General features: G+C 49.0%; 47 protein-coding genes (2 of these 47 only partly in view). 12 read left to right on the top strand and 35 right to left on the bottom strand.

Translation table 11 applies throughout. From position 1 onward, the window contains the following. Both H6F68_RS23075 and H6F68_RS23070 read right to left on the bottom strand, forming a co-directional pair. Positions 1-384, bottom strand: partial view of a hypothetical protein gene (locus H6F68_RS23075; protein WP_190562613.1) — the beginning only. It extends 606 nt beyond the left edge of the window; 384 of the gene's 990 nt are visible here — the first part of the coding sequence; its start codon is at positions 382-384; the stop codon falls past the left edge of the window. 2 nt (positions 385-386) lie between these two features. Continuing rightward, a complete protein-coding gene (locus H6F68_RS23070) occupies positions 387-1,055 on the bottom strand; it encodes a molecular chaperone DnaJ (protein WP_313930218.1) in 669 nt (222 codons plus the stop codon). Positions 1,056-1,171: 116 nt separating this feature from the next. On the opposite strand from H6F68_RS23070, the gene H6F68_RS23065 reads away from it, so the two are divergent. After that, complete coding sequence (locus H6F68_RS23065) at positions 1,172-1,933, top strand: DUF429 domain-containing protein (protein WP_190562611.1); 762 nt, start codon at positions 1,172-1,174, stop codon at positions 1,931-1,933. Here the strand turns inward: H6F68_RS23065 and glgP are convergent. From glgP to H6F68_RS23050, 3 genes are all read right to left on the bottom strand, one after another. After that, complete coding sequence (gene glgP, locus H6F68_RS23060) at positions 1,887-4,454, bottom strand: alpha-glucan family phosphorylase (protein WP_190562609.1); 2,568 nt, start codon at positions 4,452-4,454, stop codon at positions 1,887-1,889. The two genes, H6F68_RS23065 and glgP, sit on opposite strands and share 47 nt — an antisense overlap. 160 nt (positions 4,455-4,614) lie before the next feature. After that, complete coding sequence (locus H6F68_RS23055; protein WP_190562607.1) at positions 4,615-4,848, bottom strand: hypothetical protein; 234 nt, start codon at positions 4,846-4,848, stop codon at positions 4,615-4,617. A 267-nt stretch (positions 4,849-5,115) separates the two neighbouring features. Further along, entirely contained in the window at positions 5,116-7,002 is a 1,887-nt protein-coding gene (locus H6F68_RS23050) for a mechanosensitive ion channel family protein (RefSeq protein ID WP_190562605.1), read from the bottom strand. A 40-nt stretch (positions 7,003-7,042) separates the two neighbouring features. Here H6F68_RS23050 and ribD point away from each other — a divergent pair, with 40 nt between their 5' ends. Both ribD and H6F68_RS23040 read left to right on the top strand, forming a co-directional pair. Continuing rightward, on the top strand, positions 7,043-8,386 hold the full coding sequence (gene ribD / locus H6F68_RS23045; RefSeq protein WP_399314964.1) for a bifunctional diaminohydroxyphosphoribosylaminopyrimidine deaminase/5-amino-6-(5-phosphoribosylamino)uracil reductase RibD: 1,344 nt from the start codon (positions 7,043-7,045) through the stop codon (positions 8,384-8,386). A 194-nt stretch (positions 8,387-8,580) separates the two neighbouring features. After that, positions 8,581-9,243 (top strand): hypothetical protein, encoded by a 663-nt coding sequence (locus H6F68_RS23040; RefSeq protein WP_190555326.1) that lies wholly within the window; start codon positions 8,581-8,583, stop codon positions 9,241-9,243. Positions 9,244-9,261: 18 nt separating this feature from the next. Here H6F68_RS23040 and H6F68_RS23035 read toward each other — a convergent pair whose 3' ends face one another. Together H6F68_RS23035 and H6F68_RS23030 are read right to left on the bottom strand one after the other, a co-directional pair. Next, complete coding sequence (locus H6F68_RS23035; RefSeq protein ID WP_190562870.1) at positions 9,262-9,984, bottom strand: amino acid ABC transporter ATP-binding protein; 723 nt, start codon at positions 9,982-9,984, stop codon at positions 9,262-9,264. A 377-nt stretch (positions 9,985-10,361) separates the two neighbouring features. Continuing rightward, positions 10,362-11,396, bottom strand: a complete 1,035-nt coding sequence (locus H6F68_RS23030; RefSeq protein WP_190562603.1) for a serine/threonine-protein kinase — start codon at positions 11,394-11,396, stop codon at positions 10,362-10,364. Positions 11,397-11,964: 568 nt separating this feature from the next. Between H6F68_RS23030 and psaX the strand changes: the two genes are divergently transcribed. Beyond that, positions 11,965-12,177, top strand: a complete 213-nt coding sequence (gene psaX, locus H6F68_RS23025; RefSeq protein WP_190438157.1) for a photosystem I protein PsaX — start codon at positions 11,965-11,967, stop codon at positions 12,175-12,177. Here psaX and H6F68_RS23020 read toward each other — a convergent pair. From H6F68_RS23020 to H6F68_RS22990, 7 genes are all read right to left on the bottom strand, one after another. Next, positions 12,174-13,370: an amino acid ABC transporter permease gene (locus tag H6F68_RS23020; RefSeq protein ID WP_190562601.1), complete on the bottom strand. Its 1,197-nt coding sequence runs from the start codon at positions 13,368-13,370 to the stop codon at positions 12,174-12,176. The genes psaX and H6F68_RS23020 overlap by 4 nt on opposite strands. A gap of 8 nt (positions 13,371-13,378) precedes the next feature. Next, positions 13,379-14,539 carry an amino acid ABC transporter permease gene (locus H6F68_RS23015; protein WP_190562599.1) on the bottom strand — a complete coding sequence of 387 codons (1,161 nt, stop codon included), beginning with the start codon at positions 14,537-14,539 and terminating at the stop codon, positions 13,379-13,381. A gap of 9 nt (positions 14,540-14,548) precedes the next feature. After that, positions 14,549-15,580 (bottom strand): amino acid ABC transporter substrate-binding protein, encoded by a 1,032-nt coding sequence (locus H6F68_RS23010; protein ID WP_190562597.1) that lies wholly within the window; start codon positions 15,578-15,580, stop codon positions 14,549-14,551. 191 nt (positions 15,581-15,771) lie between these two features. Continuing rightward, positions 15,772-15,996, bottom strand: coding sequence for a hypothetical protein (locus H6F68_RS23005; RefSeq protein WP_190555322.1), 225 nt, complete (start codon positions 15,994-15,996; stop codon positions 15,772-15,774). A 132-nt stretch (positions 15,997-16,128) separates the two neighbouring features. Next, positions 16,129-18,600, bottom strand: coding sequence for a caspase family protein (locus H6F68_RS23000; protein ID WP_190562595.1), 2,472 nt, complete (start codon positions 18,598-18,600; stop codon positions 16,129-16,131). A 180-nt stretch (positions 18,601-18,780) separates the two neighbouring features. Further along, positions 18,781-19,959, bottom strand: coding sequence for a sulfate adenylyltransferase (sat, locus tag H6F68_RS22995; RefSeq protein WP_190562593.1), 1,179 nt, complete (start codon positions 19,957-19,959; stop codon positions 18,781-18,783). 180 nt (positions 19,960-20,139) lie between these two features. Continuing rightward, positions 20,140-20,874 (bottom strand): TerC family protein, encoded by a 735-nt coding sequence (locus tag H6F68_RS22990; RefSeq protein ID WP_190562591.1) that lies wholly within the window; start codon positions 20,872-20,874, stop codon positions 20,140-20,142. Between the two features lie 217 nt (positions 20,875-21,091). On the opposite strand from H6F68_RS22990, the gene H6F68_RS22985 reads away from it, so the two are divergent. After that, complete coding sequence (locus H6F68_RS22985; RefSeq protein WP_190562589.1) at positions 21,092-22,213, top strand: hypothetical protein; 1,122 nt, start codon at positions 21,092-21,094, stop codon at positions 22,211-22,213. 118 nt (positions 22,214-22,331) lie between these two features. Here H6F68_RS22985 and clpP read toward each other — a convergent pair whose 3' ends face one another. After that, positions 22,332-22,961 (bottom strand): ATP-dependent Clp endopeptidase proteolytic subunit ClpP, encoded by a 630-nt coding sequence (gene clpP, locus H6F68_RS22980; protein WP_190438125.1) that lies wholly within the window; start codon positions 22,959-22,961, stop codon positions 22,332-22,334. Between the two features lie 77 nt (positions 22,962-23,038). Continuing rightward, positions 23,039-25,303 carry a pentapeptide repeat-containing protein gene (locus H6F68_RS22975; RefSeq protein ID WP_199300254.1) on the bottom strand — a complete coding sequence of 755 codons (2,265 nt, stop codon included), beginning with the start codon at positions 25,301-25,303 and terminating at the stop codon, positions 23,039-23,041. A gap of 105 nt (positions 25,304-25,408) precedes the next feature. Between H6F68_RS22975 and H6F68_RS22965 the strand changes: the two genes are divergently transcribed. Then, positions 25,409-27,481: a thioredoxin domain-containing protein gene (locus H6F68_RS22965; protein WP_190562587.1), complete on the top strand. Its 2,073-nt coding sequence runs from the start codon at positions 25,409-25,411 to the stop codon at positions 27,479-27,481. A gap of 151 nt (positions 27,482-27,632) precedes the next feature. Here H6F68_RS22965 and H6F68_RS22960 read toward each other — a convergent pair whose 3' ends face one another. Both H6F68_RS22960 and H6F68_RS22955 read right to left on the bottom strand, forming a co-directional pair. Next, the gene (locus H6F68_RS22960) at positions 27,633-29,564 is read right to left on the bottom strand and encodes a penicillin-binding protein 2 (protein ID WP_190562585.1); all 1,932 of its coding nucleotides are present in this window, start codon (positions 29,562-29,564) and stop codon (positions 27,633-27,635) included. A 54-nt stretch (positions 29,565-29,618) separates the two neighbouring features. Continuing rightward, positions 29,619-30,164: a hypothetical protein gene (locus H6F68_RS22955; protein WP_190438116.1), complete on the bottom strand. Its 546-nt coding sequence runs from the start codon at positions 30,162-30,164 to the stop codon at positions 29,619-29,621. 416 nt (positions 30,165-30,580) lie between these two features. Here H6F68_RS22955 and H6F68_RS22950 point away from each other — a divergent pair, with 416 nt between their 5' ends. Beyond that, positions 30,581-30,874 carry a DUF3288 family protein gene (locus H6F68_RS22950; RefSeq protein ID WP_190438112.1) on the top strand — a complete coding sequence of 98 codons (294 nt, stop codon included), beginning with the start codon at positions 30,581-30,583 and terminating at the stop codon, positions 30,872-30,874. Positions 30,875-30,913: 39 nt separating this feature from the next. On the opposite strand, the gene H6F68_RS22945 is transcribed toward H6F68_RS22950, so the two are convergent. The 3 genes from H6F68_RS22945 to H6F68_RS22935 form a co-directional block, all read right to left on the bottom strand. Beyond that, positions 30,914-31,600, bottom strand: a complete 687-nt coding sequence (locus tag H6F68_RS22945; RefSeq protein ID WP_313930217.1) for a cadmium resistance transporter — start codon at positions 31,598-31,600, stop codon at positions 30,914-30,916. After that, the gene (locus tag H6F68_RS22940; RefSeq protein WP_190562583.1) at positions 31,597-32,910 is read right to left on the bottom strand and encodes an MlaD family protein; all 1,314 of its coding nucleotides are present in this window, start codon (positions 32,908-32,910) and stop codon (positions 31,597-31,599) included. Before H6F68_RS22940 ends, H6F68_RS22945 begins: the two co-directional genes overlap by 4 nt. Before the next feature lie 66 nt (positions 32,911-32,976). Beyond that, on the bottom strand, positions 32,977-33,807 hold the full coding sequence (locus H6F68_RS22935; RefSeq protein ID WP_399314951.1) for an ABC transporter ATP-binding protein: 831 nt from the start codon (positions 33,805-33,807) through the stop codon (positions 32,977-32,979). Positions 33,808-34,289: 482 nt separating this feature from the next. Here H6F68_RS22935 and yvcK point away from each other — a divergent pair, with 482 nt between their 5' ends. Next, complete coding sequence (yvcK, locus tag H6F68_RS22930) at positions 34,290-35,657, top strand: gluconeogenesis factor YvcK family protein (protein WP_190438105.1); 1,368 nt, start codon at positions 34,290-34,292, stop codon at positions 35,655-35,657. Between the two features lie 24 nt (positions 35,658-35,681). After that, on the top strand, positions 35,682-36,203 hold the full coding sequence (gene tsaE, locus H6F68_RS22925) for a tRNA (adenosine(37)-N6)-threonylcarbamoyltransferase complex ATPase subunit type 1 TsaE (RefSeq protein WP_190562581.1): 522 nt from the start codon (positions 35,682-35,684) through the stop codon (positions 36,201-36,203). A 63-nt stretch (positions 36,204-36,266) separates the two neighbouring features. Here tsaE and gyrA read toward each other — a convergent pair whose 3' ends face one another. Beyond that, the gene (gene gyrA, locus H6F68_RS22920; protein WP_190562579.1) at positions 36,267-38,834 is read right to left on the bottom strand and encodes a DNA topoisomerase (ATP-hydrolyzing) subunit A; all 2,568 of its coding nucleotides are present in this window, start codon (positions 38,832-38,834) and stop codon (positions 36,267-36,269) included. A 282-nt stretch (positions 38,835-39,116) separates the two neighbouring features. Here gyrA and H6F68_RS22915 point away from each other — a divergent pair, with 282 nt between their 5' ends. Further along, positions 39,117-40,040, top strand: a complete 924-nt coding sequence (locus tag H6F68_RS22915) for a histone deacetylase (protein WP_190562577.1) — start codon at positions 39,117-39,119, stop codon at positions 40,038-40,040. Between the two features lie 97 nt (positions 40,041-40,137). Here the strand turns inward: H6F68_RS22915 and H6F68_RS22910 are convergent, their stop codons facing one another. From H6F68_RS22910 to H6F68_RS22865, 10 genes are all read right to left on the bottom strand, one after another. Then, complete coding sequence (locus H6F68_RS22910) at positions 40,138-41,010, bottom strand: alpha/beta fold hydrolase (RefSeq protein WP_190562575.1); 873 nt, start codon at positions 41,008-41,010, stop codon at positions 40,138-40,140. Positions 41,011-41,274: 264 nt separating this feature from the next. Further along, a complete protein-coding gene (locus H6F68_RS22905; RefSeq protein WP_190562573.1) occupies positions 41,275-43,092 on the bottom strand; it encodes a hypothetical protein in 1,818 nt (605 codons plus the stop codon). 364 nt (positions 43,093-43,456) lie between these two features. After that, complete coding sequence (gene lnt / locus H6F68_RS22900; RefSeq protein WP_190562571.1) at positions 43,457-45,052, bottom strand: apolipoprotein N-acyltransferase; 1,596 nt, start codon at positions 45,050-45,052, stop codon at positions 43,457-43,459. 66 nt (positions 45,053-45,118) lie between these two features. Continuing rightward, entirely contained in the window at positions 45,119-46,090 is a 972-nt protein-coding gene (mdh, locus tag H6F68_RS22895) for a malate dehydrogenase (protein WP_190562569.1), read from the bottom strand. A gap of 76 nt (positions 46,091-46,166) precedes the next feature. Then, the gene (locus H6F68_RS22890; RefSeq protein ID WP_399314945.1) at positions 46,167-46,424 is read right to left on the bottom strand and encodes an NAD(P)H-quinone oxidoreductase subunit O; all 258 of its coding nucleotides are present in this window, start codon (positions 46,422-46,424) and stop codon (positions 46,167-46,169) included. Between the two features lie 63 nt (positions 46,425-46,487). Next, a complete protein-coding gene (locus H6F68_RS22885) occupies positions 46,488-47,381 on the bottom strand; it encodes a DNA-formamidopyrimidine glycosylase (protein ID WP_190562567.1) in 894 nt (297 codons plus the stop codon). Positions 47,382-47,407: 26 nt separating this feature from the next. After that, positions 47,408-47,782 (bottom strand): photosystem I reaction center subunit IV, encoded by a 375-nt coding sequence (locus H6F68_RS22880; protein WP_190438065.1) that lies wholly within the window; start codon positions 47,780-47,782, stop codon positions 47,408-47,410. A 104-nt stretch (positions 47,783-47,886) separates the two neighbouring features. Continuing rightward, positions 47,887-48,537 carry a DUF6391 domain-containing protein gene (locus tag H6F68_RS22875; RefSeq protein ID WP_190562565.1) on the bottom strand — a complete coding sequence of 217 codons (651 nt, stop codon included), beginning with the start codon at positions 48,535-48,537 and terminating at the stop codon, positions 47,887-47,889. Between the two features lie 265 nt (positions 48,538-48,802). Continuing rightward, complete coding sequence (locus tag H6F68_RS22870; RefSeq protein WP_190562563.1) at positions 48,803-49,735, bottom strand: hypothetical protein; 933 nt, start codon at positions 49,733-49,735, stop codon at positions 48,803-48,805. A 512-nt stretch (positions 49,736-50,247) separates the two neighbouring features. Continuing rightward, complete coding sequence (locus H6F68_RS22865) at positions 50,248-51,024, bottom strand: RNA polymerase sigma factor SigF (protein WP_190438057.1); 777 nt, start codon at positions 51,022-51,024, stop codon at positions 50,248-50,250. Positions 51,025-51,521: 497 nt separating this feature from the next. Here H6F68_RS22865 and H6F68_RS22860 point away from each other — a divergent pair, with 497 nt between their 5' ends. Beyond that, complete coding sequence (locus tag H6F68_RS22860) at positions 51,522-52,400, top strand: S-methyl-5'-thioadenosine phosphorylase (protein WP_190438054.1); 879 nt, start codon at positions 51,522-51,524, stop codon at positions 52,398-52,400. On the opposite strand, the gene H6F68_RS22855 is transcribed toward H6F68_RS22860, so the two are convergent. Together H6F68_RS22855 and H6F68_RS22850 are read right to left on the bottom strand one after the other, a co-directional pair. Beyond that, positions 52,389-52,988 carry an SRPBCC family protein gene (locus tag H6F68_RS22855; protein ID WP_313930216.1) on the bottom strand — a complete coding sequence of 200 codons (600 nt, stop codon included), beginning with the start codon at positions 52,986-52,988 and terminating at the stop codon, positions 52,389-52,391. The two genes, H6F68_RS22860 and H6F68_RS22855, sit on opposite strands and share 12 nt — an antisense overlap. A gap of 35 nt (positions 52,989-53,023) precedes the next feature. Further along, entirely contained in the window at positions 53,024-55,174 is a 2,151-nt protein-coding gene (locus tag H6F68_RS22850; RefSeq protein WP_190562561.1) for a GAF domain-containing sensor histidine kinase, read from the bottom strand. A 288-nt stretch (positions 55,175-55,462) separates the two neighbouring features. Here H6F68_RS22850 and H6F68_RS22845 point away from each other — a divergent pair, with 288 nt between their 5' ends. Beyond that, a complete protein-coding gene (locus tag H6F68_RS22845; protein ID WP_190562559.1) occupies positions 55,463-57,172 on the top strand; it encodes an ATP-binding protein in 1,710 nt (569 codons plus the stop codon). A gap of 10 nt (positions 57,173-57,182) precedes the next feature. On the opposite strand, the gene H6F68_RS22840 is transcribed toward H6F68_RS22845, so the two are convergent. Continuing rightward, positions 57,183-57,671, bottom strand: partial view of a DUF3598 family protein gene (locus H6F68_RS22840; RefSeq protein WP_190562557.1) — the 3' portion only. It continues 372 nt past the right edge of the window; only the last 489 of its 861 coding nucleotides appear in the window; its start codon lies beyond the right edge, outside the window; the stop codon is at positions 57,183-57,185.

The raw sequence follows: 57,671 nt of genomic DNA, 5'->3' as shown, positions 1-57,671 counted from the left end.
ATTGACAACATCTTTTTTTGAAAGAAAATGTCTATTGTTTCTAAGTGTTAGTGAGCTAGAGTTTTCTTGAATCTTTTTGCTAATGAAAGAATTACGAATCTTCTCTTTGTGCTTGGTTATAAATTCTTTAATGCGTGACCAAATGCTCTTTTTCTCCTTCTCATCCATGTATTTGGCGATCGCGTAAGCTCCGTGTTCGGAAAAGATCCTGTCATTCAGGCTCTTGTTGATATACATGAAATGATCATTCTCTTTCAACTCCCACTGGTCATTTGGATCGGAGTCAAAAAACTGGACAATTCGATCTAATTCCTGACGAGTAATCTCTAGTGCGTTCGCAAGCTGCTCTTCTCGAATCGTGAAGCCCGAATTTTTCTTTGCCATGATTATGCCTCTGCGCTGATACTCTTGTACATAATGGTGAGGCGGTCAAAGATAGCAGCGTCACCTGTTTTTGAGTTGTCTGGATGATAGATTTTGCTTAATTGGTGATAGGCACTTTGAATGTCTTTATGAGTTGCAGTTTTAGAATCTAAAGCAAAAACCTGCCAAGGCTTGAAATAGTTGAAGATATTAACGCCATTGATGCAGCCATACCCCTGTTGATTTTCTTCACCTGGAAGTACACCAACAAACTTGCGATATAGCTTCTCCCAATCCTCTTTCACACTTAATTTAGAGATATTCATACCATCAGTTGCCATTTTGAAGGCACCAGATTTCTTTAACTCAGTAGTATTTTTAACTGAAAAGTTTTGATAAATTGCTGCCTTAATTTGCGCCAAGGTTAATGGTTTAATTTGTGGCGGCTTGATAACTGGATCTTTTTTCTTATGGTTCTCAATAACAAAACAAGCAAATTCTTCAAAAACAGAGGTACTAACCCCATATCTCTCTGCAAGGCGAGAAGCTTCATTCTTTAAAAACGAATTAAGCTGGGCTGAATTCTTCTCTTTATCAGTTTTAGCTGACTTCGCTTTAGCGGTAGTTTTAGGCATAATTGATTGACATAAGGAATCAACTAACATTTCTTCCAGTTCTAGAACACTTTCCACGATATTGAACCCTGGAAAGTTGGAAGTTCATGGACTCTTTAGAGTTTAACTAACTGGTTACTTCACCATGATTCCCAGCTACTAGAGGAAATGACTAAACCGTTGGCACTTTAATCATGAAGTTTTTGGGAATTGATTTGGGGTGGCGATCGCAACCAACCGGACTCTGCTGCCTAGAATGGCGAGACGGCAAACTACATTTACAGAATTTGGAGCGGTTAGAAGCGATCGCGGACATTCTGGCTTGGATAGATAGCTGCGTCCCGGCTGAAGCATCGGCAGTGATCGCGGTGGATGCGCCAACCTTAATTCCCAACGAAACGGGGATGCGATTGCCCGATCGCCTCACTCACAAACATTTTGGGCGATATCATGCAGGCTGCTATCCTGCTAACTTAGGTTTGCCATTCGCTGAACGGACTGTAGCTTTTGGTCTAAGTTTGGAAGCGCGAGGGTTTGCTCATGCGCCAGTACTAGCAGCGCAACAATCAGGACGCTACCAAATTGAGGTGTTTCCCCATCCAGCGATGATTCATCTGTTTGGGTTGCCGCAGATTTTGAAATATAAAAAAGGCAAGCTGAGCGATCGCCGATTGGAACTGTTGAATTTACGTCAACACATTCTGCAAGACTTGACTCAGTTGGAGCCAAGCTTGTTTGTTCCAGACTCAACCTTAGTTCCGGAAATCCCAACTAAAGGGACAGAGATGAAAGCCGTTGAAGATCAACTGGATGCTTTAATCTGTGCCTATGTCGCCGCGCATTGGTGGTACTGGGGAGTAGAGCGCAACTTGGTTTTAGGCGATCGCGAAACAGGCTACATTGTCGTCCCTATGCTTCTGCCCAAAGAATCAATCCAGGCTCATACGGACTGCTGAGGTACTCATTTTTGGGTAACACGCGCAAGGATAGCCCTTGGAGACCGCTACTGGTGTAACTGATGTCGATTGTGTAGATACTATGGTGGTTCGGGTCTTGACCTTGGTATTCCATCTCCACAGACACGCCATCGGCAATCTCACCTTCGGCATTGACGGAACCTTGATACAGTTCTACCTGCACATCAGCGGGAGTTAAGGCTCCGAGTTTGAGGCGGGCTTTAACACTAATGGTTTCGTTGACTTGAATATCCGCAGGTTGAGAGATATCAATATCCTGAATCTTCATGTCGTACCAATGCTCAAACAGATGCGCTTTCCAATGGGATAATTCCTTGGCAGCCGCGTACTGGTTGTTGACCATTGCCTGGTAGCGATCGCTAGCGGGGAAGTAAGCCTGCATGGCATAATCTCGCACCATCCGAGCCGTGTTAAACCGAGGACAGTTGAGGTGGATCGCATGTTTCATCTTGGCAATCCAGCCACGCGGCAATCCCTCGGCATCGCGATCGTAGAACAGTGGCACAATCTGTTGCTCTAGCAGGTCGTACAGCGCATTCGCTTCTACCTCATCTTGGTAGTTAGGGTCTTCGTAGTCTTCTCCATGCCCAATCGGCCAACCTGTTTTCACGTAGTCGGCTTCATCCCACCAGCCATCGAGGATGCTTAAGTTGGGCAAGCCATTCATTGCCGCTTTCATGCCGCTAGTGCCAGAAGCTTCACGGGGTCGGCGGGGAGTATTCAGCCACACGTCACAACCAGCCACCATCAACCGCGCCACATGGATGTCGTAGTCTGGGATGAACACGACATGGCGGCTCAGGCCTTCTGCACGAATAAAGTGGACAATTTGTCGAATTAGTTCTTTGCCCGGAATATCTCTGGGGTGAGCTTTACCTGCAATCACAAATTGCACGGCTCGATGCCTAGAGCCACCTTGCAGAATTTCTTTGATTCGCTCCAGATTACGCAGGAATAAACTGGCGCGCTTGTAAGTGGCAAAGCGACGCGCAAAGCCAATGGTTAAGACAGTCGGATCAAGCACCTCTTGGACTTGCGCCAACTCGCTCAGGGAGCCACCGCGATCGCGCACATTCTTTTGCAGGCGATCGCGCACAAACACCACCAGTGCCGAGCGGCAGCGTTCATGGTTGCGCCAGAGTTCTTCATCAGGAATCGATTCCACCCGTTCCCACAACGGATGATCTGGTGCTGCATCCGACCAATTGGGGCCAAGGTAGCGATCGTACAACTCCTGAGTTGACTTGGCGACACAACTACGGGCATGCACCCCATTAGTAATAGCAGTAATGGGCACTTCATTTAACGGGAAATTGGACCACAAGCTTTGGAACATGTGGCGAGAAACTTCCCCATGCAATTGACTGACGCCATTGATAAAGGTCGCCATCTTAATGGCTAGAATCGCCATGCTAAAGGGTGAGGAGAAATCGCCTGTATTCTCCCGACCGAGCGCTAAAAATTCTTCTCTAGGGAAGCCAAAAGTTCCAGCGTAGTGCCCCAGGTAATGCATGATTTTGTCTGGGGGAAACAGGTCGATTCCTGCGGCAACCGGCGTGTGTGTTGTAAATACCTGAGTAGACTGGGCCACCTGGCTCGCTTCGGTGAAGGTCAAGCCATCTTCTTGGATCATCTTGCGAATCCGCTCTAGAGCTAGAAACGCTGAGTGTCCCTCGTTCATGTGATAAACAGTCGGCTTCAGCCCCAAAGCTTCTAGCATGCGGACGCCACCAATTCCCAGCATCATTTCCTGGTGAATCCGCATATCAATGTCACCACCATACAACTCGTCGGTGATGTCATGGTCGTAGGGGCTGTTGGGTTCAATGTTGGTGTCGAGCAGATATAACGGCACGGTACCTACCTGCACACGCCAAACTCTGGCATAGACCGTCCGACCCGGATATTCTACAGAAATTCGGATCTCTGAGCCATCTGGATGCCGTTCTGGCTCCAGCGGCATGTTGTAAAAGTCGTTGATGGGATAGCGCTCTTGTTGCCAGCCATCCGCATTGAGGTATTGGGCAAAGTAGCCTTCTTGATAAAGCAGACCCACTGCAACCAGCGGTAAACCCAGATCACTCGCAGATTTAAGATGATCGCCTGCGAGAACACCCAAACCACCTGAATAGATGGGTAGGCTATCGGTGAGGCCAAACTCTGCTGAGAAGTAGGCGTAGCAAGCTTGTTGATCTTTGGCTTTTTGCTTGCGATACCAAGTCCGCTCTGCCAAATAGCCATCGAGTTGCCGCACGGCCCGCTCCATGTGAGCCAGAAAACCTTCATCTTCGGCTACTTCTCGCAAGCGCTCTTGGCTAATGGTGCCCAACATGAGTACTGGGTTGTGGCGGCTCGATTCCCAGAGGTCTCGGTCTAAGCGGTGGAATAAATCTTTCGTTTCAAAGTTCCAATCCCAATGGAGGTTGTAGGCCAACTTCCGGAGGGGTTCCAAGCGGGGGGGCAAGGAGGGAGAGACGTTGAAAGTACGAATTGGCCGCATGATCGAGCAAACTCCAAGTCCAGCTAGGGCTATTGTCTCCCCAGTTTCCCTAAAAGTCTGGCACTCTTAACACTCTCTTGAGATAGGTGACAATCTGTGGCGATCGCTCCTTCTCATTAATTTGAGCTTTGGGGTTCGGCTGGGAAGTTTGTCTGGACACTTAGAACCGCAACGACTCAAAGATAATCGCACTAGCCATAAAGCATAGGGCGATCGCGGCCACACGCAAAAACCACTGACCCACAACAGCCAACAAAACTGTAACGAGCGAGTTAGCCCCTAGCCCTGCCAAGATAATGCAAAGAATGGAGAAGCCGAACAAGCTAATAAAGAAGTATTTGACAGTTTCGCAGGCCAATTTGAACATCAGGCTGTAGCGCTCTGTTGTCTTCATGATTTCTATTCCTGTTGATCTAAAAGTTGCTTAATTTAGCGTTCTACGTGAAATGACGGAACTCGCTATATTTTGTTCATGAAGTGCGAGGAGCGATCGCAACTAAGCGAATCGGTGGATCAGCCGGAAAATCAGCAGTTGCACTTCCCTTCCTGACTCCGAACCTCGCTTTCATGAATCCGGATTTTTACCGAGAAAGTTTTAAGTTAAATGAAGGGCACCCCAAAGGATGCCCGCCAATTTCATGCCAGATAATATCTTTAGCTTTCAGTAGGACCGATTGCGACCCGATCCGGTAGATTGCAGTTGCTGGGGTTGGCCATCTGTAGCAATAAAAGCTGGATCAGCTAAGTCATGGGAGCTTCTAAACCACAGAGCTTGCTGCGGCGAACCGAGTTCAATCCCAGCTTCGTCCAGGGCGTACTTAAGGCGGCGGCGAAACTCTCTAGCGACCTTCCACTGTTGCAGCGGTTCGGTTTTAATCCAAACTCGAATCAAAATCCCGGTATGGTCTAGCTCATCAATGCCTAGCACTTCAGGCGGCTCAGGCAGTTTCCCTCGCCAGTCGCGATCGCGATACATTTCCTGACCCACTTCGCCAATCACCTCTAGGGCGCGATCGGGGTCAGTACCGTAAGCAACATCAATGGCGATATCTACACGCGACCAATCCTTCGAGAGGTTTTGCACAACGGCGATCGCACTGTTGGGGATGGTAATCAAGCGGCCCTCATTGTTGCGTAACTGAGTGATCCGCAGATTCATGTTCTCTACAAAGCCTGAGACTTCCCCAACTGTAATCACGTCCCCTACGGCGTATTGATCTTCTAGCAAAATCAAGAAGCCATTGATCATGTCTTTAATAATGCTTTGGGAAGCAAAGGAGATGGCTAAACCGATGATCCCCGCGCCAGCCAAGAGGGGGACCAAATCAACTCCAACGACTGAGAGCGCAACCAGCCCACCCGCAAACGTAAAAACAATGGTGGCAACACTCTTAAGCACACGAGAGAAAGTGGAAACTCGCAAAGCTAAGCGCTGTGAGGCTTCGGGAGCGAGCAACTCACCCTCGGCGATCGCATCAAAAAACTGATCGATCAAGACTTCACTCGTGCGGATCACTACGTAGGTCAGTAGCCCAACCCCCAGGACTTGCAGGGGAGCCGAGAATAGCAACGGTTGCAGCCAGCGACTATAAGGAAATAAGCCCAAAATAATATAGGTACTGCCACCCCACAAACCGACTTGAGTTGCATCTACCAGTCGGTGCTTAATGTCATAGACATTGCGTTGTTGGCGAGTCGCAAATTGGTGCTGAACTGCGGCAACTGTTTCGATCTGCTCGCCTTCCGATGAGGTAGGATCAGCCGCACTCACTGCTTCTGACAACACCTCTGCTTGGGTGGGAATCTGCGCTTGCAATCGAATTTGCTTCGCTCTGAAGCGGCGTTGCAGACGATTTAGCCCGTAGCTGCTGATAATTACCGCAAACCCAATGCCATCAGCGATGAGAGCTTGCCGTAGGAGAAATTGGGGTTGCCGTTCTTGCTGTGCCTGAATCAGGGCATTGCGAATAATGGCAGTCAGTCGATTGGCCCAGCGTTCTGGATCACGGCCTTGGAACTGAGCATCTAAAGTGGTGACCGTCATCAACCATTGATCGTTGACATAGATGACAGGCAAACCGCTCTGTTCGTCGATCGCGCTGGTGACTTGTAACTTGTTTGGATCAAACCGACTATTAGCGATCCGTTGCAGAATCGTTTCGATGTCTTGCCCACGTCGCTTGATCGGAATAGGTTGTCCTGGTTTCTGACCTACAACAGGTAGCGCGATCGAGAAGAGGGTTCTGCCATCTAAACGCACCTCACTTGTCGCCACCTCAGCGCTGTCACCCTGAGTCCCTAGCTGAGTGAGGAGACTATCCAGCTTTTGGACATTGGGACTGAGGGTTTGGGTAAGTGGAGTAGTCGTAGGTTGAGTGGTAACAGGTTGAGTCGTGGCAGGCTGAGCGTTAACAGACTGAGCGCTCGCAGGTAATAGAGAGGTCGGCAACACACTCAGGGCGATCGCTCCCGCCATAACTCCCCTGAAGTGACTAGATCGGGTGCAGCCCCGGACTTTGGTATCTATGTTCCATTGAAAAAAGCTCATATGGAAACCGACTGAAATAGGACAGAACAGAATTTAGGGTTTGCGAATTTGTAACGACTGGTTACAATACGACTCTCCCAGTCTAACGATGCGATCGCTCCAGAACTTTATCCCTAGAGGTAGTAAGGACAATGTCAAACTAAGGGAAGATTTTTCCCTGAATACTAAATGCGCTTCGGAGGCAGCTTTGGATTCTGGACGTTTCAACTCGATTGACTCAACTGGCCAGCAGGATCAGGTGTCTACCTCGGTTACAGCCATAGACGACCATGCCACTATCGGGACTGTCTTCGATCGCGCCATGATGCAGCGATGTCTAGAGTTAGCTCGACGCGCGTTAGGCCGTACTGCCCCCAATCCTCTAGTAGGAGCTGTCATTGTTAAAGATGGTGCAATTATTGGCGAGGGTTTTCACCCCCAAGCAGGGCAGCCTCATGCCGAAGTATTTGCCTTGCGTGAGGCAGGCGATCGCGCCCGAGGAGCCACCCTTTATGTCAATCTAGAGCCTTGCAACCATCACGGACGAACTCCGCCCTGTTCTGAAGCAGTAGTGGCAGCGGGTCTCGCTAAAGTCGTCGTCGGGATGGTAGACCCCAACCCCAAAGTCGCGGGAGGTGGCATTGCCCGCTTGCAAGCCGCAGGCCTCGAAGTGGTGACGGGAGTAGAAGAAGCTGCTTGCCAGGAGCTAAACGAAGCTTTTGTGCATCGAATCCTTTACCACCGACCCTTTGGCATTTTGAAATACGCCATGACCCTAGATGGCAAAATCGCCACTAATAGTGGGCACAGCGCCTGGATTACAGGACAAGCGGCGCGATCGGAAGTGTTTCAACTACGAGCGACTTGCGATGCCGTGATTGTGGGCGGCAATACTGTACGGTTGGACAACCCACTGCTCACTAGTCGCCAAGTTGATGGCCCTCATCCATTGCGAGTTGTGATGAGCCGCACCCTAAATCTGCCAGAAGAAGCTCATCTGTGGCAAACCACAGCCGCCCCCACCTTGGTGATCACAGAGCTAGGAATCAAGCCTGAGTTTCAAGCATTGCTCAGACAACTAGGGGTAGAGGTAGTAGAGCTGTCCCCGCTTATGCCTGCCCAAGTCATGACCTACCTTTACGATCGCGGCTTTTTGTCAGTGCTATGGGAATGCGGCGGTACCTTGGCAGCGCAGGCGATCGCGGATGGTGCAGTACAAAAAGTCTTAGCCTTTATTGCGCCCAAAATTGTCGGCGGCAGCACAGCTCCCTCTCCCGTCGGCGACTTAGGCTTTCTCACCATGCCACAGGCTTTGCCTCTAGAAAAACTGCGCTGGCGATCGGTAGGGGCAGATTTGTTAGTAGAAGGATATTTGCCGCAAACCCAGGTTACTTCCCTAGAGTAGCGATGAAGTAGGCGATCGCTCTAGATTCCATCTGTATTACAAATGTCAGAAAACTCTGACGCTCTCTGGCAATCTAAAACAGGTTTAAACTTCAGCAATATCTGCTATATTCGCGCTAACTCAGTTCAGCAATAACGCTTTCAAACAGGCTCAAATTCCGGATTTACCAATGGATCCAGGTAGGAAATAAAGATATGTTGGAAATCACGATTTTGAGCTTATTTGTTGGCAGTTTGGGAGCGCAAGCAACCCTCTTAGGAAATTGGTTGCGCTGGCAGCAAGTGGTTGTGGGACTGCAAAGTGAGGAGGAGGAAGAAATTTTGACCCGCTACGAGACGAAAGAAGATATTGCCAAAACAGGCCACGGGAACACCACTGCTCCACGCCAAACCGCCAATGGTCAAACTGCAAATGGTCAAACCGCTAATGGAGCCGCCAAAGAAGCTCAGCGTGACCCTCGCTTAATGGGATGGGAATTCAAAATTGTCCGAGCCAATCGTGACCTGTTTCGTGATCCAGCCGTCTTTCAACGGATGTGTCAAGAAGAATCGGAATCAGGCTGGATCATGCTAGAAAAACTGGACGATCGCCGAGTCCGCTTCAAGCGCCCGATCGCCATGCGAGACATTGTCAAAGCAGAATTCCTCAACTATGATCCCTACCGCTGTCACTATGGCCCAACCCATAACTCAGTCACTTGGCTTGGCGCGATCGCAGCCCTGACTGCAATTTTGCTGCCTGCCTACTTGGGCTACGCCTTGGTGTCCATGCGGTTTACTAAAACACCTGTCAAGCCTGCTGCCACTGCTGTTCCAGGAATACAAGCGTTACCTTCGGATCTGTTGTCCCAGCCCTAAGACAGGGACAGTTAAGCGCTACAAAATTTGAGCCAGAAATTGACGAGTGCGCTCCTCCCGAGGATTTTGGAAAAACTCAGTGGGAGTGCCTGACTCGATCAAGGTGCCGCCGTCCATCAAGATGATTCGATCAGCGACTTCCCGCGCAAACCCCACTTCATGGCTGACCACTACCATCGTCATGCCAGACTCGGCTAGCGATCGCATTACATCCAGCACTTCGCGCACCATTTCGGGGTCGAGGGCAGAGGTAGGTTCGTCAAACAGCATGATTTTAGGCTGCATGGCTAAGGCACGAGCGATCGCGACTCGTTGCTGTTGTCCTCCCGAAAGCTGACCCGGATATTTATGGGCTTGCTCCAAAATGCCGACTCGCTCTAGCAGTTGCATGGCCACGTCTTCGGCTTTGGTTTTAGGCCACTTGCGGACCCATTTCGGGGCTAGCGTAATATTCTGCACCACAGTCAAGTGTGGAAACAGATTGAATTGCTGAAACACCATCCCCACTTCCTGCCGAATCGTTTCAATGTTCCGCAGGTCGTGGGATAGTTCAATTCCATCAATTTCAATCCGCCCTTTCTGATAGTCTTCTAGCGCATTGAAGGTGCGGATAAAAGTGGATTTGCCAGAGCCAGAAGGCCCCATAATCACGACAACTTCTCCCCGCTCTACAGTCAGGCTAGCGCCCCGCAGCACATGAAACTTGCCGTACCACTTATGTACCCCTTCCGCCACAATCATGCTCATTACTTCTGAATCAGCTCCTTGTGTGTCCTAGAACTTCCTAACTTTTTCATTATTAGTCAGGTCATCTCTAACTTCGACTGCCGCACTAGAAGCAAAATAGCATTTCCTAAGCTAATTCGAGGGACGCGATCGCAATTGTCCTTTTAATCCTATTTCTTAACTATCTGTCCTCTCCTGCTGGAGAGCGCTCGCCTTTGAAAGTCCAATTTTCAAAGCATTAGACTTTCGGAAAGCATGAATATTCGTTATTAAATTTAAATTCCTTGATCTGAAGGAACGATCGCTCTCACGGCAAATAGATAACCTTTGCTCCTTAAATAGCATGCCCCAGCGTTTCACTGCAGCATGGTTATTAGGCAGCGTCTCAGTCACTACGAAAGTTGTTGCTTTCTTTGAAGATTCTTAGCGCGTAGGTCATGATTCACAGCAAAGCAAAATCCACAGTAGTCACATTGACAGCTATTAATACCAGGCGGATTAGGATTGCCAAATACCGCATGAAGTCCTCTCCCTATACCAAGAGCCCCAAAACCACAAACAGGACAGTTTTTGTCAATAAGTTCAAGTGGTGGATAGCCGGAAAGAATCAAGAATTTAACACGGCGTGCAAGATTAAGCGCTTCCTTTGCATTTTTACATCGGTCTTGAGGATTCTGACGGATAGTTTTCTCGAAAATATGTTGAAGATGCCAAGATTCTGGAGCATCAGGTAAAAGATTTGGTATTGATTTTTTTCCAAACACTGGAGATTCGCGGGAAAAAGCATTCATATTGGTCACAATAGACCACAAAATCTTTCCAGCAGAGTACAAGTCCGAGGCAACGGAAACTTCACCGAATGCACCGGACTCACATTCAGGTGCCATATAATTCGGTGTACCAACGCCCTCATCGATTAGAGTAATAGTCTCATGATCATCAAATTGACAAATACCAAAATCAATTACTTTAATTGCCCCATCTGATAAAACAAGAACGTTTCCAAGACTTAAGTCTCGATGAATAATACCAACCTCTGACCAGGCATATATTGCCTCAAGAAGCTGAATAAAAAGTTGAAGGGATCTTTGTGCATCAGCATAGTATGGATTTTTTCCACCACTTAAGATTTGCTTAAGACTTTTTGCACCTTCCATGAACTCCATTACGTAAAACTGAAATTCATCAGCTGGATTCGAGTGATCAACAATCTGAACAATACTAGGATGTTGAAGTTTCTTGATAGCTCCTATTTCGCGTGCAAAACGCTCATAGGCTTGTTTTGGTTTTCCTTTGGATAAACCTTTTAATGCAAACGTTCCAGCGAATTCTTTATTTTCATCGGTGACTTCAACGACAGAGGCTTGTCCACCTTGTCCAATAGTTTTTCCTGTAGACTTCCAGTTTAAAGAAGGCGGGATTTTCATCTCTGATATGCTCGGCATCTCTTATTAGTGAACAACTTGATGATGTTAAATTACTTCGCATTTTGAACATGATGAAATTTAAGCATGTAAAGCTCACTGATATCTATCAAACACCGTCCTATTTATAGCCTAAGCCACCTAGTCATATTTTTAGGCCTGCTTATTAGACCTAAGACCTTGAGTTGTGACATTCAGATAAACTAATTCCATAGAGTTGGACGGCTTGGTCCTTTAGATAGAGCATATTTTTCGTATACTGCCTTCAGCTCTACTATTTAGGCAGAAAGGATGGTCATGAGACACCCTAAGACCCCGATTATTAAATTAGCTAAGTTGTAAAAGGATATAGAAGAATTTAGTGGAGCGATCGCTTTTGATGGCATTTAAACCAGATGAAAAATTAAACACAGCTTGTATTAGCTAGTACAGCAAAACCAGTTCTGCTCTGCTCAGGACTACCTTTTAGCGTAGTTCAATGGATTGATGCAGGCTTTGCAGGAGCACGCGAACATAGGTAGTAGTTCAGTCTTAACAATTCTCAACAATTTACCAAAACAAACTTAGCCCTATGAGTACTCAAGCCAAGCAACGCAATAGCAGCCGCATTGATAAGACCAAACCCTACGATGGAGCCGATGGTCCCAAGGTTACCAGACCTGCTGACAATGTGATGACCAAAGAGACCGAGCCTTCTTGGGCCTTTGGCTTAGCACTGGGAACCGTCTTTTTAGCGATCAACTTTTTTGTCGCAGCCATCTACTTCGGCATCATCAATCCTTAAGTTCTTTTGTGGCCGACGCCGAGATGCTGCTCTAGGCGTCGGCTAGCGATCGACATGGAATAGCAAACTATCCAGTAAAGTAAGCCCACAAAAAGGTAAACCTCAGCGTAGCGGCCCAAAAATTGCGGTTGAGCTAAGACCGATCGCGCAATTCCGGTGAGTTCTACTAGGGCAAAGATTGAGAGCAAAGAGGTGTCCTTAAACAGGGAGATAAACTGCCCAACGATCGCGGGAATCACCACTCGTAAGGCTTGCGGCAACACAATCAGCCATAACACCCACAGGGGGTTGAGCCCCAAAGCACGAGCCGCTTCACTCTGTCCTCTGGGCACTGCTTGAAGACCAGCCCGGACATTTTCTGCCAGGTAAGCCGCATTAAAGAGCACGAGTCCGGCGATCGCTCGTAACAATCGGTCTAGCCGTAACTCGACAGGCAAGATTAGGGGCAACATCACCTGGGCTAGAAACAGAATGCCGATCAGAGGTAGACCGCGCACGATTTCCACAAACAGAGTGCAAAACCAGCGCACCACAGGTAAATTACTTTGTCGCCCCAGCGCTAGCAACACACTAAAGGGGAAAGCCAGCATAATACTGGTGGTTGCCAGCAACATCGTCAGTAACAGACCATTCCAGAAATTCGTGCTGACGGATCTAAGTCCCAACCCCCCACCAATTAGCCACAGCAGTATCAGAAAAGCGCCAAGCCAAGCCCAAACTAGCTGAGGTTTCAGCAGAGTTGCAAAACGTTTTCCTAACCAAAAGCTGCCAAACAAAAGCAGCGCGATCGCGCCTAACCGGAGGCGAGGCGGTAGTGGCAAAGGCAACAGTATAGTCACACCTAGGGCGATCGCTGTAACGATGCTGACTCCTCGCTTGAACCAAGGCGATCGCAGAGGTGCCAAGCTGCCCCAAGAAAGCCCTGCTAAACCAACTACAATCCCCAACACCAACCATAACCGCCAAGCTAAGTTGGGTGGATAACGGCCAATGAAGAAGAGGCGTAAGTTGGTTTGCACCACCGTCCACTGAGCTTGCGTAAACACCCATCCCAGAACCGCTTGCAACACTTGGAAGAGCAGCCACAGACAAACCAGCGTCAGCAGGCTGTTGTACCAAGTGTTGAATAAATTGCGGCGTAGCCACTGCCACGGGGTGATAGATAAAACGGGTGGGGCATCATCTAGCGTCATAGTTTTGTTTAGCGCTCCACCAGTTGCACTGTGCGGTTATACCGATTAATCAAGCCAGAAATGACCAGGCTGATCGAAAGATAAGTCACTGAGATCAACACCATCACTTCCACAGCGCGACCCGTTTGGTTGTAGGTAGTCGAAGCCACCGCATACAGGTCTGAATAGCCAATCGCGATCGCCAAGCTAGAGTTTTTAGCAAGGTTGAGGTATTGGTTGCCCAAAGACGGCACGATCGATCGCAGCGCTTGCGGAAAAATCACGAGACGCAGAATATAGCTAGGTCTCAGACCTAAGGCACGAGCTGCTTCCCATTGTCCTTGGGACACCGACTGCACCCCACCTCGGACAATCTCAGCGATAAAGGTGGCGGTGTATAAACTCAGGCCCACCAACAAAGCGGCAAATTCAGGTGAGAGTTGCAGGCCACCTTCAATGCTGTCGGCAACAATGCGCGGCGCATCCCAACCCAGAATTTCGGTTTCAAAGATAATCAGGGCGATCGCGACAGTCACAGCCAGGGTGCCTAACAGCTTCAGCAATAAAGGGACTGTAGGGGCGGCGGCTCTACTACCCCACCAATGCCAAGCCCATACCAGCAGCAAATTAGCTGACAACAGTAAGAGCCAGACATCCGTATCGCGGGTGACGTGAAACCACGGCAGCGCCACAGTCTGCTGAGTTAAATAGATCGGTCCTGGCAACTGAATATGAGCTGGTAGACGCGGAAAACCCAGAAAAACTGCAAAGTACCAGAAAAACAGTTGCAGAAGCAAAGGTGTGTTGCGTAGGGTTTCCACATACACCAAAGCGAGTTGCCGCACTAGCCAGTTGTCCGAGAGACGCGCAATGCCAGCGGTCACTCCTACAACTGTTGCCAAGACGATGCCAAAAACCGTGACTCGCAAAGAATTCGCCAGCCCAACTTGTAACGCTCGTGCGTAGTTATCTGAAGGGCGGTAGGAAATGGGGGTTTCACCAATATCAAAGGCGGCTTGCGAGTTGAGAAAACCGAAGCCAAATTGAATCCCCAACTGTTGTAAGTTGCGGCTGAGATTGCTCCAGAAAATGGCGATCGCGATCGCGGTCAGTAGTACGACTAGCACTTGCCCAACGACCCACCAAAATCGCACATCTCGCCAGAGCGGAACGGAGCGTTGCGTTTTCATGCGATCGCCTTACCGGAATGGTGGAGCATAGAGCAGCCCCCCCTGATTCCACAATTGATTTTGGCCGCGTGGCAAATTTAGTTTCGTTTTTGGCCCTAGGTTGCGATCGTAAATCTCGCCATAGTTGCCCACATGCTTAATAATTCGCACCGTAAAGTCATTGGGCAAGCCTGCACCTTCACCTAAGTTGCCTTCTGCTCCTAAAAAGCGACGCACTCCCGGATCTTTGCTGCTACCAGCGAGTTGCGTGACGTTTTTAGAGTTGATCCCCATCTCTTCGGCATTAATCAAGGTGTAAATGGTCCAGCGCACCGCATCGTTCCACTTAGCATCTCCCGCAGCCACGGCAGGAGCAAGGGGTTCCTTGGAAACTACATCGGTCAAAATCACATGCTCTTCAGGCTTGGGTAAAGCGCTACGTCGGGAGAGTAACTGCGAGCGATCGGACGTCACTGCATCACAACGGCCTTCTTGATAGGTAGCAAACACGATATTGACATCTTCAAACACTACGGGAGTGTAGCTGATGTTGCGCTTCCGCATTTCATCAGCCAAGTTTTGCTCGTTGGTGGTTCCCGTTTGGGTGCAAATAGAGCGGCCTTTCAGATCAGCCAAGGATTTGATGCCGCCATTTTGTTTCACCATCACTCCCTGACCGTCATAAAACACTGTGGGGGCAAATTCCAGACCGACGGAAGTATCCCGGCTCATCGTCCAGGTAGTGTTGCGGCTGAGCACATCTACTTCGCCCGTCTGAACGGCGGTAAAGCGTTCCTTAGCGTTGAGGTTACGGAATTCTACAGCCTCTGGGTTATCAAACAGAGCAGCGGCGATCGCTCGACAGACATCTACATCGAGCCCGGAATACTTACCGTCTTGCCCTACAAAACTAAATCCTGGTAGTTCGCCACTGACACCACAGACGACATTACCCCGACTGATGATGGTGTCTAGTTGACTTTGCCGCTGTTGTTGGCTACACCCTACTAGGGAAAGAGCCATCAACACGGTTGTCACGATGAAAGAATGCCATTGACGCATAAATGCAGCTTTACTCTCTTTGAATAGGCTCCAAGGAGACAAGAGGTGCCACCAGAAATGCAAGGTACTACGTCTGGCTCTGGCCTCAAGCCTTCGATCGAGTCTTATCTTACAGGCTTCAAAGAGTCTATTGCTGACACTACGATACTAAGTTCCGCAATTATTACAGAGAGTTTCGAGCAGTTCAGCCATTAAGAATGAGGCACCAAGCGCTCTTCGGCTAAGTCACGGATAAGAGGCATTTTGGTGTGAATATAGGCATTCAACATGTTAGTTTCATCAGAATCTAGCGATCGCTGAGCTTTTAATTGCCGTAGCAGCCACTGGGCTAAGCTAGAATCGTCTAGATTTAGCAATATTTGGGCTTGAGCTGACTCAACCACCGCCCATAGCTGGCGTAGCATTAAAGGAGTCATACGTTCTCTTCCTTAATTGTCTTTTCACTTTTCAACCATATCTTGATCTGTAAATACCAAACTTCGGCCCACACAAGAAGACACAAGAGTTACAAAACACTTAATAAAGCGATTTATAAGTTGATTTGCTTTTCACAATTGCTTATTCGGTTTTTCGACCACTTGATACAAAAAGCTGAGCGTGGCCCAATGATTAACATCTAGCGCCCACATGTCCGTGGGAATGCTCAACGTTTGCGTCGGCACTGCACTGGCTTGATGCAGATCTTGCCAGATAGCTTCAGCAATTTCTAAAGGATTAGAAGGGGCACCTAATCGCTGCACTTCCCCCATGGGCCGCATTGCAGCTTCTAGAGCCGCTAAAGTTTGGGTAAAAGGTGCATCGCTAAAAATCAGATGGGTTTCGGCAAAACCCGCTGGCCCTCTCACAATCCATTGCAGGGAGTTTTTCACTTGCGGCACGCTTAAGGTTTCCCCAGGCGCGATCGCTTCCTGCTTCAAACTAGATTTGGTTTCGCTTCCTTCTGTAGGAGTGGTGGCTTGGCTAGAATAAAGCGCAATTAAGCTGCCGCTGCTGTCTAAACTTAGGGCGACGAAATAAATGGGGCGATCGCTATAGCTGGAAACTTGGTAACGAATCTGGCTACCCATTGGTAAAGTAGGAACGCCTAACTCAGTAGGCGGGGTGGGAGTCGCCCGGTTGCCTAAGGGGGCACCATTCGCCCGCAGCGTGGATCGGGTGAGGAGAATCGCAGGTTCAGGAGTGACGAGTTCTAAAGCTGCTTTAACACCCAAGTGCGAAGATGCTTCGTTGGCTGTTAGTCGCAAAAGTTTGGCAGCTAAGCGCGTTTTCAGGTGAGGCAGGAGCCGCTGAATCGCTGACTTGACCGCTTCTCCACCTTCTCCCAAGCTGTTTGGAATTAACTCTCGACTGGCTGAAAACAAGCCATAGCTGCGTGGGGTGACACTGGATTCACTGCTGCGACTGCTGCTAGCCTCGGTTGTAGCCACCTCAGCCATTGCTGTAGCTACAGTGGTAGGACGGACGGCTTCACTGACTCGCCCCAATAAGGTATCAGCAGGTTGCTCCCCTGCCGTAACCACGGTGACATAAGGGGTGGCGGAAAATGCGCTGGTCGCATCCACTCGTTCGATCCGCTCTAGCGTCGGGTCCAGAGCGATCGCTAAGTTAAGATGGCGCGGGATCGCCCGGATGGCTTCTTGTAGAAGTTGTCCCACCTGAAGTTTGAGGTCAGCCGCCGCCTCACCCACTGTAGAAATGCGAGCTTTCGCAGTCAGGCCATTACGAGCATAAATCTGCACTTGTAGAGGTTGAGTGGTGATAGCAGTCTCCGAGGCGTTAGCAGTTTCAGAGATACCAGCGATCGCGCTGGGCTCAGTGTTTGAAGGGGCAGCTGGTAAATCTGTAGAACTGGATGGTGAGACTAGAGTTAGTACAGAATTCAAACCGTAGACTTCCAGACCAGGGCTAAACAACCCACCGAGCCAAAGCTGGCCTGATCTACCATCCTCATCCACGCTGATCACAATCCCTTCAGCTCCGAGACGATCGCTAGGTGCTGTGTAGTAAGTGAGTAAAGCTTGCGATCGGCTTTGCAACCCCATCAAAGTGGGCTGCTCCTTGCCCACCCACTGAGCCACACTGGCGGTCGCGCGATTGAAGCTGACTTGAATAGTAGGAGCAGGAGCCGCCGACCAAAGATATTGAGTCAAGGCGTAGGTCAGTAAGCCAGCACTAAAGCCGCCCCACTGTGTTTCAAAGGCTTGCTCTTGAGCAGAACCAGAAATTGTCGAACTAGCTAATTCGTCTAAACTAGCTGCGGCCAAAACCACCCCAGGAATCTGCCTAGAGCGTCGTTGCACGCCTACCTGCTCTCGCGATGCCTGGATGCGGCTCAGGAGTTGGTCTTGAAATGCCAATTCCTCTGGACTGGGTTTGCCCAACTTAGGTTTGGGTCTAGCCCGCAGCCGCAAGTTTCCCTGTAAGGAACTGCCGGGGTAAAGATAGCTCGTATCTAAAATTGTGGTCACTCGGTCGGTTGCCAGCGATCGCAACAGCAACAGTAGCGTTTCCTCTAGCAAGTCGTTGACAACACCCTCGGCATCGTCGCCTGAGAAAACACCATCGACTGGAACCAGGCTGCTTTGTAGGGCTTCAGCGGCACCCCCTAGCTGCACCCGACTGCCATAGCCGCTGAAGTGAAACACCACTACATCCCCTGGCCGTGCTTGCTCGGTCAGATGTTCTAGAAAGGCGAACTCAATAGCTTGGCGAGTGGCTTGGCGATCGCTCAGCGTCAGGATGTCGCGATCGCTAAACCCAAACCGATGGATGAGTAATTCGCGCTGCAACTCCACATCAGTTACACATCCCGCCAAGGCGGAACTGCGAGTGGCAGTTCGGTGAAACATGCTGTCGGGATATTGGTTAATGCCCACCAGCAAAGCTAGTTTTCGGGTGGTGGGTGCAGCCAAGACTTGAGAGTAGCGATCGCTCAGGCGCAACAACCCTGCTTCACTCATGCCTAAGGCCGCCAAGGTCAAGCTAGCTTGTTGCAAAAAAGCTCGCCGCTTCAGTCCCATGCCTTTGCTTTCCCCTACGGCTATCTAGATCTGAGATTTCTAGGCACTCAACTCCGCAGCCTCGCGGTTAACGTTGGCTGTAGCTGAGAAAATCCAGCCTTAACGACTGCCAGTATAGACGAAAAATAGGGACGCACCGTTGTCCGCCCCTACACAGGATGTAGAAATAGCCCTAAAAACTTACGCTTCGACCAGGACTCGCATCGCCCGTGCTAGCTCAGCTGCCACTTCGGGACGAGAGAATTCTGGAGGTGGTAATTCACCGCGACGCAGCATTTCTCGAACTTTGGTGCCAGAGAGGTGAATTCGCTCGGCGGGGCTGCTGGGGCTGGTTTTAGTCGTAGCCATGCCCTGTGTGCGAGTGCAGTAGAAAGCATGCTCAAACTTCATGGGAGTGATACCCAATTCACCGAGTTCAAACTCATCGAAGATATGCTGAGCGTCGTAGGTGCCGTAGTAGTCACCAACTCCAGCATGATCGCGACCCACAATAAAATGGGTGCAACCGTAGTTCTTCCGCAGCAGAGCGTGGAAAATTGCCTCGCGGGGGCCAGCATAACGCATAGCCGCTGGGTTGATTGCTAGAATCACCCGATCTTGAGGGTAGTAGTGCTCCAGAATAATTTCGTAGCAGCGCATCCGCACATCTGCCGCGATGTCATCTTCTTTGGTTGCGCCGACGAGGGGATGCAAGAACAGACCATCCACAGTTTCCATGGCGCACTTTTGAATGTACTCGTGAGCGCGGTGGATGGGGTTACGGGTTTGGAACCCAACGATGGTTTTCCAGCCCTTTTCCTTAAACATGGCCCGCGATGCAGCGGGGTCAATCTGATACTGGGGGAAAAGCGGATGAGACTGTCGTTGCAATAACCAAACTGGACCTGCCAAATTAACTGGCCCTTGGTTGTAAACCACCTTTACGCCAGGATGCTTCTCATCATCGGTGCGGTAGACGTTGATCGCTTCGTGAGCCTTGTCGTATTGATACTTCTGCGTCAGCTCCAACACACCAATGAACTGCCCCTGAGAGTTGTCTAGGCGTACTAAACTGCCTTCTTTCAGAGGCTCTGCAACTGGTTCTGTGACAGACAGAGTCACTGGAATAGACCAAGGCAGCCCATTCGCAAGGCGCATGTTCTCGACCACATTGATGTAGTCTGCCTGTTCCATGAAACCAGTCAGAGGGCTAAAGCCACCAATGGCAATCAATTCCAGATCAGAGGTGGCTCGCTCATCAAGCTGAACGCGAGGCAGAAGTTCCGCTTTGTCTAGAAAGGTTTGTTTTTGCTCTGGCGTAACGATGCGATTGATCAGTTGGCCGCCGTGGGGTGCAATGCCGTCTGAATGGTGACTCAAGGTAACTCCCTCTTCCTGATAGCGTGAACAGAAGATTGTTAATTTTTTCTAATTTTTATCCTACCTTTCCCCGGTACCTCTGTGGAAATTTAGGCAATTGTTATTCCGGCGATCGCGCTTCCGTTCAACTCAACTTGGAGATGCAAGTTTAAGGCATTTCCATCAGATTCTCATCCCAAGCTATTTTTTGGCTTCGCTGGGTTCACGCACTTCACTCAACTCGCTACTTGCTCCCACTTCTAGCTCCGCTCGCTCTGAAAATCCCCACAAGAACAGCAAGCCGATCAAAGAAACCATCAGCCACTCTGGCGGCACCAAACCATCATTAATTACCCGCAGCAGCAATCGCAAGCCCACTAAAGCCACGGTGACGTAGCCTGCATCTTCCAGATGCGTAAATTCATCTAACCAACGAATAAACAAGCCAGCCATAAACCGTAGGGCAATTACCCCAATTAACCCGCCAGTAATTACCAGCCAGGTTTCTTTAGATATGGCGATCGCTGTGGTCACGCTATCTAAAGAGAAAGCTAAATCGGTGAAGGCAATCACCGGGATCGCTTGCCAGAGCGTGGCAAAGCGGGGGCCATGATGGGGATTGTCACTATCTTCTTGAGCGCTGAAGTACTGGAACACCAACCACAACAGATAAGCTGCGCCTGCCAGCTCGAATTGCCAGTACTTGGTTACCCAGGTTGCGGTCAGAATCAAAACGACTCGCAATACAAAGGCACAGACCAAACCCAGGTTAAGCGCTCGACGTTGCAGGGTACTCCCCTCTAGTCCTTGGGCGATTGCAGCTAGGGCGATCGCGTTATCTGCTGAGAGGACTGCTTCTAGCGCCACCAAGACTGGCAGGAGCAAGAGGGTATCGTACCCAAAGTTCATCGGAGTGTCTAACAAGTGGTCTAGCATTAACAGATTTTTGCAAAAGTGTGCAGTTAAGGATACTTGCGGCCAAAGCCAAGCTATTAAAACAGGTTATTAAGAATTATTGCTTATTCTTTTAGCTTAGCGCTTAACTCGATCTGCTGTCGTAATCCAGTTGGGTTAAAGATTTGGTTCCATCCACCACCCTCTATTCAGCCATCCCTCTGGCAGGTTACACTAAACCACCCAGACAGATCGGTGAATGGGTGCGATCGAAATCGCAAGTCAAAAGTTCTCCCAGAAAACCCCTGACGTTAATCAACCCACTCACTTAGTTTACCCAGATAAAGTTAAGGTGCAATTGAGGCAAACCACGCATAAAATGGACGTGTTTGGGGTTAATTTAGCCCTGCGATATCAGACTCCCGGTGCTGCGATGCATGACCCCAGGGATAAAAATGGAAGCGGTTCGGCAAATTCCCCACGCTTTGAACTTAGCCATGTTAATCAACCTAATGGTGCACCGCTAGCTGAGCAGTATGGTCAGCCATTAGCTTTGGCGCAGTTTCAAGCTCGTTACCCGATGGGAAGTTTGACGGCTGACTTACTAGACATTCGCGGAGACAACTACATCGTCAAAGCCTCAGTTCAGGTGGGAGGCAATGTTTTAGCCACAGGAATGGCGGTAGCTACCAGCATTGAGGCGGCAGAAGACCGCGCCCGACTCCGTGCTTTAGAAGTGTTAGGCATCCAAGCGCCGCAACCTCCACAACCAACTGCTTCTTCGGCTTATGAAGTGCAGGTTCAATTAATGACGAACCACCAAAGCGAAGCAGAGTTTTCGCCCCAAACTCGTTTAGCTAATGTAGGCAACCATCAAGAGGTTAAACAGCTTTCCGCCCAGCAACCAAGACCTTTATCTGTGGCAAGCACAGCATTAGAAATTCCCGCGATCGCTCCGGAACCTGCTTCCACTTTCTCAGGTGACTTTTCCGGTGAGCTATTCAATCACACCTACACCGACTCTTATACAGATATTGATATAGATACGGCGGCAATCGCTGAACCTGTAATTCCTAGCCATTCGGAAGTCCAGCCTACAAGCCTGAATAATGGTCGCAATGGCAAGAGTGCGGTCAAAGCTCGTGAGTTAGTTCAAGAACCAGCACCCCGCGAGCCTAGCCGAGAACCGATGGATTTGTCGGAAGCGATCGCCCAAACCAGTGTGGAGATTAAGCGCTTGGGCTGGACTGACGTGCAAGGTCGCACACATCTACAACGTACCTATGGCAAGCGATCGCGCCAGCATTTGACCGATGAAGAGTTGTTGGAATTTCTGGAATACTTGCGATCGCAGCCTTCCCCCAACGAATCCCCGTTTTGATTCCTAGTTGGCAGAGGCTTTTGTAGGGGCGGATGGCTATCCGCCCAATGCAGCATTGAGGTTACAGCCAAAAGACATTGCACTGGGCGCAACACCTTGTGCCCCTACAGAACTATTGTTAGTTCACCGCAGCGATCGGGTTTTGAGCCGAGGGGCGACGCTCGATTACTTGGTCAATTAAGCCGTACTCTTTGGACTCTTGCGCTGACATAAAGAAGTCACGCTCGGTGTCTTCCATGATCTTTTCTAGGGGTTGTCCGGTGTGCTCGGCTAGCATTTCGTTCAGGCGTTGCTTGTGGTAGAGGATTTCCTTGGCCTGAATTTCGATGTCAGTCGCTTGACCTTGAGCACCACCGAGGGGTTGGTGAATCATGATCCGGGAGTGGGGGAGGCTGACCCGCTTGCCCTTGGTGCCTGCACTGAGGAGAAACGCGCCCATACTAGCAGCCAAGCCCAGACAGATGGTAGAAACATCGGCCCGGATGTGCTTGATGGTGTCGTAAATGCCCATACCAGCAGTAACGGAACCACCGGGGGAGTTGACGTAGAGGTAAATGTCTTTTTCTGGGTCTTCTGCGTCCAACAGGAGCAACTGAGCCACGATTAGGTTGGCAACATCAGAGTCGATGGCGGTGCCCAAGAAGATGATCCGATCCCGTAGTAGCCGAGAGTAGATGTCAAAGGCGCGATCGCCACGTCCAGAGGGTTCGATAACGGTAGGAATCATGCAGTTTGCCTGTCCACGCATTTTTCCCCATTCTACCGATTGAACTGATTTTGGTGGGGTTACGGTCGGTTTAAGCGTGCGATCGCCTCAATTTCGCCTTATAAACCAAAGATTCCAGCGATTTGGGGTAATACGTGTTTGCAGAGTTGCACGATCGCGCTGGGTTCGGCGAGTTCGGTTAACATCCCTTTAAGCCACCGGATCGCTGATTTCGCTCCATTTTGCTTCTCAGGTTCTGCGGGATCTTTCCCTGCTTCTGCTAAGGCTTGTACTTGCTTCAGTGCTTCGGCTTTGTCTTCAGGCTTGAGTTCTTCAGCGCTTTCAATGGCTCGGTGCAGTTGTTCGAGTAGTTCTTTGATGCCAGGTTCATCGGGTTGCGGGGAAGCGGGTAGTTGATTGATGGTATTGGTGACTTGACCGCTAACCTCACCGAGGTTCACAACACCACTAACATCGCCACCCACTAAACCGTTGATGTCGCCAATATTGCCACCAGCGTTAATATTGACTCCACTATTTTCTGGCATAACATCTCCTCGATGATGATAATTTTCTGTATAAAATTTCGGCTGTTTAAGAGCCGTTTCCACCATATTTTCCAGACTGCGAATGCGATCGTCTTTCTCATCGAGTAGCAGTCTCAAGGGATGATTTGCTAGTAAAGCCTTGAGTTGATTGTAGTCTTCAAAATAAGCTCGACTGAGCTCAGACTTGTCTATCCCTGGAGCGGTTTTTGCGCGCAGCAAGACTTTATCTCTGCCTCGCTTTTCCATTGCGACAATTTCTAGCTCGGCTGCTGGGTTGTCTTCTGCTAAGTTCTTGAAAGCGATCGCGATCGCCCGTGGGTCAACACCCTGGTTGTGGTAGAGATCGAGCGTGTCTACAATCGGTTTTATGAAATCAGCAAAGTCACCATCTGCAAAAACCTCATTTCGATTATCTGGCTTACGCAGCGGGTCAGGATCGTCTTTGGTAGGAACGTGCATGTAAACATACTCGCAACACACGCCGTCTAGCTTAGTTTCCCCAGTAATCCCCCAATCCTCAATATAAGCTCCGGTCAGACAAGCCCCGGTCAAATCTGCTCCATCTAGCTGTGCCTGCTTCAACACAGCACCAGACAAATTGGCACATTGAAGATTAGCGTGATTCAGATTCGCACCAATAAAGCTAGCGCTCTCCAAATCTGCATCTCTAAGATTGATTCCTGCAAGGTTTAAATCATCGAAGTCTTGATCCCTGCCGTCGCTAGTAACGACTAGTGTTCGAATTTCTGAATATTGCAGGTAACTAGAGCCCATATATGCAAACTTCAAATTCTTTGCATTGAGCCAGTAAGTTTGGAACAATTTTGATTCCCTAAAATCAGTATTTTGAAGGCTTGCTTGAGTAAAGTTTGCGTTAGACAAGTCTGCCCTTTGATAAGAAGTTCCATTTATAGTGGAAAATGCAGCAGCAATTGAGTATATAAGATTAAGCTCAGGAACCCTAAAAACCAATGATTTAAATGTGACACTAGCCCCAACCAAAATCGTAATAATTGTTGCAGTATAACTTGCAACAATTATTACAAATAGCTCTACGTTGACATTAGAAACCAAAAGCTTTGTTCCTTGCCAGATGCCATAGACTAAGGTGCTAAAAAGAAGAATAGATATTTCTCCATTCTTGCCGCTTACGGAATCACAAACTGCTCCTGCCAGACCGATTCCCAAAGAACCTACTATAAGACCCACAAAGATTACAATCAAAAATACAATCACATAAAAACTTGAGAATAAAGCTCCCTCAATAGGCTGTTTTGTGATTAATGCGTAGGTCAGGAATATAGTAATAAAGCTTGTCGCTGTAAATACTGCCAACTCAACTAGAACAACCAAGGAATCTGAAAAACCTTTTTGCAAGGTCTTTTTGAAGAAAAATATCATTCCTCCTAGTAGCTCTATAAGAGCAATTACAGCCAAGATAATTCCAGTTTCTTTTGAAATGTAGAAGTCAATTCCTGACTCTTCAAGTGTTTTTGAAAGTATAGTAAAACCAATCAAGAGAACAAATGTAAAATAACCAACAGCTAGTGAGAATAGAGAGGCTATTGCCAACAAAATATACGAGAGAATGGTTGAGATAACTATCCAGCGTTTTGGCAGGCCCGCTTTGGCTCCAGTAAAGTTTGCACTTCGTAAAATTGCATTTGTAAAATTTGCCCCTCGAATATCGGTGTAGCTGAAGTTGGCTCCGGTGAGGTCTCGGCCTTTAAAGTTTTGGCCTCGGAGGTTTTGTCCGGAGAAGTCTTGCGACATAAAGGCGATAGGTAGGGCGATTTTTGATACAGAGATAGCATAAAAATTGCTAGTTAGTCTCACCTCACAAAATCCCAAATGCGATCGCCCGCAGGGTACAGCCCGTCTCGGCTTGGGCGCGATAAACTGTCGAAGGTATGCCCCTATTGCGTTCTAGAGCCAGCCCCTATGACTAATCGCCTTGCTCAAGCCCAAAGCCTCTACCTGCGGAAACACGCTGAGAACCCGATTGATTGGTGGCCTTGGTGTGAGGAAGCTCTGGAAACGGCACGGCGAGACAACAAACCCATCTTTTTGTCGGTGGGTTACTCCAGTTGCCACTGGTGCACCGTCATGGAAGGAGAAGCTTTTTCGGATCAGGCGATCGCGGACTACATGAATGCGAATTTCTTGCCGATCAAGGTCGATCGCGAGGAGCGCCCAGACCTCGACAGCATCTATATGCAAACGGTGCAGATGATGACAGGACAAGGCGGTTGGCCCTTGAATGTGTTCTTGGCTCCCGACGACCTGATCCCTTTTTATGGCGGTACCTACTTCCCCCTCGAAGCGCGTTATGGTCGCCCCGGATTTATGCAAGTGTTGCAAGCGATCCGTCGCTATTACGACCACGAACCGGAGAAGGTGCAGGCGCTTAAAGAAGAACTATTAGGGCATCTGCAAAGTTCTGCCTTGTTGAATCCAGGGCAAGAGTTGAATGACGAGTTATTGCAGCAAGGTTTGGAGTACAACACAGGTGTCCTCACCTCGGAGGGACACGGCCCCAGCTTTCCGATGATTCCTTATGCAGACATGGCTTTACATGCCGTGCGATTTCAAGGCCACTTGAAGTACGACGCCACCGAAAGTTGCACCAAGCGCGGTTTGAACTTGGCTCTCGGTGGGATTTATGACCATGTGGGGGGTGGCTTCCATCGCTACACTGTGGACCCCACATGGACTGTACCTCACTTTGAGAAGATGCTCTACGACAACGGGCAAATCGTGGAGTATTTGGCGAATTTATGGAGTGCGGGCATGCACGAACCTGCCTTTGAACGGGCGATCGCGGGCACAGTGCAATGGTTGAAGCGAGAAATGACCGCACCTCAAGGTTACTTCTACGCCGCTCAAGATGCCGATAGTTTTTCCACCCGTGATGAAGTGGAGCTAGAAGAAGGCGCTTTCTATGTGTGGGACTACAACGAACTTGAGCAACTCCTCACGGCTGAAGAACTCACCGAACTGACCCAGCAGTTTACAGTGACGCGCAACGGTAACTTCGAGGGGCAAAACGTTTTGCAGCGTCGGCAGCAGGGAGCACTGAGCGAAACCGTAGAAGCTGTTTTAGATAAACTGTTTCAAGTACGCTACGGAGCCGATCCGCAATCGCTCAAAACCTTTCCCCCTGCTCGCAACAACCAGGAAGCCAAAACCCAAGACTGGCCTGGTCGGATTCCTGCCGTGACAGATACCAAAATGATCGCAGCTTGGAATAGTTTGATGATCTCTGGATTGGCTCGCGCTGCCACGGTATTTAACCAGCCAGAATATTTGCAATTAGCGGTTCAGGCGGCTGACTTTATTCGCCAACAGCAATGGGCCCAGGGACGTTTTCACCGCCTCAACTACGACGGGCAACCTCATGTCCCTGCTCAAGCGGAGGATTATGCCCTTTTTATCAAGGCATTACTGGATCTCCATCAAGCTCAGTTGGGTGCAGCAGTTCCTGTAGAGGCCCAAACTTGGTTAGAAGCAGCCGTACAGGTGCAGCAGGAATTTGACGATCGCCTCTGGAGTAGCGACTTGGGTGGCTACTACAACACAGCCAGCGATGCCAGCCAAGACCTGTTGGTGCGAGAGCGCAGTTACGCCGACAATGCTACGCCTGCGGCCAACGGTATGGCGATCGCTAACCTGATTCGTCTCGCCCTATTAACTGAAAACTTGGCGTATTTAGATCGGGCTGAGCAAGGATTACAAGCTTTTAGCAGCATTATGGAAAGTGCGCCTCAAGCTTGCCCCAGTTTGTTTGTCGCCCTCGACTGGTACCGCAACCAAACCTTAGTGCGAACCACAAGCGATCGGCTGGATCAGCTTGCCCTCCAGTATCTACCCACAGCCGTTTATCTACCGGAAGCCAATTTACCCGCAGCGACCATTGGCTTGGTGTGTCAGGGGTTGAGTTGCAAAGAGCCTGCAACCAGCTTCGAGCAACTTTGGGAACAACTCCAGCAAAGCCAAATACGAACCACTGTTTAGTCCGTGAGTAGGTGGCTTAGATCAGGGGCGACGCTGTGTATAGGGCTTACAAACTCCCGCTTACAGAAAGAGCAAGCACTCCCACAGCGCCCTTCCCAACGAAGAAAACACTATGCTCTGAAGTGCCAAGGTAGGGCTACAAAACCTCTAACTACGGAGTTGGTTGCGGCGGGATAGCGGGGCTGGGAGGAGTAGGCGTGTTCCAGGCGGGAGGAGTGGCTGGCGATGTTGGCGCGCTCGGTGTATTCCAAGGCTGATTCGCCACAGGCTGACTGGGTGGAATTCGTTCAATGGTAATCAAGGCTTCCATCACCGCTTTCACGATAGGCGCTGCCACTGTCGAGCCAAAAGCATCGTCCCCCTGCGGTTCATCGATCACAGCTACAACCACATAGCGTGGGGCTTCGACGGGAAAAATGCCCACAAAGCTAGTGATTTTAGCGTACTCATGATAGCCACCGTTTGGATTCGCTTTTTGCGCGGTTCCTGTCTTACCTGCAATGCGATAACCAGGAATCTGAGCAGATTTACCCGTGCCCTGAGCCACTACCGACTCCATCATGGCTAGTACCGATCGCGTCGTTTGTGGCGAGAAGATTTGCTGCGGTGGAGGTAAAGAGGGTTGCCAATAAGGTTGTCCATCCGTGTTGAATAAGCCACGCACTAGGTGAGGAGTGACTAATTTGCCACCGTTAGCCAAGGCTCCATGTAGCTGCACTAACTGGATGGGCGTAAGAGAAAATCCTTGACCAAAAGAAGTCGTGGCTGGCTCAATCGGTGAGCTGACAAACTGCGATCGCTTCTTCAGAGATCCAGCGATTTCAAACGGTAAATCAATGCCAACGGTTTGGCCCAAACCTAAGCGCTGCAACCAGCTATAGTAAACATCCGGTGGCATCTGCTGCACAATATGCACCATGCCCACGTTGCTGGAGTGTTGCAGAATTTGCGCGATCGACAGTGGCCCTCTTGCTCCCACATAGTCGAAGTCATAGTCTGCGATCGGCCAACCATCCACATAAATTTGGCCTTCGTCATTAAACACACTGTTGGGTTGAATCGCCCCTGATTCTAAGGCGATCGCCACATTCAACGGTTTGAAAGTAGACCCAGGTTCGTACAGGTCGGTCAGCGCCCAGTTCTTAAACAGCTCTACATTGAACTTGAAGTACTGGTTGGGGTCATAGGAAGGCTCAGAGACAAACGAGAGTAAAGAGCCATCCCGCGCATCCATAACAATGACGCTGCCCCGCTTGCCATTAAACTGCTTGATTTGCTGCTGAAGCGCAAACCGAGCGGCACGCTGCAAGCGACTATCTAGAGTAAGTTGCAGCCGCAGATCATCAACATGGAGAAAACCGCCAGGGACTTGGTCGGGAATTAAAGCTCCGCTCCCAGTGCGGCTAAGGCGAACAGCTTGGACAGAGCGCTCCAATAATTTTTGCTGACTATATTCCACCCCCGCTTGACCCTTGCGATCGAGATTGACATAGCCAACCACATCAGCAAATAAGTTCTGTTGGGGGTAGAGCCGCTGCTGGTGACGAATCATCTCCACGCCATCAACCTGCAAATCTTTAATCTGATCGGCGATATCCTCAGTCAGGGAGTACTCTACCTGGATGCCGCTATCAGCTCGATTGAATTGTTGAATTAATTTAGCCGTCGATCGCTTGAGTAAAGGAGACAACTTGGCAGCGATCGCCTCTTTGGTCTCACTAAATAAGCGGGGATGGGCGTAGAGCGTGTACACCGGTTGGTCGATCGCTAAGACATTACCACCGCGATCCACAATGGGACGACGGGGCACAAAGGGCCGCAAATAAATCATTTGTTGATCTTGCGCCCGAACCTTCAGCTTCTCAGCCTCAACCACCTGGAGGCGAAATAGATTTGCGACTAACCCCAAGCCACCCGTCATCAACACAATCCACACCAGCACCAAACGCCAGGGAGACGGCTGGGCATGAACAGGGGGAAGAGGACCCAAAGCACCTACTTCATTTTGCCAAGACTCATCTACCGCTTTCAAAGGGCGAGCTTGAGGAGAGTTGGGGGTGGAAGGAGGAACAGAAGAGGCCATAAATCCAACACATTAGCAGGACAGCACAGTCAGGAAAGAGGCTACAAATCGCTGCTAATAGCCCAGCGGCGAAAATGTTGTAGGCTTTGCATCCGCTGGCGCGATCGGCGTAGGGGCAGGGGCAGGCCGCTGAGGCGCAGGTTGCAAGAAGATAGTATTCGCTGGGTTAGAAGGTACTAGTCCTGCTCTAGTCGTTTCTGCCTGTTGGGCAATTTGATTTTTCAGTACTTCGCTAGCTGCTGTCAACTGGCGCTCATTACGCTGCAAGTTTTCTAGGTTACGGTACTCCTGACTCCAAAGTTGCTGCGAGTATACCGTCTGGCCATACACAGAGAGCACAGCAATCGAGAGGGTTCCAGTCAAAATTGACAAACTACGCTGGGCTCCAATCAGCGATCGCAACCACAGAGGTAGCTGGCGATTGTTGGGTAGGCGCTTAACATTAGTAGACTGAACCCGACGAGGAGCAACGGTTGGCTGTAGTTTCGTAATCGGGGTAACTTTCGTCCCGCTCGGATAAATCGCGGTTTGACTAGTTTGACTAGTTTGACTGGGGGGCAAACGCCGAGGGGGAATTCTAGATTTTAGACCAACAGCCATAGACCTCACTCCTAAAGCAGCAACGCGGCAAAATTTGAGCAGTTTCGTACCGCCAAATTAAATTCATACACTCACACTCATCAGCCATCAGAACTCTACTGACCTCTTAGAACCTGTCCGCCACCGCTATCCAGGTTTAGCAATCTAAAACCAGAGGTTTTCGGATAGATTCTTAGTAGAGTTCTGAAGTAGGGCTTAGCAACAGAATTGCTGTTATCTTAGCCTCATTACTTCCCATCAATTCACTAGAACGGTTTTAGTTTTCCCACTTTTCAGTTTGGCTTCTAAAGTCAACAAAATTACGAAGTATAAATATGCAATTGCTCAGTCTACTCTTTAATTGGAATTTCAAATAAATCTCAAGGAAGATTTTCAGAGTATCCGTTAAAGCTCTTCGCAATCCACTTCACAACTTTATGGCGTCAACCTCAGAAAACAAAGACCAGCAACACCCCCTATGGGGTCGCGATCGCCAACTGATCAACAGCCTCCTAGGAGCAGAAGCCAACGACTATAACTTGGTAGAGCTAGCGCGGCTGCGCATCCGCTACAAAGGCTTCCCTGGTGCCCGAGATATCCAAGCAGACCTCGACAAAGCCTTGGCCCAGTGGCAATTGAGCGAGAGTGAGTTGTTTGCCAAAACCAGAGATATTCATGCCATCGCTCAGGTTTATAAGGGACGTGGCTCCCAACGCGATGATTGGAGTTAATTGCTGAGTTTCGACATCAATCAACCGCCGATTCACAACTTAGAGATTGGGCAAAAATAAGTTAAAGGTGCCACTTTCAAACATGATAAAAATGCCCAAACCAATCAAGACAATTGGAACAAATGTATTACCATAACGGGTGATTAATCTCGTAATTGTCGGCTGACGAGTTAACTGTTGTGCGATTAAACACCAAAGCCCTATTAGGCCAAAAAAGATTAAAAGTGTGATCCCCAAACGGTTGCGATCGCTACTGGCAAATAAGGGCACGTAGATGCCAATGTTGTCACCCCCGTTCGCGATCGTCGTCATTGCTACAGCATAAATTTGTGGGTTAAACAAACTCCGCCAAATTCCTGGAACCGCTATCTCGGGTGAAGCAGCAGTAGGACTATCACTTGGGCTAAGCCCTCCCTCGTTAACCGCTTGCACATCACTAGCTGTAGATTCACGATGCCAAAGCTGGTTGATCCCCAAGCCAATCGGCACTAGGCCCAACAACCCAATCCAAGCTGGGGAGATTACCAATCCACCTAAGAAACCAGGCAAGCTCGCTAAAATCAGCACCGTAAAACCTAGGTACTGCCCCAAAACCACATGCCGCTTGCGAAATGTTGAGTTAACCTGCGAGAAAAATATAGTCAGCAGCAGTAGGTCATCTATATTCGTGGCAATAAACGCCATCACCCCCGAAGTGGCTACGGCCCAAATTCCATGTTGAGTCACGGTGCTTTCGGTTTAGTCTGAGGAGTAGTGACTAGGGGAAGGGCAACTTGATCTAAAGCCTTGGCTGTCTCTTGCGCCGTGGTGGAACTTTGAGTCAGCCGCCTTAAATCTTCTTCAAGTTCGTTAGAAACAGTCGCCATAGATTCTGGATGGCGTTGGCTGGGCGCATCTGCCTTAGTAGAAAGAGGCGCTAAAACCTGAGCCAGCTGGGCTTGCTGCTGAAGTTGCTCGGTAGAAGACACCAAACCGCTCAACCCATTGACTAAATTTCGCAGATTGTTGCGGAAGGTGGGGTCTCCCGTCAACTCATCCAAGTCGGAGGTGATTTTTTGGGCGTTCTGAAAGGTGGCTCGTGCCGAATCTAAGGTTTGCTGGAGGACCAGTGTATTGGTGGGATTGTTGAGAGATTGAGAAACATCGCGCAAATTTACCGAAGCTTGGGCCGCGTTCGCGGAGAGTGCCTCTAGATTGTTTAACAAAGTGCTTTGCTCGACTCGACTCAATACTGGCGTAAAGCCTTGCACCGCCACCTGGAGCTGCTCACTGGTCTGCCGAATCGTACCTAAAGTTTCGGCTAACGTATTGCGATTAGTCGTGACTAGGCCACTGACCTGATTTGCCGTCAAGCCTACTTGAGTGGCTGCTTGGCTCAAGGCATCAGCAGTAACTACGGCTGAGGAAGAAACTGTATTCAGGTTTTGCTGGGTAGATTGGCTTAAAGTAGCAATTTCTTTGGACAACTGTGAAACCGCTACCGCAGCTTCAGCGGTATTTTTGGCAGCAGCATTGACGTTTCTAAAGAACGTGGGGTCACTGTACAAAGCAGCAAAGCGGATGCTGGCTCGAATCAGTTCGTCAACGCTAATGCCAATCTGACCTTTGAGCCGAGAGCCATCACAGACGATCACCGCTGGATCGCAGTTAGCAGCTAATGGTTTGGCAGCGATCGCGCCTTGGGGTAGAACTTTGCGCGGCGATAAATCAATTGACGTTTCACTAATTAAGCCAGATTGATTCGCTTCCACAATCACGTCGCTGGGAATCACCAAATCAGATGAAGAAATCTCTAGAAAGACATCCACGCCATTAGGTCCTGGCCGCACTGACTCAATTTTGCCAATTACCACACCTCGATACCGCACCGGAGCCCCTTCTTGCAAGCCTGCTACATTGGCAAACTCGACAATTACTTGATAGGTGCGATTGCCCACACTGAGACCTCGGAGCCAAAGAATCAACGCTCCAAATAGACCCAGTCCTAACAAAATTAATAAGCCGACTGAGCCTTCTCGAACGGTTCTGGTACGCATGCCTCATGCCTCGTTGGTACTGCGATCGAATCGGTGTAGACCTGAGCAATTTTCACTTCGGAACGCTTAACCAATCACTTGGATTGGCCCTTCTACACTGCCACTAAAAAATTGTCGAACTAAAGGGTGCTCTGTAGTATCAATATCATTGACGGTGCCTTGCCACTGCACTTTACCTTGGTAGAGAAACACAATCCGATCAGCGGTACGGCGAATGGTGCTGTCTTGGTGAGTCACCATGACATAGGAGCTACAACCTCCTTGGACCGACTGTAGTTGACGCACCAAATCTTCAATTACTGTGGAGGCGATCGGGTCCAGTCCCGCTGTGGGTTCGTCGTAGAGCAACACTTCTGGCGACCCATCCGGGTTGTCAGGATTTGCCATAATGGCACGGGCAAAACTCACTCGCTTGCGCATGCCTCCAGAAAGCTCAGCAGGCAGGCGACTGCCAATTCCGGCCAATCCCACCATTTCTAGTTTTTGATTGACCAATTCCCGAATGCGGCGTCGCGGCAAATTGGAATGCTCATACAGCAAAAACCCGACATTCTCCTCCACGGTGAGGGAGTCAAACAAAGCTGCTTGTTGAAATACCATGCCAATACTAATTGGGTCAGCACTGTCTTCAATCAAACCTTTTCGCCGTTGCCCCTGCACATAAATTTCCCCTGCATCCGGTGCCAACAACCCAGCAATAATCCGGAGGATTGTAGACTTACCAGTTCCAGAAGGCCCAATCACTGCTAGGGCTTCTCCGCGATGAATGGTTAGATCTGCATTATCCAACACCGCATTTTTGCCAAAGGTTTTAGACACTCCTTTCAGTTCAATCAATGGCTCAGCCATAGGGTGCGAGTTAGAGATGTCTTGGAGTTCTGTCAGAGGCTCAGCCATAGGATGCACATGGAAGTTCTGTCAGTAAAATTAGTCGCGTTGCTCAAGTCCGTGTTGCCGTTTGTACCTTTAACTTCAACCTCAATCTCAGTAATCCAGATTTCTACTTTAGCCAACTCCTGCCCCTTGATTCCAGGCTAGGTCAAGTTGCGATCGCCCTGAATTGGCATTTTAGATTGGTTTCACGACGATTCATTGACGATGCCTTGGGGTTTTAAGTTCAGCCTCTACTATGGGCATTAACGGTATGAGTTTTCAAGTTAATGCAGGCTTACGGTCTCCACTACCTAGAGCGAGTCATTTTTTAATTTTGTTCCACCCAGGGCTACCAAATTTTGCAGCAGCCATTCTTATAAGACAAAGTAGCAACTTTCGGGACCTACCTACAGTCAAATCGCTTCTAGAAGTGTAGTTGTGCTGTTAGAGTCAGAAGCGGTTGCTGCATATTTACCTATCCAGATGTTTTACCTCCTCGCTCAGTAATGACAATTGGTTTATTAAAACAAGCCCTAAATGCCCTCACGCAGGAATCGCGCCAGCGCACGCCTTTGCGAGTTAGCCGTTGGTTTAAGTGGTTGGCACCTGGATTACTCGTGAAACGCTGGTTACTGCTGAGTGCCGGAGGTGTCTTACTAACCAGCTTGGGCTTAGCAATTTGGATTAAGCTGACCCCAATTTTTACCTTGATTCAGCTAGTCCAGAGTTTTCTGGAATTTATTACAGAAATTATTCCGAGTTACATTAGCGGGCCGCTGGTAATCATCTTTGGTCTATTGCTGATTTTGTGGGGCCAAACCCGCACCCTTGGTTCCATTACCGAGGTATTGATGCCAGATGGCGATGAAGAGTTAGTCGATGTACTGCTCAATCACCGTCGTCTTAATCGCGGTCCAAAAATTGTCACAGTGGGGGGCGGTACAGGTCTCTCGACGCTTTTGCGAGGTTTGAAAACTTACAGCGCCAATATTACTGCGATCGTGACTGTGGCTGATGATGGCGGTTCCTCCGGACGATTGCGCCGGGAAATTGGGGTGTTGCCTCCCGGAGATATTCGCAATTGCCTCGCGGCTTTAGCCGATGAAGAGAGATTGGTGACGGAGCTATTTCAGTATCGGTTTCGGGCTGGCGATGGGCTAACCGGACACAGCTTTGGCAACCTGTTCTTAACGGCGATGAATGACATCACGGGGAACTTAGAGCAAGCGATCGCTGCTAGTTCTGAAGTTTTGGCAGTACGGGGCCGAGTCTTGCCTGCCACTCTGAGTGATGTGCGCCTATGGGCTGAGTTAGCCGATGGTCGCCGCATTGAGGGCGAATCTAGCATTACCGCCGCTCAAGGCAGCATCGTCAAAATTGGCTGCACGCCAGAAAATCCTCCCGCTTTGCCCCGCGTATTGCAAGCCATTCGGGAAGCAGACTACATCATTATTGGACCGGGCAGCCTTTACACCAGCGTCATTCCCAACTTGCTGGTTCCTGAAATTGCTGAGGCGATCGCTCAACGCAAAGTCCCCCGGATTTATGTCTGCAACATCATGACGCAACCAGGAGAAACGCAGGGTTACAGCGTATCCGACCACATTCAGGCGATTGATGCGGCTTGCGGACAACGGCTGTTTGATGCGGTGTTGGTGCAGAGCAAAATTCCTTCGGCTAAAGCCCTGATTCGCTACGCTCAAGAAGATTCGAATCCGGTTGAACTCGATCGCCAAACTGTGAAGCTGTTGGGTTGTCGCATTGTCCTAGCCAATGTCATGGATGAAGATGAACGCACCGGACTGGTACGGCATAACTCGCAACGGTTGGCTCAAATCCTGTTTCGTTGGTACACTCGCACTCACAGTTTGTAGCGCTTTTGGAGTGAGTGGGTTCTCATGGCAGTTGAGTCTCTGACGTTCATCCTTCCAGATGCCGCAGCCACGCGATCGCTCGGTCTGACGCTAGGGCAAACTTTACCTGCTGGTAGCACTCTCCTCTTAGAAGGTGATCTGGGCAGCGGCAAGACAACTTTGGTCCAAGGTTTAGGAGCAGGGTTAGGGATTCCAGAAGCCATTGATAGTCCCACCTTTACCCTGATTAACGAGTACATGGAAGGTCGGTTGCCACTCTACCATTTGGATTTGTACCGTTTGCAGCCGCCCGAAGTTACCGATCTCAATTTGGAAAGTTACTGGGAGGGAGTCGATTACCCTCTAGGTATCATGGCGATCGAGTGGGCTGAGCGGTTGCCTTATCTGCCAGAGCGTTATTTACAGGTGCATTTGCGCTATCCAGGTGAGGCTGGGGGTGATGAGGCGATCGCTCATCAATTTGAGTTGGCTGGTCGTTACGTTGAGTTAGTGGGAGTGGGCGGGTTTAGCCTAGATTTCTTGCAAGATGTACCAGCAAAGCAATAAAGAAGGGCAGGTTCAAGACCCGCCCCTACAGATAGAAAATTGAATACTTCCTGCTGTCAGGATTTACTCTTCAATTTCTTCATCCGTGCCTTCCGCAGAAGGGGGTACTAAAGCCACTGCGGCGATCGCGTCATCTTCATCTAGTCGCTGCACTCGCACCCCTGTAGCTGCCCGTGACTGCGAAGAAATAGCCTTGATCGCTTGGCGAATGATGATGCCACGGCTGGTAATAATCATCAGTTCGTCTTCTTCATTGACGACCCGTAGGGCCACCAGTTTGTCAGCCGCACGACGAGACTTAAACTTCGTCGCGATCGTGCCTTTGCCGGCTCGATTTTGCAATCGGAACTGAGATACAGGCACCCGCTTGCCGTAGCCTGAGCTAGTCACTACGAGCACCCACGGACCTTGAGTTTCTGCGAGGACTGCCTCTTCTGCTTCTAGTTCCTCTTCTTCCTCCACTTCAGGGCCAGAAGCAATATTGGCAACGACACTAGCAGGCAAGATGTCCATGCTGATCAGCTGATCACCAGAGCGTAGATTCATGGATTTGACTCCACGGGTAGCTCGGCCCAACGGACGCAGTTGGTCATTGTCAGCTCGGAAGTGAATCGCCATGCCTTGGCTAGAGCCGATAATGATGCTGTCTTCCACGCGGGCACGGCGTACCCAACGCAGTTGATCGCCTTCTTCTAGGGAAATAGCAATTAAGCCATTGGTGCGAATGTTGCTGAAGGCAGAGAGTGCTGTCTTCTTGACGAAGCCGCCACAAGTTAGCATCACCAAGTATTCATCGCTGCTAAATTCCGAAACTGGGACGATAGAGGTGATCTTCTCGTTTCTGGGAATGGGCAGCATTTGCACCACGGGCATCCCGCGAGAAGTTCGCGACCCAATTGGGATTTGGTAAGCCTTGAGGCAATAAACCACGCCGCGATCGCTAAAGAACAAGACGCTATCGTGGTCGCAGCAGGTGATGAAGTGCTCCACGCCATCATCTTCCTTCATCCGGGTGCCCGCCTTACCTCTAGTGGCTCGGCTTTGAGCCTCAAAAGTGTTGATGGGCATGCGTTTGATGTAGCCCTGTTCAGTGAGCAGAATCAGAGCTTTTTCGTTGGCAATCAGGTCTATATCCCCAATTTCACCTTCTGCCTGCTCAATCACAGTGCGGCGAGGTGTTGCATGAGTCGCTTTAAGCTGAGTGACTTCAGTGCAGATAATCTCTAAAATTCGTTCTCGCCGAGCCAGAATATCTTGCAAGTTGGTAATTTGGGCTTGCAAATCATCATGCTCTTGCTGAATTTTTTCTGCTTCTAGTGCCGTTAAGCGACGCAGTTGCATTTGCAAGATGGCATCCGATTGCGCTTCGGAGAGACCGTAGATGTTGATCAACTCTTGCTTTGCGGTGGGCGCATCTGCCGCATGCCGAATCAAGTTAATAATGGCATCTAGATTGGTCAGCGCAATCAAGAGACCTTGCAGCAAATGATCACGCTCTTCTGCCTTCCGCAACTCATAGCGGGTGCGCCGAATAATCGTCTCAATCCGGAAGTCGAGGAAGACTTGGAGACACTGCTTCAGTGACAGGGTTTGGGGTTCGCCATTCACCAGCGCCAGCGTGTTCACCCCAAAGTTCGCCTGAATCGGCGTTTGCTTGTAGAGGTTGTTCAGCACGACACGAGGATAAGCATCGCGCTTGAGTTCGATCACGATTCGCATGCCATCGCGATCGCTCTCATCTCGAATGTCAGAGATGCCTTCCAAGCGCTTCTCGTTGACCATTTCCGCGATCTTTTCGATCAGCGCTGCCTTGTTGGTTTGGTAAGGCAGTTCAGTAATAATAATGGCTTCGCGATCGGGACGACCTCGGTGCTCAATCGTCTCAATGCTGGCCACACCCCGCATGGTGATGGAGCCACGACCTGTCATGTAAGCTTCGCGAATCCCCGTTGTTCCTAGGACTTGTCCGCCCGTGGGGAAATCGGGGCCAGGAATCAGGCGGATGAGTTCGGCATCGCTCAACTCGGGATTTTGAATTAAGGCGGTTAAGCCATCAATTAGCTCTCCGAGGTTGTGGGGAGGAATGTTAGTTGCCATTCCCACCGCGATGCCAGAAGAGCCATTCAGCAGCAGTTGGGGGATCTGCGCTGGCAAGACCAAGGGTTCTTGCTGGGAGCCATCGAAGTTATCACCAAAGTCAACGGTGTCCGACTCAATGTCCCGCAGGAGGGCATTCATCGTGAGCGATTGCAAGCGACACTCGGTGTATCGCATGGCTGCGGGGGGGTCGTTGTCGATAGAGCCAAAGTTGCCGTGCCCGTTAATCAGGGGAGCGCGCATGGAAAAGTCTTGGGCCATGCGAACTAGGGCATCGTAAACGGCTGTATCGCCGTGAGGGTGGTACTTACCTAGCACTTCCCCAACCACACGAGCACATTTACGGAAGGGGCGGTCTGCGGTTAGCCCCAGCTCATGCATGGCATAGAGAATTCGACGATGAACGGGTTTCAGACCATCCCTCGCATCTGGCAGTGCCCGACCTACAATCACGCTCATTGCGTATTCCAGGTAGGACCGGGACATTTCGTTCCGCAGATCCGTTGGAACAATCCGCTCTGGGGAGGTGCTCATACAGTGAAAAAAACTCCAAAAATGCAGAATTTTGGCAATTAAAGAGAAAAAAAGCCCAAAAAATGCCGATAGACTGCTCAATAACTGCCAAATACTCTCTAAATTTTAACACATCTTGATGTTTCCTGGTTTCTGTGATATGTGAGCATGACCCCAGCTAGGCTTGCGATCGCCCTCTCCCTAGTCCTCTCCCAGCAGGAAAGGGAACAAGAAATCGCAGCGGCTCTCCTCGCCCAAATTGTGATTCAGTAAAATCGGGAGGTAGCGTGCGGTGGGGTGAAGATGCTGGCGGTAATTTACTCAGATGAGTTTTTGGACCACAAAACAGGGCGTTTCCATCCAGAGCGACCGGAACGATTAACGAGTATAGTGGCCGCGCTCAAAGCAGCAACTTGGGCCGACCAGTTGCAGTGGCGATCGCCCACCCCTGTTAACCAACGCCCGATCATGACTGATTTGGGTCGAGTGCATCCGCCCACTTACATTGAGCAAATTCAGCAATTAGCCCAACGAGGCGGCGGGTACTTAGACCCCGATACTCCGGTTTCCCCACGCAGCTATGATGTGGCTTTACTTGCCGTCAGCGCTTGGTTGGATGGCGTAGATCAAGTGCTGCAAACTGGCAATCCTGCGTTTGTGCTAGCTCGTCCACCAGGACACCACGCCTTGAGTGATTGTGGGATGGGTTTTTGTTTGTTTTCCAATGCGGCGATCGCGGCTTATTACGCCCTAGAGCAACCAAGTATCAATCGCGTGGCGATTTTGGATTGGGATGTGCATCACGGCAACGGCACTCAGGCGATCGTGGAAAAGCATCCTCAAATTGCTTATTGCTCGCTGCATGAGTCTCCCAATTACCCTGGTACAGGCTTGGCGACGGAACGCGGTTTGCATAATAATGTGTTGAATTTGCCGATGCCGATGGGTAGCACAAGGGCAAATTATCAACCGTTGTTCGAGGAAAAAGTTCTGCCGTTTCTCGCTAGTTTTCAGCCTAATTTGTTAATTGTTAGCGCTGGTTATGATGCCAATCACGCTGACCCCTTATCTGGCATTTCACTTAAGCCAGAAGACTACGGCATCTTCACACAATACTGTTTAGAAGTAACCCCAAAAGTTGTCTTTGGTTTAGAAGGTGGCTACGATTTGCCTACCCTTTCTCAATCTGTTGTGGAAACCATTAAGAGTTGCCTATTTAGACCATAGGGACGAAGCAGTCGGCAGATAATATTCGCTTGATTGGTCAGAATCATGACCGAATGCTTCGTCCCTACAAGAAGGTCACTTTAGAAGCTTGGTTCTCTTAGGCTTTTAGAAATTTGTGTAAAGCTTGATAAGTTGCTTCTGGGGCTTCTTCAGGTAGAAAATGGCCTGAGGCGATCGCTTCACCTATTACATTCTCGGCTCTGGTTCGCCAGGTTTCAAGAACACTATATTTGCGCCCAATAATGCCTTGGTCACCCCACAAAACGAGGAGAGGGCACATAATTTTTTGGTCTAAATCGGCTTGATCATGAACTAAATCAATCGAAGCCGCAGCGCGATAGTCTTCACAGGTTGCGTGAATTGTTTCAGGCTGACTAAAGCAACGAATATATTCGGCTAAAGCTTCAGGTGTAAACGCCGAAAAATTCTTGCTCCAGCTTTCCAAACAAGTGCGAAGAAAATATTCAGGATTGGCACTAATTAGAGTTTCTGGTAGGGCATAGGGTTGAATGAGAAAAAACCAGTGATAGTAGGCTTTGGCAAATTCTTGATCTGTTGTCGCATACAGTTCATAAGTCGGCACAATATCTAAGACTGCCAGCTTTTTAATCCGCTGGGGATAATCTAAAGCCATCCGATGCGCCACTCTCGCCCCGCGATCGTGGCCTACCACATAAAACTCTTGATAGCCTAACTGCTGCATCACCTCAACCTGGTCTTGGGCCATGACTCGCTTGGCATAGCTGGCATGGTTAGCCTCTGCTTCCGGTTTAGAGCTATCTCCATAACCTCTTAAATCACTCACCACAACGGTAAAGTCTTGAGCCAGTTGGGGAGCCACTTTATGCCACATCACATGAGTTTGCGGGTAGCCATGTAGTAACAAAATGGGATAACCATTGCCACTTTTCAGCAAGTTGATAGTCGCGCTACTAGTCTGCATTTGTAGCCGCTGAAATTGAGCAAACATGTGCATTCCCTCAACTGCTCATTTTGCTGTAGTGAATTGTTGCTGGAGTTGATTAATCCGCCTTCTCCAGTCTTTCTAAACTTGAGTCTAAGTGATAAGCCTGTAATTTCGTTTACAAAGATTATTTCTTGTTCTCTAGCTCGATAGCCTAGCAACAACTGTTAAACCAGCGACAAAGCACGAGCGGTCGCGAAGTTTTGATTTCTGGGCGTTAGCGATCGCTTTTAGAGACGAGCTTTTAGACTTGCCAGGAGCGAGCACTATCTAGGCAATGACGACATTCTGAGCTGTGAGAGGCGCATCATGAAACACAGTGACCGTATTGCCAGGACTCAGCGCAATAATCGAGAATAATTCACCCGTGGCGGTGTTACCACTGCTGCTAATAGCACGTAGGACATCACTACCTGTAGTAAACCCTAAGCCCACGGCTATTTGTAGCGTGTCAGCAGCAGCCACAAAATCTCCGATCACATCAGCTCCATTGGCCGCTCCAAACCTAAAGATATCTCTGCCTGCTCCTCCAAACAGAGTGTCATTCCCCAAGTCACCTAGGAGAAAATCGTCACCTGCTCCACCTACTAACTGATCATTGCCAGTTTGACCGACTAAAGTGTCATGATCTGCTTGTCCAAAAAGAATATCATCCCCAGATCCACCGCTCAGGAAGTCACTACCAGCATCACCTTGAATTCGATCATTGCCTTCTAAGCCATCAAGAGTATCCGCTAAAACGGTGCCGAAGACGAGGTCTGCTCCCGGAGTTGCGATCGCAGGCGTAAAGCCTTGAGTCTGGAATCCAGCAACTTGATAGCCAATATCCGCCAACATCGCTGCGTCTAAGCGGGTGATAGTTTGGCGTACTCCCGGATTTGTCGCTCCCATCAGTACAGGCTGGCCTCCGCTCAAAAAGCCATCCTGGATATGGCCTAAATCCGGATCAAGAGGGATCGGCAATCCTCCATTCACATCTCTAGCATTAGGACCACTAAAAGCAGCACCCTGACCTGTAGCCTTAAACACTGGAGCAGTACCAATCCCCAGCACATGGCCAATCTCATGCAAGGCCGTACTTAGAAAGTCTGTTTGGTTCCAAGGAATATCGTTAGCAGTGTTGGGCGTTTGGTCAAAAAACCAAGGGGCAGGTGCTCCATTAGAAAAAGTTGGAGCTGAACTGAAGGAGATGCTGCCAACCCAAGGCTCAAAATTGGAGCCAGTATAGCGGTTGCTAAAAATACTGCCAGCAATGTCTAAGCCGTCAGGTCCGCCTGCGGCCAGCGCGCCCTCAGCACTACCAAAAGGCAGGGTTTGCGCTCCGACAAAAATTAGTAGATCGTCACTTTCAGTGTCCAGAACTACTGTTTCTAACTGACCTGTTTGGGGGTTTTGCACCCGAAATTTTACCCCAGATGGCAGATTGGCAAACTCATCTTGAATCACTGCCTCCCAATGGTCAGCAGCAGCTTCTAGAGTCGCTCGACGTTCTGGATTGGCAAAAAAACCGTTGGTATCAAACCGATAATCAAATTGAATTTGGAAGCTTGGTGGGGCACCCATTCGCTTCTCCTCCTGTCCGAACGCAAGGAAATGCTCGAAGCCGTCTCGAAACATACCTGCCGCAACAGCCTGAGCAACGTCAGGATACCTCAATAAGTAGTAGTTGTTATCAAATTGGGAGCTTGGAGATCGGCCTTCGCTATGCCCATATCTGAAGAAGTGCTCAAAGCCACTGGCAAACATGCCTGCTTTCACCGCCTGAGCGATATCGGCATATTTCGATAAATAGTGTTGAGTGTTAAACAATGCAATCGGCGATCGCCCTTCAAACTGACCGTGGCTGAGGAAGTGCGCTAAACCGCTGTCCACGCTTCCTTTGGCGATCGCACCCGCTACATCGGGATATTGAGTCAGGTAATTGCTATTGCTAAACCAAGCGCTGGGATCACGTCCCTCACGTTCACCAAAGCGCTTAAAGTGATCAAATCCGCTGGTTAATTCTCTTCTAGCAACTGCTGTAGCAACATCTGGGTTATGAGCGAGGTAAAACGATTCATCAAACAGGTCAAAAATCGACAGGGTCATGGAAGCCACCTGCACAGTGAAGCTTAGATGGAGTGATCCAGCTACATCGACAGACACTTCAATAGCTACATTTGGATCAGCATCAGGCCAGTAGTATGACGGAGTAGTTTTCAGTCACATCCTACACAGTTAGTAATTTAACGCTTCTGATCTAACTTCTTGTCTTTCCTACTGGCAATCTTCGCTGAATCTTTAAACTAGGGCTAATTCAATCTGAGTAACTACGTACAAATACGAGTATTAATAACTAAGTTTTTGCTGGTTTTAGATTAAAGGTATCCTATAAACTCTCAGCGATTTCAATTTTGCTTTGTGATAAGTCATACTCTCGCTAACTCAAGACTTCTGAGTTACCACTCAGCCGCTAACGGCGGTACCAGCTATGCAGAGTCAAGACAATTGCCAACATGACTATGAGTGGGGTCAGCCAATCTCCCCAACGTACAAAAAGGGTTTGAGTCTGGCGACGGTAGATGGTGTCGCTATGAAGTTGGTAGATGTTTAGTCCTGATAGCCACTGGGTTTTACCGTGGGGATCAATGATGCCAGAGTACCCTGTGTTAGTGGCACGAGCAACCCAACGATCCGTTTCGATCGCTCGCATCACATCCTGAGCATGATGTTGTGCCGTCATAGACGGGCTGTAGTGAGCATCGTTGGAGGAACTCAGAATGAATTGCCCGCCTTGGGCTGCTTGTATCCGGAAGTGCTCAGCGAAAGCAGATTCATAACAAATGCCAGCGATCGCCCTACCAAAAGGAGTTTCAAAGATCTGGCCTACCTGCCCAGGAATCATATGAGCATCTAAGGGTGACAGGCGATCGATCAAGCGCCCTAAAACATCCTCAAACGGGATGTATTCGCCTAAAGGCACCAATCTGATTTTGTCGTATTGACTAAAAATCTCCCCGTTGCCTAGAACTGTAAATAGACTATTTGTAATGCTGCCGCCTTTTTGCCCAAAGGCTCCGACCCAAGCCACAACTCCGCGATCGCGCACCGCTTGATAAAAAGAGCTTTGCGTCAAGTTTGCTCCAGTCCACAGAAACGGCAGCGCCCCTTCAGGTGTAAGTACTGCTGCTACACCCTGATCGGCAAGCTGATTGTACCCAGTGGTATAGCCAGCCAAAGCCTGCCGCCAGCCTTGCACGTCCAGCTTAATTTCGTTGGGAATATTGCCTTGAATAATGCCTATTTTTAAGGCTGTATCTGGCGACGACACTAAAACCCGATTAGACAAATTCCAGCCTAGGAGATGCAGTCCTACGAACAGAACGCTTGCTGTGACCAATGGAGCGATCGCCAGCTTTCGGACTCGGTTCTCCGTCGGCTGACCTTGGCGCGATCGTTGATAAGCGATCCAAGCTTCGGCGAGTAAACCGTTGACAGCTACAATGGCAGCCGTAATCATCATGGGACCAGACAATTGCCCCAAGTGCAAAATGGCTAAGTTGTGAGGGCTTTGGGTATAGGACACCGAAGTCCACCACAAAGGCCCCCAACTCCAAAAGGATTCCAAACCACACCAAAGCGCTACTCCAGTCAATAACCGAATGCCAGTCGGCAGCTTAGCTCTTTGAACCAGCCATCCCCAGCAGCTAGCCCAAACCGCAACCAGAACAGCTCCCCACAAAGTAAGGAATATCCAACAAAATAGGGCGATCGCTAAGCTTGCTAGCCAAGGCACACCCATCCAGGTCATCGGGTGAACACCTGTAATCCAACTCACTGCTAGGCCGTGATAACCAATGCCCCAAGCCAAACCCAAGAGCGATCGTTCCCGATGGTTACCTCTAGCAACTTGTAAAGTCATAGCCCACAAAGGGATCAATGCAATCCAGGCTAGCGGCCAGGCATTCAGCGGGGCAGGCGTTAAACCCATCAGAAGGCCTCCCCCCAGCGCTATGCTCAACCGCCGCAGTTGGGGGGGCTTGAGTTCGATATTGAAAAATTTAGGCATGGCAAATCTGGTACGAACTAGTCCTTACCATTGAGTCAAACTGGAGATCAACTTTATTTTTTGAACTTAAGAAGCAATTGGGCTATGGCTAGTTTCTAGCAGAGTTTGAGCCTGATTGATACTATCGCGTACCGAGCGAGCAGAGGCTTGTAAGGCGGTTCGCTCCGCATCGGTAAGGCTGAGTTGTAAGACCTCTTCCACTCCAGTGCAACCCAAGCGACAGGGGACACCAATAAAAATATCTTCTAAGCCGTATTCTCCCTGCAAGTGAGCGGCAACCGGAAGCAGCCGCGATTGATTCAATAAAACGGCTTCTACCATCAAACAGGCCGCCGAAGCAGGTGCAAAGTAGGCACTACCCGTTTTCATCAGTTCAACAATTTCGGCTCCACCATTCCGAGTCCGTTCGATCAGGCGATCGATCGTCGGCGCGTCCATCAGTTCTGTAATCGGCACCCCATTGACTGTGGAGTAACGCGGCAGTGGCACCATCAAATCTCCATGACTACCCAGAACTGTGGCCTTGACATCGGCAGTAGAAAGACCCGATTCCATCGCAATAAAGGTTTGAAACCGTGCTGAGTCCAGAATCCCTGCCATTCCCATGACCTGAGCAGGTGGTAAACCACTGGCCTGCCAAGCTAAGTAGGTCATCACATCTAACGGATTCGTCACCACAATCATCACCGTACCCGGTGAATAGGTAACCACTTGACGAGTCACATCCAACACAATTTTGGCGTTAATTTTGAGTAAGTCTTCTCGGCTCATTCCTGGCTTGCGGGGAATGCCAGCCGTGATTACAACCACATCCGAATTAACAGTGTCGGCATAATTATTGGTACCCACAATCTCGCGATCGTGCCGCTCGATGCCTCGCGCTTCCATCAAGTCAAGCGCAATGCCTTGAGGACGACCTTCCAAAACGTCTAACAGCACCACATCAGCTAGATTTTTTTCGGCAATCCGCTGTGCCAAGGTACTACCGACGTTACCAGCCCCAATGATGGATACGCGAGTTGGACGACAGACAGTCATAGGAAAGCCCCCAAAGACAAGCGCTATGCTGCCAGCCTAGCTTACTGCATACCCTGATTGGGGTGAATTGATGCGGTTATTTAACAGTCTCCAGTTGATCAGCTCGCAACCAAATATTAGGGGTTGGAACTTGGCCAAATTTTACCAGGGCATAATCGCCTCGCATATCCACAACCTCTCCTTTCGTCTCAAATAAATAGGGAGGAAAGCGAGTATCGCTAGCCTGAGCTTCTAAACTGTTTTCCAATTTTTCTCGAATGGCACGGACCAGATCACCTTTTTTCACTGCCATAGCTTGCCCTACCGCATCTCTAGACTCCTCTTCAGCATTCATTGTAGAGCTTAAGTGCGATCGCCTACAGCAACTCTAGCCTCAGTAAGACAAATGCTCTCTAATTTATTCTGACTTGGTATGGGGTTGGCATTGCGAACAAAAGTGAGCAGAGCGACCTGCCAACTTCAATCGCTCGATCGGATTGTCACAAACTCGACAAGCCGTGCCCGTCCGGTTATAAACCCAAGCCGCTCGGCCATAGTTGCCATTCACGCCTTGGACATTGAGGAAGTTGCTAAAGGTTGTCCCTCCAGCATCAATGCTTGTCTCTAAGACTTGAATTACGAACTTGCGTATTCGGTCAATTTGCTCAGGCGTTAAGTCTGTACAGAGCATTTGCGGATGAATATTGCTGAGAAATAAAGCTTCGTCTGCATAAATGTTGCCCACCCCTGCCACCAGGGTTTGGTCTAGCAAAGCATTTTTGATGGGACGACGCCGATTATGCAGCTGCTGCGCTAGATATTCTACCGAAAACTCGTCTGAGAAGGGTTCAGGGCCGAGTGTTTGTAATCCTGTCATTACGCTTTCAGGCTGCTGTCCGGGTGGCACCCACCACATATGGCCGAAGGTACGTTGGTCCACAAATCTGAGTTCGCGATCGCCCGCAAAAAATAGTCGCACTCGTGTGTGCTTTTGCAACGGCTCGCTCGGATCAAACCAAAGTAACTGCCCAGTCATCCGCAAATGAACGCCTAGCCAACCTCCAGGTTGTAGGGATTGCGCTTCTGTAGGGGTAAAGCATTCGGTAGAGCGTTCAAGTTTTGCCAACAAGTACTTCCCTCGCCGCTGCCAAGCCGCGATCGCACTTCCCTTCAAGGCCGTTAAAAAATCAATACTAGAAACTGGGTAGGCAATGGCGCGATCCAGCAACACATCACCACCCAGAATAGTTCTGTTCAGGGTCACCTGTTGGAGACCCCGACGAACTGTTTCAACTTCAGGCAGTTCAGGCACAATCTAACCTTAGAATTCGGTTTACCCTAACGGGAATCCGTTCCCTGGTTAGCTCCGCCTTCCACAGTCGCATTCGCTTCACCAGCTTCCGGCTTAGCAGTTTGCTTCGCGTTAGTCTTGGTGTCTTGTCCAGTTCTACGCTTAGCAGCGTCGAGAGTCGTGTTTCCACCGCCGGGCGCAGCAGGTACTCCTTGCTTCGCCTTAGCTTTTGGAGCTTCGATCTCTACGACTTCCTCGGTCGCAAAGTTGTTGGTATTGACACCAGCGTAGTTAACCTTATCAAAGCGAACAATAACTGGATACTTAATACCACTCTGGTCAATCGAGGCAACAGTGCCTACATCTTGAAACCAGAAAGATTCTTTACGGAGGATACGGACTTTAGAACCACGTTGAACCATGAGTGTCTTTTTCCTTAACTAATTTTCAACACATATGGCTAATCGATCCTCAGAGTACTACTCCAGAAGGCCTCTCGGTTCGTTCTGCTCTTTAAGTTTTATTTCTACTCAATCCAGTGAACCCGCACAAAGTGGGCTGGCCGTCCCCAATCATCCCGAATTGCGGTTACCCCTGCGATCGCTAAATTGAAGGGAATCGCGGTCGTAACATACTGCTGGGCTAAGCTCCCTAAGTCAGGTGCCAAGTGAGCTGCTGTGGTAGCAGCTAATCCCAGGCCTAGTAGCTGTTCAATTGGGCCTTTAGGCAGAAGCAAGTGGATACCAAGGGCTAATCCTGTCGTGAGCAGCATATTGACCGATAAATTAGTGCCGCAACGAGGATGAACCGCTAAGTTCCACTCCCCCTCCGTAATTCGCTGCAAAGCCTGATGCACTGACCACCGTAGATATACTGTATCCACTTGACCATAAAGATAAAACCCCTGATCCGTAGACATCCCTCCCAACAATTCATTGTCTGCGGATAGGGATCTAGAAACTGTCCCAGCATTAACGCTATGAGAAGACTCACTTAAAACCCAAACCGTTGCATGCTCCAAGGCATGAACTTGTCGCAACATCAAAAGCTCTTTGAGAGCAGGAATGAAGCTAAGTTGTTTTAGGAGATCAGTATCTTGAGTTTGGCTTGGATTCAGCAGCTCAGGGTTCCAAAAGCCTAGAGGTTCGCTATTCTTTTCAGAAGCAAAGGCGGCCATAACACCCCAACTTAACTGACCAATTTAGCAATAGCAGTCTTCTTTAACTCTAACGTTCCTACCTAGAAAGAGTTAAAAATTTTGTTGTTGCCTAGTTAGAAACCATGACCCTAGAAAGCAATTCGTGATCAGCGCTATCCAGTCAAGCAAAGCTGAAGAGCACACTCTAGGCTATACAAAACAAATAGAGAAGCAGAGCGATCGCCTAGCTTCTCCACTGAAAACCCTCAACGCGTTGAGGTAAATTTTTTCCTTAGTGACAGGACTACGAGATAGCAGCGCTCCCACCATTACTGAGCCAAGGAGCGTTGAAAATAGCTGCTGTTGGTGTGCCGGTTGCGGGTTGCACTCTCTCTCCAACTCTCTTAGCAACTTCAATTCCGTATTGCTCAAAGATCACAATTGGATCAGAGCCTTCATTCATTTCAATCCGCTTCACTAACACTTGACCGTTAGCGAGTCGCTGCCCCACGCTGACGTAACGACTAGTATTTTCGTTAGGTGCCTTAATAATTGCCTGAGCTTGTTCGCCAACTTGAACCACCCCTGAAACCTCAACTGCCTGAGCTAGAGCTGGCTGCGGTAATGGTGGCAAAGCCGCAATTGCAGGAGGTATCGACCGAGGCAAAGTTCCTGGCCGAATGGGTGTCGCTCCTGCCACTGTAGGCCTGCTGCCTGGCCTGGCTCCTGCCGTGTTCGTTCTTCCAGGGCTTCCTGCACCAGCAGTCGTTCCTGGAGACCTGCGAGTAGCACCAGGAGATCTATTAGTTGGATTAGTTGTATTGGGCCTTGAGGCTACTGGAGAGGCTCCTGGGAGGGTTCGGACCTGAGGAACGGCGCGTGGAGCAGCAGTCGGTGTAGTTGCATTTGGAGAAATAACCGGAACTGGTGGTAGCGGCAACAAAGCAAACGGATCTTGACGACCCTGCTGTACCTGACGCGCCCGTTCATCAGGATTGGTTGACTGAATCAAAGCAGGGGCAGCAGCGCCAGTTCTCGGCTTTTGAGCAATTAACGGGGGTTTCTTAGCTGAGAAAGGCTGTGCTTTGGGGGAGGGTTTGGCAGGAACTTGTGTCACCACTGTAGGGGCAACAGAAGGGGTCGGCGAAGCAGCTTGCTCGTCACCTCCCTCTCCGGCACACCCACTCATTAAAAGAGCCAGCATCCCTGTAAATGCAATCACTTTAACTTGACGCATCGCCAATTCCCCAAAACTTTCTTACAGAATAGCCTTACTTGCACTGTTTTGTGCTAAGGATTCGACTGAAATCTTACTAGAAATAGTGTTATTCTTGCTAAGATCTTTGCACACTACCTACTGTTGATTACTTCCCGCTTAGTAGCCAATCAACTTGCCCGTTTTTAACGTAAAGTTTCAAGAAGAGAGTAAGATCCAGCGAGAAAATGGGTAAGCTCGGCAACAGCACCAAATAACTTGCTATTTGAAAGTTTCTTCAACCCTAAAGCTATCGTTCGATAGATGCTTTTTGTAGTACAAGCTCAAATTTCATTATTTGAGAATGCGTATGGTTTGGTTAATGAAACTACTCTGCGATCGCCAACTTAATCTTTTCGATTAACTACCGCTTACTAACACGATTTATGAGTCAACCCCATCAAAGGCAAGCTCTGAAAATCAGCGATTGGCTTACAGTTTCATATTCCTAAACCAACCCAAAGCAAAGAAACAATCAATAGATTGAAGCCAACTTACTCTTCCACAGTAGCCATTGATTCTTTAAGTAAGTGCAGTCCTTTCTTGACTCGCCGAGAAACCGTAACAGCACTGATTCCTAAACGCTCAGCAGTTTCTTTTTGAGTCAAGTCATACAAGAAAACAAACTCTAAAATCTCACGAGTTCTACTCTCTAATTGGAACAAAGCTTGGTGTAGGCGAATTTGATCTTCCTGAGCCAGTTGGAAGCTGCGGTAACGATTATCAGGAACTAGTTCTCCTAGAGAGGCGGACCCTTCATCTTCGTCCCGTACAGGTGCATCAAGACTTAGAGGTGCACGGTTTTTTAAAGCTAATTTAATTTCCTGCCATTCTGATACTGAAATCTCTAACTCTGTAGCCACCTCTGCATCGCTTGGTTGGCGGTTAAGTTGAGTTTGCAGATTCTGAATTGCCCAAGCTGCTTGTTTTTGTAGTGCTTGCCAACGACGAGGAATTCTCACCGAAGAACCCCGATCTCTGAGGTAATGTTGAATCTCACCTCGAATGTAAGGAATAGCAAAGGAACTAAACGCGTGTCCCTTCGACATATCAAACCGCTCGATCGCCCGAATTAAACCGATAGAGCCAACTTGAAGTAAGTCCTCATAGTTTTCTGTACATTGGTTAATCCAATGATGTGCTTCTCTCCTAACAAGTCCTAAATTGAGTTGAACTAGTTGGTTCCGAAGTTTCGCGGAGGGGTTTTTCTGGTACTCTCGCAACAGTTGTAAGCTTTCACTCTTGAGTTCATTGGTGGCGGTAGTTTGCATGACGAGATTCAGGTGGTAGAGCAGTGAACTTGATAAGCACCAGATAAAGTCTTCTTTAGTCTTACCAGCCCCTCGCAGCTAGGGCTGTGATATGTAGCATATTTAACTGCGACCCTTGCGATAGTTTTCCATCACTGAGGTAAAAGACTAAAAGCTTGTACAGGGCAGAGAAACTAGATTTAGCTCAAAACAAATTATTCTATTCGTGAGTCAATCTATATAACTTTCGTCTTTTGGTTGGGCTATACAGTTGCACATTAAAGTTATTCTTTATCCCGAATCCCCAACAACTGCATTTCTACGGAACCTGATTTTGGGTCACCAGACATGCTCATAAGAATTATCTTGATGCACTACAAACTTAGCAGGCATCAGAACATTTCATAAAATCGTTTTATGATTTCACCTAAAACTATAGGCTGCAATTATATAATGAATGTCCCTCTTGCCAGTAGAATAGCTTGGCGATGCTACTTGGGAAATACAGGGAAATAAAAATGGCTCAGGCAAAGATCGGCATCATTGGTGGAAGCGGCCTCTACAAGATGGAAGCTTTGAAGGATGTAGAAGAGTTACATATAGAAACACCATTTGGCCCGCCTTCAGACGCACTCATTTTAGGAAGCTTAGAAGGAACTCGCGTTGCATTCCTAGCGCGTCATGGCCGAAACCATCATCTTCTACCATCGGAACTCCCATTTCGAGCCAACATCTACGCCATGAAAAGCTTGGGCGTAGAGTATTTAATCTCAGCTTCTGCTGTTGGTTCCTTAAAGGCAGAAGTTAAACCGCTAGATATGGTGGTGCCCGACCAGTTTATTGACCGCACTAAAAACCGTATTTCTACCTTTTTTGGCGATGGCATCGTGGCTCATATTGCCTTTGGCGACCCAGTTTGTCTGCGCCTTGCTCAAGTTTTAGCAGATGGTGTCAATAGCTTGAATTTGCCAGATGTAACCCTACACCAAGGCGGCACCTACGTCTGTATGGAAGGGCCCGCATTCTCCACCAAAGCTGAATCGCATTTGTACCGCAGCTGGGATGCTACTGTCATTGGGATGACCAACTTGCCAGAAGCAAAGTTGGCGAGAGAAGCAGAGATTGCTTACGCGACCCTAGCGCTGGTTACAGATTATGATTGTTGGCACTCAGATCACGACAGTGTGACGGTAGATATGGTCATTGCTAACTTGCAACGCAATGCAGTTAACGCTCAGCGAGTGATTCAGGAAACGGTACGTCGTCTTAGTGAAAATCCACCAACTTCTGACGCCCACTCAGCCTTGAAGTATGCCATTCTCACACCTCTAGATAAAATTTCAGAAGCTGCTAAAAGTAAGCTTGATTTATTGCTCTGCAAGTACTTAGCTAAATAACTCTTCTACTCGCTGACGAATAGCTAAGAGATTTAACGGCAAATCGTGCTGTAAGCGGCGCTCTAAAAAGACAATCGGCATTGTCCGTTTAGGCCAGACTAGTACGGTATAGCTAAGGCTGGTGCCTGACCTATCTTCTTTCATTTCAGGTTCCAGCCGCCAACAGCCTGAATATGCGTTAAAGTCTCCTTCAACCATATTGAAGTGAATTGCTTGCAGAAATACTTCTTCAATATCTAAGACGACCCGAGCTGAGAAGTTAACCCGTAGCAGACGTTGAGTACCGATCTGCTCTAAGCGAATTCCGCCTTGAGGATGCTTTAAGCGCTCACTTTTACCTAGATTAGGAATGAATTCAGCCAAGGCTGCATAGTCAGTCAGAACTTGCCAAACTTGTTCCACTTGACGAGGAATGGATATTTTGGCAGAGATTCTTCGCTTTCTTCCTTCAACTTGCTCAGTCTTAACTTCTACGGCTTGAAGCAGTGCTGGGTCAACAACTTCGGTGGTCAGGTTCAGCATTGCTGCTTGAACTTCAGCATTTGCTGATAAGTCAGGATCTAAGTTGGAAGTGAATTCATTAATCACAAGTTTTTCCGATCAAAACTACAAGTTTGAGAAGATTAGGGATTAGCACTATTGAAAGTGTGCGGCAAAGTTAATGTAAAGCAAGTTTCGCAACTGTCTGTTGCGGGCAGAGGATGACTGGCGACCGCGATCGCACCATTCAAATGTTGGACTAGACATTTCACCAAAGCAAGCCCCAAGCCTGTCCCCTGCACTGCTCGTTGGGTTACGCCTTGACCTCGACGGAACTTATCAAAAATGTAGGGCTGTTCTTCCTCTGCAATTCCAGGACCTGTGTTGCACAAGGTTAAGACTATTTGGTTGTCTGACGACTCAGATGGATGGGCGACAACCAGACGAATGATGCTGTTAGGCTCTGCGTACTTGCCAGCGTTGGTTAGGAGTTCTACTAAGATACGGTTTAAGCTGTCGTAATCGGTTTGTAAGATTAGCGATCGCTTCGGTAAGTCAGTAGTGAGGGTTAAGCCTTTACTTGCCAACCTTTCTTCAAAGGATTCTACTAGTTCATCAATCAAACTTTTGAAGTCAACTTTTTGCAGATAAACAGAAGCTTGATTAGACTCTAGCTTTTGCAAGGCTAGCAGGTCATTGATCAAGTTTGTTTCTTGATTACATTGCTGCTCCAGAATATCAAGGTATTTATTTTGGCGCTCCGGCGACAGTTCTGCTTGCCGCAACATCCGAATTGCTAAGGTCATGCTGGTTAAAGGAGTGAGCAACTCATGGCTCATGGTGCTCAAAAATTCATCCTTAAGCTGATTGAGCTGACGCAGTTGGTCGATCTGTTTGCGAGTTCGCTCATAAAGTTTTGCTTGAACCTCTAGACTCCGCTTTAGTTGCGCAGTGCGCTCTTCTACTAAAGCTTGTACTTGTCGCAGAGTCTGAGATTGAATAATGGCGGTGCTCACTTGCGCCCCGACCAACTCCAGAAATTTTAATTCTTCGGGTTCCCAACTCCGAGGTTGGCTATGCTGTAAAATCAAAAATCCCAAAATCGTTCCCTGGCTTTCCAAAGGCACCATCACGAGAGTAGGAAAAGTCTCTGGGGCAAAAACTGAAGCCACGCCCTCTGGAGGACCTGTGAGGTAAGATTCGTATCCGTTGGTTACTACTACTAGCTTGCTGGGATTGGAAAATGCTTGCTGACTCAGGACACATTCTGAAATCCAGAATCCTTCATTCAGTACTGGAGCCAAAACAGGTGACTGATTATGACTATTTGAAGTAGGGTTCAGCCACTCACACACAACTGAAGCTTTAACTCTAAGCGATGGCTCTAGGGATCGGCTTTTGACCATTGGGTCAGAGTATTTGAGCATTAATAGCAAGCTGCGGTCTACCTGTAGAGCTTGGGCAGTTCCCTCAGTAGCTAACTTTAGAATTTGATTTAGTTCTAGAGCATTGCGAACGGCTACAGTCAACTGCTCAATCAAGGCTTGCCGACAGTTTTGCTGCTGAATTTGATGTTGAGTATGAAATTGAGAAATGGCGATCGCGACTTGGGGCAACACACCATTCAAATTCGCCATCTCTGTAGTTGTCCAATGGTGAGCTTGCGATCGAACTAAACCAACCACCCCATTTTGCTGACCGTGAAACTGAGTTGTACTGCCTAAAAGAGCCCGAACTGATGGGCCATCCCATTGATTCTTGGCACCCGTCTCACATGGAATGGCTGCTAAATCAGAAATATTACATAACTCAGCGGAGCTACTGCTAAGAATAGTCTTTAGCGCTGGATGTTTAGCCAGCCGAGCTTGAGGCTGGTGGACAACTATGTCCTCTGCTGCCTGCCACCAGTAAATGGAGTGAGGCAAGAATTGGCTATTGGGACAAACAGCCAGATAACAATCTGCCTCAAATGCTTGACCTAAAGTTTGGGTAATTTTCTGTAAAATCACTTCTGGTTCAGCAGCAGTCACCAAAATATGACTTAGCTTTTGCAGAAGGGGAACGTAGCTTACAACATGGGGCATGGATAGAGACAGGGTGTCCTGCGCCAAAACCAGGTTCGTTGAATCAGGCGGTCGCAAAGCACCTGTTCTAGTAGCAGGAACTTGCGATTCTACAGGTAGCAACGTTTCTAAAGGCGGAGCATGCCGGAGTTGGCTTTGAGTTCCATGATGCTTGGAAACACTTGCTGAGTGCTGCGCGGCGAATTCTCTTGTTTCCTGGGAGTCCATCATGAACTACAAATTCTCAGCTAGCTTTACCTACGTAGCCACCCCGCTTAAGGTTAAGGTTCCCATCTGCACTTAGTCTCTAGCAGGTTGGCTTGATTAATTTAGAGCAAGTCAGGAGTTGTTTTTCGGGCTTAGTCTTTGCTTATTCTTCGTATTCCGCTCGCTCAGATTACCCTGGCCTCAGTGGTAAAAGTAACCGTGATTTCGCGGCGATTTTTGATTAGAGGCAAATATTGTCAGCTTTACCGTTATGTTGATACATAAGAACTGCTCTTGCTGTAGAGACTCCGTATGAACTCACAACAACTTTCTTCGGCTATGCAGCCTATCCCCAACGCGATTGGAACAGTAAAAGGGCCAGGGGAGAATGGGAATCAGTACGTGTTTATCACTACGGATAATCAGCAGGTCAAGATTGGTGAGTTTGTCTACTATGAGACCGCCCTTAAAGCAGCCGGAGATAAGGCACAAATCACGCTTCAAATTTTGGGCAAAATTGCTGCTCTGCGGTTGATTGACCACCTACCAGATCGCATTTTTGCCGATACAGAAATTAGTCCAGACGCGATCGCAGCTTTAGTGGGCTTTGCCTATCCCAATCCCGAGATTTACGAGGTAACTGTCGAAGTCATTGGTTACTTCGATCGCAATCTGGGGTTCATGAATCCTCGTAAAAGCCCTGATCCAGGGGCCAAAGTTCATTTAGCCAGCGACGCACTACTTCAAACAATTCTCAACAAAAAGCAGCCTGATGACATTGGAGCAGCCCAGATCGGCTCAATTTTGCTGCGCGAAGGTGAAGCGGTGCCGATCGTGCTAGATGTGAAAGAGCTGGTGAGCACGCACATGGCGATTCTAGCGGGTACAGGATCTGGCAAATCATACACTGCTGGGGTGCTCGTTGAGGAATTGTTGCGGCCCTACAATCGAGCAGCGGTACTAATTTTCGATCCTCACGGTGAATACAGCACACTGGAGCAAATGCGCGGCCATCCTGCCTTTGCTGCCGATGGCTACTCACCTGAAGTGAAGATTTTACGGCCCGATAGTATCCGAATTCGCATTTCTTCTTTGGACTATTACGACATTTTGATGTTGTTGCCAGAGATGAGCGATCGCCAGCAGTCGATTTTGAACAAAGCTTTCAACTTAGTCAAACGGCATAAACGTGGCGAGTACCGCTGGGACGTACAAGACTTAATTGCTGCGGTCTATGAAGCAGATAAGCAAACCGATGAAGAAGGGAATGAGAAAGCAGGTTCTTCAGCCCCTGCTCTGGAATGGAAGTTAGAGCGACTGGAGCGATCGCCCTATTTTCATGCCTTCGAGCACCTGACTCCTAAAGATTTGTTTGCCCCCGGACAAGTCACTGTGTTGCAAATGAACGAGATTAGCCAAGAAGAACAACAGGTGATTTGTGCGGCTGTCTTGCGTCAAGCCAACCATGCTCGCATGAACACGCAGAAGGAACTGTTGACACCTGAAGACGAAAACTATTTGCCCTACCCTGTGTTTATTTTGATTGAAGAGGCTCATCGCTTTGCTCCAGCTCACGAGCCTTCTCGTTGTAAAGCTGTCTTGCGGACAATCTTGAGCGAGGGGCGCAAGTTTGGCTTAGGGGTAGGGCTGATCACGCAGCGTCCTGGCAAGTTGGATGCTGACGTTCTGTCTCAATGTATGAGTCAGTTTCTGATGCGGATTGTCAACCCAGTAGATCAGGAAAGTTTGAAGTACGGCGTTGAAGCAGCAGGTCGAGACTTACTAAAGGAGTTACCTGCCCTGACTAAGGGACAAGTGATTATTTCAGGAGCTTGCATCAATACGCCAGTGCTCTGTAAAGTGCGGCAACGTCTCACATCTCACGGTGGTGAAACTTTGAATGCTCCCGATATGTGGCAAAAGTACTTCCAGCCCCATCGAGTTCAAGCGCGTGAAGTTGAGGTTGCGCCTGTGGTAGGACGCAAACGTCCAACAACCTTTAGAGGCGTCAGTATCGACTGATTCAGGTAACTCAGTTTGCAGCCGAAATTTTCTGCTCGGTCACTAGGGTGAGGCTGCTCCAACCTCCCTGGGCATCGTAGCGACGGACCATACGTTGACGCAAATCAGGCTCAATTAACCAGCCAACCTCTAGGACAAACGGCTGCCCTACTTGCAGGTGCTGAGGACAATTAGAAGAAGCCCCATTGGGTAACAACAAAACCCTTACTGCCTGAGCACTTTGGTCAAAATGAAGAATAGACCCATCAATCCTTGCTGTTGAAGTGATGGTCCGAGCTGCATCTCCTATTCCAAAAGTTAATTGCTGTACTAGTCGCTCAGGACTCTCTTGATGCAGCTTTAAGCGAGTGGGATAGGTATGAGGCGATCGCCAATCCGGATAAATGGTCACAGCCTCCCCTTGCCATTCCCCCAACAAGTCAGGCAACTGTAGCAGAGGCCGCTCAACCACTTCCGTTCCAGCTCGGGTTTCTCGAATCAGAGTCAACTGATGGAAATT

Origin of the sequence: Trichocoleus sp. FACHB-262 (assembly GCF_014696035.1) — a bacterium.
Taxonomy (GTDB): Bacteria; Cyanobacteriota; Cyanobacteriia; order FACHB-46; family FACHB-46; genus Trichocoleus.
The sequence above is the reverse complement of the archived record's forward strand: the minus strand, read 5'-3'. Positions and strand labels throughout refer to the sequence as shown.

Excerpts from the sequence above, each read along its gene's own strand:
- H6F68_RS23065 (WP_190562611.1), top strand. The coding sequence starts at position 1,172 with ATGAAGTTTTTGGGAATTGATTTGGGGTGGCGATCGCAACCAACCGGA.
- glgP (WP_190562609.1), bottom strand. The coding sequence starts at position 4,454 with ATGCGGCCAATTCGTACTTTCAACGTCTCTCCCTCCTTGCCCCCCCGC.
- H6F68_RS23055 (WP_190562607.1), bottom strand. The coding sequence starts at position 4,848 with ATGAAGACAACAGAGCGCTACAGCCTGATGTTCAAATTGGCCTGCGAA.
- H6F68_RS23050 (WP_190562605.1), bottom strand. The coding sequence starts at position 7,002 with ATGAGCTTTTTTCAATGGAACATAGATACCAAAGTCCGGGGCTGCACC.
- H6F68_RS23040 (WP_190555326.1), top strand. The coding sequence starts at position 8,581 with ATGTTGGAAATCACGATTTTGAGCTTATTTGTTGGCAGTTTGGGAGCG.
- H6F68_RS23035 (WP_190562870.1), bottom strand. The coding sequence starts at position 9,984 with ATGATTGTGGCGGAAGGGGTACATAAGTGGTACGGCAAGTTTCATGTG.
- H6F68_RS23030 (WP_190562603.1), bottom strand. The coding sequence starts at position 11,396 with ATGAAAATCCCGCCTTCTTTAAACTGGAAGTCTACAGGAAAAACTATT.
- psaX (WP_190438157.1), top strand. The coding sequence starts at position 11,965 with ATGAGTACTCAAGCCAAGCAACGCAATAGCAGCCGCATTGATAAGACC.
- H6F68_RS23020 (WP_190562601.1), bottom strand. The coding sequence starts at position 13,370 with ATGACGCTAGATGATGCCCCACCCGTTTTATCTATCACCCCGTGGCAG.
- H6F68_RS23015 (WP_190562599.1), bottom strand. The coding sequence starts at position 14,539 with ATGAAAACGCAACGCTCCGTTCCGCTCTGGCGAGATGTGCGATTTTGG.
- H6F68_RS23010 (WP_190562597.1), bottom strand. The coding sequence starts at position 15,580 with ATGCGTCAATGGCATTCTTTCATCGTGACAACCGTGTTGATGGCTCTT.
- H6F68_RS23005 (WP_190555322.1), bottom strand. The coding sequence starts at position 15,996 with ATGACTCCTTTAATGCTACGCCAGCTATGGGCGGTGGTTGAGTCAGCT.
- H6F68_RS23000 (WP_190562595.1), bottom strand. The coding sequence starts at position 18,600 with ATGGGACTGAAGCGGCGAGCTTTTTTGCAACAAGCTAGCTTGACCTTG.
- H6F68_RS22990 (WP_190562591.1), bottom strand. The coding sequence starts at position 20,874 with ATGCTAGACCACTTGTTAGACACTCCGATGAACTTTGGGTACGATACC.
- H6F68_RS22985 (WP_190562589.1), top strand. The coding sequence starts at position 21,092 with ATGGGTGCGATCGAAATCGCAAGTCAAAAGTTCTCCCAGAAAACCCCT.
- clpP (WP_190438125.1), bottom strand. The coding sequence starts at position 22,961 with ATGCGTGGACAGGCAAACTGCATGATTCCTACCGTTATCGAACCCTCT.
- H6F68_RS22965 (WP_190562587.1), top strand. The coding sequence starts at position 25,409 with ATGACTAATCGCCTTGCTCAAGCCCAAAGCCTCTACCTGCGGAAACAC.
- H6F68_RS22960 (WP_190562585.1), bottom strand. The coding sequence starts at position 29,564 with ATGGCCTCTTCTGTTCCTCCTTCCACCCCCAACTCTCCTCAAGCTCGC.
- H6F68_RS22955 (WP_190438116.1), bottom strand. The coding sequence starts at position 30,164 with ATGGCTGTTGGTCTAAAATCTAGAATTCCCCCTCGGCGTTTGCCCCCC.
- H6F68_RS22950 (WP_190438112.1), top strand. The coding sequence starts at position 30,581 with ATGGCGTCAACCTCAGAAAACAAAGACCAGCAACACCCCCTATGGGGT.
- H6F68_RS22940 (WP_190562583.1), bottom strand. The coding sequence starts at position 32,910 with ATGCGTACCAGAACCGTTCGAGAAGGCTCAGTCGGCTTATTAATTTTG.
- H6F68_RS22935 (WP_399314951.1), bottom strand. The coding sequence starts at position 33,807 with ATGGCTGAGCCTCTGACAGAACTCCAAGACATCTCTAACTCGCACCCT.
- yvcK (WP_190438105.1), top strand. The coding sequence starts at position 34,290 with ATGACAATTGGTTTATTAAAACAAGCCCTAAATGCCCTCACGCAGGAA.
- tsaE (WP_190562581.1), top strand. The coding sequence starts at position 35,682 with ATGGCAGTTGAGTCTCTGACGTTCATCCTTCCAGATGCCGCAGCCACG.
- gyrA (WP_190562579.1), bottom strand. The coding sequence starts at position 38,834 with ATGAGCACCTCCCCAGAGCGGATTGTTCCAACGGATCTGCGGAACGAA.
- H6F68_RS22915 (WP_190562577.1), top strand. The coding sequence starts at position 39,117 with ATGCTGGCGGTAATTTACTCAGATGAGTTTTTGGACCACAAAACAGGG.
- H6F68_RS22910 (WP_190562575.1), bottom strand. The coding sequence starts at position 41,010 with ATGTTTGCTCAATTTCAGCGGCTACAAATGCAGACTAGTAGCGCGACT.
- H6F68_RS22905 (WP_190562573.1), bottom strand. The coding sequence starts at position 43,092 with ATGACCCTGTCGATTTTTGACCTGTTTGATGAATCGTTTTACCTCGCT.
- lnt (WP_190562571.1), bottom strand. The coding sequence starts at position 45,052 with ATGCCTAAATTTTTCAATATCGAACTCAAGCCCCCCCAACTGCGGCGG.
- mdh (WP_190562569.1), bottom strand. The coding sequence starts at position 46,090 with ATGACTGTCTGTCGTCCAACTCGCGTATCCATCATTGGGGCTGGTAAC.
- H6F68_RS22890 (WP_399314945.1), bottom strand. The coding sequence starts at position 46,424 with ATGAATGCTGAAGAGGAGTCTAGAGATGCGGTAGGGCAAGCTATGGCA.
- H6F68_RS22880 (WP_190438065.1), bottom strand. The coding sequence starts at position 47,782 with ATGGTTCAACGTGGTTCTAAAGTCCGTATCCTCCGTAAAGAATCTTTC.
- H6F68_RS22875 (WP_190562565.1), bottom strand. The coding sequence starts at position 48,537 with ATGGCCGCCTTTGCTTCTGAAAAGAATAGCGAACCTCTAGGCTTTTGG.
- H6F68_RS22870 (WP_190562563.1), bottom strand. The coding sequence starts at position 49,735 with ATGCGTCAAGTTAAAGTGATTGCATTTACAGGGATGCTGGCTCTTTTA.
- H6F68_RS22865 (WP_190438057.1), bottom strand. The coding sequence starts at position 51,024 with ATGCAAACTACCGCCACCAATGAACTCAAGAGTGAAAGCTTACAACTG.
- H6F68_RS22860 (WP_190438054.1), top strand. The coding sequence starts at position 51,522 with ATGGCTCAGGCAAAGATCGGCATCATTGGTGGAAGCGGCCTCTACAAG.
- H6F68_RS22850 (WP_190562561.1), bottom strand. The coding sequence starts at position 55,174 with ATGATGGACTCCCAGGAAACAAGAGAATTCGCCGCGCAGCACTCAGCA.
- H6F68_RS22845 (WP_190562559.1), top strand. The coding sequence starts at position 55,463 with ATGAACTCACAACAACTTTCTTCGGCTATGCAGCCTATCCCCAACGCG.